The sequence below is a fragment of the Marinobacter caseinilyticus genome (genome assembly GCF_011074955.1).
Lineage (GTDB): Bacteria > Pseudomonadota > Gammaproteobacteria > Pseudomonadales > Oleiphilaceae > Marinobacter > Marinobacter caseinilyticus.
Genome location: NZ_WUQJ01000022.1, coordinates 57,472 through 114,178, shown reverse-complemented (window position 1 = coordinate 114,178; position 56,707 = coordinate 57,472). Strand labels below are relative to the sequence as shown.

At 57.0% G+C, this 56,707-nt stretch carries 58 protein-coding genes and 2 riboswitches (1 of these 60 cut by a window edge); of the genes, 41 read left to right on the top strand and 17 right to left on the bottom strand.

Annotated features, from left to right (window positions below):
- The 3 genes in view from GRX64_RS11505 to GRX64_RS11495 are tightly spaced (at most 17 nt apart) and all read left to right on the top strand, a layout consistent with a single transcriptional unit that may run on beyond the window.
- Positions 1-1,560: the 3' portion of an AMP-binding protein gene (locus GRX64_RS11505; protein WP_166267312.1), read on the top strand. Its footprint begins 39 nt before the window's first position; only the last 1,560 of its 1,599 coding nucleotides appear in the window; its start codon lies off the left edge, out of view; the stop codon is at positions 1,558-1,560.
- Positions 1,561-1,569: 9 nt separating this feature from the next.
- Positions 1,570-2,772 (top strand): acetyl-CoA C-acetyltransferase, encoded by a 1,203-nt coding sequence (locus tag GRX64_RS11500; protein ID WP_166267310.1) that lies wholly within the window; start codon positions 1,570-1,572, stop codon positions 2,770-2,772.
- 17 nt (positions 2,773-2,789) lie between these two features.
- The gene (locus GRX64_RS11495) at positions 2,790-3,254 is read left to right on the top strand and encodes a MaoC/PaaZ C-terminal domain-containing protein (protein ID WP_166267308.1); all 465 of its coding nucleotides are present in this window, start codon (positions 2,790-2,792) and stop codon (positions 3,252-3,254) included.
- A 33-nt stretch (positions 3,255-3,287) separates the two neighbouring features.
- Here GRX64_RS11495 and GRX64_RS11490 read toward each other — a convergent pair whose 3' ends face one another.
- A complete protein-coding gene (locus GRX64_RS11490; RefSeq protein WP_166267306.1) occupies positions 3,288-4,205 on the bottom strand; it encodes a LysR family transcriptional regulator in 918 nt (305 codons plus the stop codon).
- Between the two features lie 167 nt (positions 4,206-4,372).
- On the opposite strand from GRX64_RS11490, the gene GRX64_RS11485 reads away from it, so the two are divergent.
- The 6 genes from GRX64_RS11485 to GRX64_RS11460 are packed head-to-tail and all read left to right on the top strand — an operon-like array spanning position 4,373 to position 11,245.
- On the top strand, positions 4,373-5,206 hold the full coding sequence (locus GRX64_RS11485; RefSeq protein WP_166267304.1) for an HTD2 family dehydratase: 834 nt from the start codon (positions 4,373-4,375) through the stop codon (positions 5,204-5,206).
- Positions 5,207-6,370 (top strand): acyl-CoA dehydrogenase family protein, encoded by a 1,164-nt coding sequence (locus GRX64_RS11480; RefSeq protein WP_166267302.1) that lies wholly within the window; start codon positions 5,207-5,209, stop codon positions 6,368-6,370.
- A 35-nt stretch (positions 6,371-6,405) separates the two neighbouring features.
- Complete coding sequence (locus GRX64_RS11475; RefSeq protein WP_166267300.1) at positions 6,406-7,605, top strand: CaiB/BaiF CoA transferase family protein; 1,200 nt, start codon at positions 6,406-6,408, stop codon at positions 7,603-7,605.
- Positions 7,606-7,639: 34 nt separating this feature from the next.
- Entirely contained in the window at positions 7,640-8,464 is an 825-nt protein-coding gene (locus GRX64_RS11470; protein ID WP_166267298.1) for an HpcH/HpaI aldolase/citrate lyase family protein, read from the top strand.
- 29 nt (positions 8,465-8,493) lie between these two features.
- Positions 8,494-10,161 carry a long-chain fatty acid--CoA ligase gene (locus GRX64_RS11465; protein ID WP_166267296.1) on the top strand — a complete coding sequence of 556 codons (1,668 nt, stop codon included), beginning with the start codon at positions 8,494-8,496 and terminating at the stop codon, positions 10,159-10,161.
- Between the two features lies 1 nt (position 10,162).
- Positions 10,163-11,245, top strand: a complete 1,083-nt coding sequence (locus tag GRX64_RS11460; RefSeq protein ID WP_166267294.1) for an MBL fold metallo-hydrolase — start codon at positions 10,163-10,165, stop codon at positions 11,243-11,245.
- Between the two features lie 274 nt (positions 11,246-11,519).
- Here GRX64_RS11460 and GRX64_RS11455 read toward each other — a convergent pair whose 3' ends face one another.
- On the bottom strand, positions 11,520-12,995 hold the full coding sequence (locus tag GRX64_RS11455; RefSeq protein ID WP_166267292.1) for a cryptochrome/deoxyribodipyrimidine photo-lyase family protein: 1,476 nt from the start codon (positions 12,993-12,995) through the stop codon (positions 11,520-11,522).
- Positions 12,996-13,380: 385 nt separating this feature from the next.
- A riboswitch (glycine riboswitch) is annotated at positions 13,381-13,480 on the top strand.
- Positions 13,481-13,644: 164 nt separating this feature from the next.
- Between GRX64_RS11455 and GRX64_RS11450 the strand changes: the two genes are divergently transcribed.
- On the top strand, positions 13,645-14,901 hold the full coding sequence (locus tag GRX64_RS11450) for a D-amino acid dehydrogenase (RefSeq protein ID WP_166267290.1): 1,257 nt from the start codon (positions 13,645-13,647) through the stop codon (positions 14,899-14,901).
- A gap of 170 nt (positions 14,902-15,071) precedes the next feature.
- On the opposite strand, the gene fahA is transcribed toward GRX64_RS11450, so the two are convergent.
- The 3 genes from fahA to hppD form a co-directional block, all read right to left on the bottom strand.
- Positions 15,072-16,373: a fumarylacetoacetase gene (gene fahA / locus GRX64_RS11445; protein ID WP_166267288.1), complete on the bottom strand. Its 1,302-nt coding sequence runs from the start codon at positions 16,371-16,373 to the stop codon at positions 15,072-15,074.
- Positions 16,370-17,683: a homogentisate 1,2-dioxygenase gene (gene hmgA, locus GRX64_RS11440; protein ID WP_166267286.1), complete on the bottom strand. Its 1,314-nt coding sequence runs from the start codon at positions 17,681-17,683 to the stop codon at positions 16,370-16,372. The genes fahA and hmgA overlap by 4 nt, the downstream gene beginning before the upstream one ends.
- 68 nt (positions 17,684-17,751) lie before the next feature.
- Positions 17,752-18,831: a 4-hydroxyphenylpyruvate dioxygenase gene (gene hppD, locus GRX64_RS11435; protein WP_166267284.1), complete on the bottom strand. Its 1,080-nt coding sequence runs from the start codon at positions 18,829-18,831 to the stop codon at positions 17,752-17,754.
- Between the two features lie 494 nt (positions 18,832-19,325).
- Here hppD and nhaB point away from each other — a divergent pair, with 494 nt between their 5' ends.
- The 3 genes from nhaB to GRX64_RS11420 all read left to right on the top strand — a co-directional run bounded on the left by nhaB (position 19,326) and on the right by GRX64_RS11420 (position 23,300).
- A complete protein-coding gene (nhaB, locus tag GRX64_RS11430; protein WP_166267282.1) occupies positions 19,326-20,831 on the top strand; it encodes a sodium/proton antiporter NhaB in 1,506 nt (501 codons plus the stop codon).
- Between the two features lie 87 nt (positions 20,832-20,918).
- Complete coding sequence (locus tag GRX64_RS11425) at positions 20,919-22,406, top strand: SulP family inorganic anion transporter (RefSeq protein ID WP_166267280.1); 1,488 nt, start codon at positions 20,919-20,921, stop codon at positions 22,404-22,406.
- Between the two features lie 42 nt (positions 22,407-22,448).
- Positions 22,449-23,300 carry a universal stress protein gene (locus tag GRX64_RS11420; protein ID WP_166267278.1) on the top strand — a complete coding sequence of 284 codons (852 nt, stop codon included), beginning with the start codon at positions 22,449-22,451 and terminating at the stop codon, positions 23,298-23,300.
- On the opposite strand, the gene GRX64_RS11415 is transcribed toward GRX64_RS11420, so the two are convergent.
- Both GRX64_RS11415 and GRX64_RS11410 read right to left on the bottom strand, forming a co-directional pair.
- The gene (locus GRX64_RS11415; RefSeq protein WP_207308783.1) at positions 23,292-23,624 is read right to left on the bottom strand and encodes a hypothetical protein; all 333 of its coding nucleotides are present in this window, start codon (positions 23,622-23,624) and stop codon (positions 23,292-23,294) included. The genes GRX64_RS11420 and GRX64_RS11415 overlap by 9 nt on opposite strands.
- Complete coding sequence (locus GRX64_RS11410; protein ID WP_166267276.1) at positions 23,621-24,532, bottom strand: esterase/lipase family protein; 912 nt, start codon at positions 24,530-24,532, stop codon at positions 23,621-23,623. Before GRX64_RS11410 ends, GRX64_RS11415 begins: the two co-directional genes overlap by 4 nt.
- Before the next feature lie 242 nt (positions 24,533-24,774).
- Here GRX64_RS11410 and GRX64_RS11405 point away from each other — a divergent pair, with 242 nt between their 5' ends.
- Together GRX64_RS11405 and GRX64_RS11400 are read left to right on the top strand one after the other, a co-directional pair.
- Positions 24,775-25,620, top strand: a complete 846-nt coding sequence (locus GRX64_RS11405) for a substrate-binding periplasmic protein (RefSeq protein WP_166267274.1) — start codon at positions 24,775-24,777, stop codon at positions 25,618-25,620.
- A gap of 306 nt (positions 25,621-25,926) precedes the next feature.
- On the top strand, positions 25,927-26,766 hold the full coding sequence (locus GRX64_RS11400) for a substrate-binding periplasmic protein (protein ID WP_166267272.1): 840 nt from the start codon (positions 25,927-25,929) through the stop codon (positions 26,764-26,766).
- Here the strand turns inward: GRX64_RS11400 and GRX64_RS11395 are convergent.
- Positions 26,740-27,492 carry a DUF3047 domain-containing protein gene (locus GRX64_RS11395; protein WP_166267270.1) on the bottom strand — a complete coding sequence of 251 codons (753 nt, stop codon included), beginning with the start codon at positions 27,490-27,492 and terminating at the stop codon, positions 26,740-26,742. The two genes, GRX64_RS11400 and GRX64_RS11395, sit on opposite strands and share 27 nt — an antisense overlap.
- Positions 27,493-27,608: 116 nt before the next feature.
- A riboswitch (cobalamin riboswitch) is annotated at positions 27,609-27,820 on the top strand.
- 160 nt (positions 27,821-27,980) lie between these two features.
- Here GRX64_RS11395 and GRX64_RS11390 point away from each other — a divergent pair.
- Together GRX64_RS11390 and GRX64_RS11385 are read left to right on the top strand one after the other, a co-directional pair.
- Positions 27,981-30,746 (top strand): ribonucleoside-diphosphate reductase subunit alpha, encoded by a 2,766-nt coding sequence (locus GRX64_RS11390; protein WP_166267268.1) that lies wholly within the window; start codon positions 27,981-27,983, stop codon positions 30,744-30,746.
- A 48-nt stretch (positions 30,747-30,794) separates the two neighbouring features.
- Positions 30,795-31,862: a ribonucleotide-diphosphate reductase subunit beta gene (locus GRX64_RS11385; protein WP_166267266.1), complete on the top strand. Its 1,068-nt coding sequence runs from the start codon at positions 30,795-30,797 to the stop codon at positions 31,860-31,862.
- A gap of 181 nt (positions 31,863-32,043) precedes the next feature.
- Here GRX64_RS11385 and GRX64_RS11380 read toward each other — a convergent pair whose 3' ends face one another.
- From GRX64_RS11380 to GRX64_RS11350, 7 genes are all read right to left on the bottom strand, one after another.
- Positions 32,044-32,496 carry a hypothetical protein gene (locus GRX64_RS11380; RefSeq protein ID WP_166267264.1) on the bottom strand — a complete coding sequence of 151 codons (453 nt, stop codon included), beginning with the start codon at positions 32,494-32,496 and terminating at the stop codon, positions 32,044-32,046.
- Entirely contained in the window at positions 32,478-32,903 is a 426-nt protein-coding gene (locus tag GRX64_RS11375; protein ID WP_166267262.1) for a hypothetical protein, read from the bottom strand. Before GRX64_RS11375 ends, GRX64_RS11380 begins: the two co-directional genes overlap by 19 nt.
- A gap of 1 nt (position 32,904) precedes the next feature.
- Entirely contained in the window at positions 32,905-33,669 is a 765-nt protein-coding gene (locus GRX64_RS11370) for a hypothetical protein (protein WP_166267260.1), read from the bottom strand.
- A gap of 553 nt (positions 33,670-34,222) precedes the next feature.
- Positions 34,223-34,501, bottom strand: a complete 279-nt coding sequence (locus GRX64_RS11365; RefSeq protein WP_166267258.1) for a hypothetical protein — start codon at positions 34,499-34,501, stop codon at positions 34,223-34,225.
- Between the two features lie 291 nt (positions 34,502-34,792).
- The gene (locus tag GRX64_RS11360) at positions 34,793-35,155 is read right to left on the bottom strand and encodes a hypothetical protein (RefSeq protein WP_166267256.1); all 363 of its coding nucleotides are present in this window, start codon (positions 35,153-35,155) and stop codon (positions 34,793-34,795) included.
- A gap of 219 nt (positions 35,156-35,374) precedes the next feature.
- A protein-coding gene (locus tag GRX64_RS11355) for an IS3 family transposase (RefSeq protein ID WP_166267254.1) occupies positions 35,375-36,555 on the bottom strand; the annotation gives its coding sequence in 2 pieces (ribosomal slippage) (positions 35,375-36,256 and positions 36,259-36,555; 1,179 coding nt in all).
- Positions 36,515-37,378, bottom strand: coding sequence for a hypothetical protein (locus GRX64_RS11350; protein ID WP_166267252.1), 864 nt, complete (start codon positions 37,376-37,378; stop codon positions 36,515-36,517). Before GRX64_RS11350 ends, GRX64_RS11355 begins: the two co-directional genes overlap by 41 nt.
- Positions 37,379-37,935: 557 nt before the next feature.
- Between GRX64_RS11350 and GRX64_RS11345 the strand changes: the two genes are divergently transcribed.
- The 24 genes from GRX64_RS11345 to GRX64_RS11235 all read left to right on the top strand — a co-directional run bounded on the left by GRX64_RS11345 (position 37,936) and on the right by GRX64_RS11235 (position 53,952).
- Entirely contained in the window at positions 37,936-38,217 is a 282-nt protein-coding gene (locus tag GRX64_RS11345; RefSeq protein WP_166267250.1) for a type II toxin-antitoxin system RelE/ParE family toxin, read from the top strand.
- 14 nt (positions 38,218-38,231) lie between these two features.
- Positions 38,232-38,546, top strand: coding sequence for a HigA family addiction module antitoxin (locus GRX64_RS11340; RefSeq protein WP_166267248.1), 315 nt, complete (start codon positions 38,232-38,234; stop codon positions 38,544-38,546).
- Positions 38,547-38,658: 112 nt separating this feature from the next.
- Positions 38,659-38,976, top strand: a complete 318-nt coding sequence (locus GRX64_RS11335) for a DUF4160 domain-containing protein (protein WP_166267246.1) — start codon at positions 38,659-38,661, stop codon at positions 38,974-38,976.
- On the top strand, positions 38,957-39,202 hold the full coding sequence (locus tag GRX64_RS19790; RefSeq protein WP_166267244.1) for a DUF2442 domain-containing protein: 246 nt from the start codon (positions 38,957-38,959) through the stop codon (positions 39,200-39,202). Before GRX64_RS11335 ends, GRX64_RS19790 begins: the two co-directional genes overlap by 20 nt.
- Before the next feature lie 92 nt (positions 39,203-39,294).
- Positions 39,295-39,654, top strand: coding sequence for a hypothetical protein (locus GRX64_RS11325; RefSeq protein ID WP_166267242.1), 360 nt, complete (start codon positions 39,295-39,297; stop codon positions 39,652-39,654).
- A gap of 308 nt (positions 39,655-39,962) precedes the next feature.
- Entirely contained in the window at positions 39,963-40,223 is a 261-nt protein-coding gene (locus GRX64_RS11320; RefSeq protein WP_166267240.1) for a hypothetical protein, read from the top strand.
- Positions 40,224-40,700: 477 nt separating this feature from the next.
- Positions 40,701-41,114, top strand: a complete 414-nt coding sequence (locus tag GRX64_RS11315) for an SRPBCC family protein (protein ID WP_166267238.1) — start codon at positions 40,701-40,703, stop codon at positions 41,112-41,114.
- 71 nt (positions 41,115-41,185) lie between these two features.
- Complete coding sequence (locus GRX64_RS11310; RefSeq protein WP_166267236.1) at positions 41,186-42,097, top strand: homocysteine S-methyltransferase family protein; 912 nt, start codon at positions 41,186-41,188, stop codon at positions 42,095-42,097.
- A gap of 650 nt (positions 42,098-42,747) precedes the next feature.
- Positions 42,748-43,818: a medium chain dehydrogenase/reductase family protein gene (locus tag GRX64_RS11305; protein WP_166267234.1), complete on the top strand. Its 1,071-nt coding sequence runs from the start codon at positions 42,748-42,750 to the stop codon at positions 43,816-43,818.
- A 508-nt stretch (positions 43,819-44,326) separates the two neighbouring features.
- Positions 44,327-44,758 carry a PaaI family thioesterase gene (locus GRX64_RS11300; RefSeq protein WP_166267232.1) on the top strand — a complete coding sequence of 144 codons (432 nt, stop codon included), beginning with the start codon at positions 44,327-44,329 and terminating at the stop codon, positions 44,756-44,758.
- A 170-nt stretch (positions 44,759-44,928) separates the two neighbouring features.
- Positions 44,929-45,402, top strand: coding sequence for a DUF3291 domain-containing protein (locus GRX64_RS11295; RefSeq protein WP_166267230.1), 474 nt, complete (start codon positions 44,929-44,931; stop codon positions 45,400-45,402).
- A 314-nt stretch (positions 45,403-45,716) separates the two neighbouring features.
- Positions 45,717-45,914: a cation transport regulator gene (locus GRX64_RS11290; protein ID WP_166267228.1), complete on the top strand. Its 198-nt coding sequence runs from the start codon at positions 45,717-45,719 to the stop codon at positions 45,912-45,914.
- Positions 45,915-46,058: 144 nt separating this feature from the next.
- Positions 46,059-47,330 carry an MFS transporter gene (locus GRX64_RS11285; RefSeq protein WP_166267226.1) on the top strand — a complete coding sequence of 424 codons (1,272 nt, stop codon included), beginning with the start codon at positions 46,059-46,061 and terminating at the stop codon, positions 47,328-47,330.
- Between the two features lie 239 nt (positions 47,331-47,569).
- Positions 47,570-48,352 carry a class I SAM-dependent methyltransferase gene (locus GRX64_RS11280; RefSeq protein WP_166267224.1) on the top strand — a complete coding sequence of 261 codons (783 nt, stop codon included), beginning with the start codon at positions 47,570-47,572 and terminating at the stop codon, positions 48,350-48,352.
- 175 nt (positions 48,353-48,527) lie between these two features.
- Positions 48,528-48,914 carry a cupin domain-containing protein gene (locus GRX64_RS11275; RefSeq protein WP_166267223.1) on the top strand — a complete coding sequence of 129 codons (387 nt, stop codon included), beginning with the start codon at positions 48,528-48,530 and terminating at the stop codon, positions 48,912-48,914.
- A gap of 80 nt (positions 48,915-48,994) precedes the next feature.
- Positions 48,995-49,120, top strand: coding sequence for a hypothetical protein (locus tag GRX64_RS19740; RefSeq protein ID WP_282433947.1), 126 nt, complete (start codon positions 48,995-48,997; stop codon positions 49,118-49,120).
- 160 nt (positions 49,121-49,280) lie between these two features.
- On the top strand, positions 49,281-49,661 hold the full coding sequence (locus tag GRX64_RS11270) for a phosphopantetheine adenylyltransferase (RefSeq protein WP_166267221.1): 381 nt from the start codon (positions 49,281-49,283) through the stop codon (positions 49,659-49,661).
- Between the two features lie 82 nt (positions 49,662-49,743).
- Positions 49,744-50,127, top strand: a complete 384-nt coding sequence (locus GRX64_RS11265) for a DUF2750 domain-containing protein (protein ID WP_166267219.1) — start codon at positions 49,744-49,746, stop codon at positions 50,125-50,127.
- A gap of 354 nt (positions 50,128-50,481) precedes the next feature.
- Positions 50,482-51,228 carry an SDR family oxidoreductase gene (locus tag GRX64_RS11260; RefSeq protein ID WP_166267217.1) on the top strand — a complete coding sequence of 249 codons (747 nt, stop codon included), beginning with the start codon at positions 50,482-50,484 and terminating at the stop codon, positions 51,226-51,228.
- 250 nt (positions 51,229-51,478) lie between these two features.
- Entirely contained in the window at positions 51,479-52,039 is a 561-nt protein-coding gene (locus GRX64_RS11255; RefSeq protein WP_166267215.1) for an LOG family protein, read from the top strand.
- Positions 52,040-52,117: 78 nt separating this feature from the next.
- On the top strand, positions 52,118-52,561 hold the full coding sequence (locus GRX64_RS11250) for a YtoQ family protein (protein WP_166267213.1): 444 nt from the start codon (positions 52,118-52,120) through the stop codon (positions 52,559-52,561).
- A 103-nt stretch (positions 52,562-52,664) separates the two neighbouring features.
- Entirely contained in the window at positions 52,665-53,030 is a 366-nt protein-coding gene (locus GRX64_RS11245) for a TfoX/Sxy family protein (RefSeq protein WP_166267211.1), read from the top strand.
- A 132-nt stretch (positions 53,031-53,162) separates the two neighbouring features.
- Complete coding sequence (locus GRX64_RS11240; RefSeq protein WP_235937643.1) at positions 53,163-53,621, top strand: MgtC/SapB family protein; 459 nt, start codon at positions 53,163-53,165, stop codon at positions 53,619-53,621.
- Positions 53,622-53,736: 115 nt separating this feature from the next.
- Complete coding sequence (locus tag GRX64_RS11235) at positions 53,737-53,952, top strand: hypothetical protein (protein WP_166267209.1); 216 nt, start codon at positions 53,737-53,739, stop codon at positions 53,950-53,952.
- An 85-nt stretch (positions 53,953-54,037) separates the two neighbouring features.
- Here GRX64_RS11235 and GRX64_RS11230 read toward each other — a convergent pair whose 3' ends face one another.
- Positions 54,038-55,441, bottom strand: coding sequence for a sodium-dependent transporter (locus tag GRX64_RS11230; RefSeq protein ID WP_166267207.1), 1,404 nt, complete (start codon positions 55,439-55,441; stop codon positions 54,038-54,040).
- A gap of 97 nt (positions 55,442-55,538) precedes the next feature.
- On the bottom strand, positions 55,539-56,600 hold the full coding sequence (locus GRX64_RS11225; protein ID WP_166267205.1) for a Glu/Leu/Phe/Val family dehydrogenase: 1,062 nt from the start codon (positions 56,598-56,600) through the stop codon (positions 55,539-55,541).
- Between the last annotated feature and the right edge of the window lie 107 nt (positions 56,601-56,707).

Sequence of the window (56,707 nt, the reverse complement as noted above, 5' to 3'; positions counted from 1 at the left end):
CATCTGGAGCGGGCGCCGGAATCCTGCGCACTTCTGGTGGGAGAACGCCGCATCAGCTATGCCGAGCTGGACCAGATGGGGCGCTCAGCCGCAGACTGGCTGCAGGAGCAGGGGATTGGCCACGGCGACAGAGTCGCGGTTTGGCTTGTGAACCGACCCGAATGGCTTGCCTTAATGCTTGGTTTATCCCGCATTGGGGCGGTGTTAGTGGCAGTGAATACCCGTTACCGCACGGCGGAACTGCAGCATATCCTGTCTGCTTCCGGTGCCTGTTTGCTAATCATGCAGCCCCGCTTTCGCAAGATCGATTTTCAGGCCATGCTGGAAAAACTTGAACCTGAAACAGTGCCGGATCTCAAAACGATTGCCGTCCTTGACCAGGCAACAACCGCACCACAGTTGGGCGGCTGTTCAACTTTGCCGTTCCCGGCTCTCGAAACCTCTAATGCACCCGATGTGACTGACCATTCCAGCGAGAACAACCTGGCGATTCTGTTCACCACCTCAGGCACTACAAAACTGCCGAAACTGGTGGTCCACACCCAGAGTTCGCTTGCCAGCCACGCGGACCTCGTGGCTCGGGCGTTCCGGTTCGATCAGCCCGAGGCAGGTCTACTCGCTCCGTTGCCATTTTGCGGAACCTTCGGGTTAGTGCCGGTGATGACTGCATTGGCAGCGGGCATTCCTATCGCGGTCATGGAGACGTTTGATGAGGGCCCCGCGGTAGAGCTGATCCTGAAGCACAAGCTCACACACCTGTTCGGTAGTGATGAAATGTACTGGCGCCTTCTTGCTGCCATGCCCGAAGAAACCAGATTCGAGAGCCTCAGGATGTGTGGTTTCGCGGCGTTCCAGACCGGCGCCGAGGAGCTCGCCAGGCAAACAGACGCCCGTGGCATACCACTTGCGGGGGTTTACGGCTCCAGTGAAGTGCAGGCACTTTTTTCGATCCAGGCCGGGCAGTCAGATGTACAGGAACGGTGCAAGGGCGGCGGTTTTCCCGCTGACCCGGAAGCACAGGTGAGAGTGCGTCATACCGAGACCGGAGATTTGCTGGAGCCGGAACAAAGCGGTGTTCTGGAAATTCGGGCAAAGGGTAATTTTGCCGGTTATTTTAATAACCCGGAGGCGACCTCTGAGGCGGTCGATACCGACGGGTTTTTCTCCACCGGAGACATCGGGTATCTGCGCCAGGATGGCTCTTTCGTCTACCAGACCCGCGCTGGTGATGCGATACGCCTCGGTGGCTTTCTGGTAAACCCTGCGGAAATTGAAGATGTGCTCAGGGACTGCCCGGGAATTGCAGAAGCTCAGGTAATTGGCGCCGATGTAGATGGTAAACCTGCGTGTGTGGCGTTTGTTATTGCTGACCCGGATACCGATGTTGATGCCGAGGGTGTCCGTGCCTGGCTCAAGAACACCATCGCTGCGTTCAAGGTGCCAGCCAAAGTCTGGTTCCTCGACGCTTTTCCAGTGACAGAGAGCGCAAACGGCACCAAGATTCAGCGGGCAAAGCTGAGAGCAATGGCGGCCGAGCGCGATTCAAAAACAACCTTCTGAGGAGGCCTCATGCAGCAACGACGAGCAGCGATAGTTACTCCGGTAAGAACCGGAGTTGGCGCGTTTGGTAAAGCATTAAGACCGGTTTCGGTTGAAGATCTGATCGCAACCGTAGTTAAGGAAACCATCCGGCGCTCCGCAATTGATCCGGCCCTGATCGAAGATGTAGTGGTCGCACAATCCTATGCTAACAGCGAAGTACCCTGTGTTGGTCGTTGGGCCGCCTTGCAGGCCGGGTTGCCGGAACATGTGCCGGGTATGCAGTTGGATCGGCGCTGTGGCGGTGGTCTGCAGGCCGTCATTAATGCGGTGATGATGGTGGAATCCGGTGCCTGTGATGTGGTTATCGCGGGGGGCGTCGAGAGCATGAGCAATATCGAGTACTACTCCACCGATATGCGCTGGGGCAAGAAGGCCGGCTCTTTTACCATGTATGATCGTCTGGACCGCGGCCGCGAGCGCTCCCAGCCTGAGGACCGTTTCGGCTTTATCTCCGGCATGATAGAAACGGCCGAAAATCTGGCCGAGAAGTACAGTATTTCCCGCGAGGAGGCCGATGCCTATGCAGCACGCAGCCACCAAAGGGCAGCGGCCGCCTGGAATGAGGGCCGTTTTGATGAAGAGGTCGTCCAGCTCAACATTCCCCAGCGCAAAGCGGACCCACTCCCGTTCTTACGGGACGAAGGCATCCGTCCCGAAACTACAATGGAATCACTCGCAAAACTGAACCCTCTTATCAAGGGTGGAACGGTGACTGCGGGCAATGCCAGTCAGCAAAGCGATGCGGCAGCGGCCTGTCTTGTTGTGTCAGAAGACAAACTGGCGGAACTGAACCTTGATCCAATGGCTTTCATGGTGGGCTGGACCTCGGTTGGTTGTCATCCCGGGATCATGGGTATTGGTCCAGTGCCGGCTGTCGAAAAGCTCTTCCAAAAGACCGGTCTCGGTTTCAATGATATGGGACTCGTGGAGTTAAACGAAGCGTTTGCCTGCCAGGTGCTGTCGGTCCTCAAGGAGTGGGGCTGGGATGACCACGACCGCCTCAACGTGAACGGTTCCGGGATTTCTCTTGGTCACCCCATTGGAGCAACTGGTGTCCGAATCATGACCAGTCTGTTGCACGAGATGAAAAGAAGAGATTGTCGGTATGGACTGGAAACCATGTGCGTTGGTGGCGGGCAGGGTGTCGCTGCAATCTTCGAGCGAGCCTGATACGCAGAGGAAAGATTATGGATAACTCATTATATTTTGAAGACCTGAAAACAGGTGAAGTTTTCGAGAGTGCAGGCAGAACCATAACAGAAACAGATATGACCATGTTTTCCATGCTCTCTGGCGACTGGAATCCGGTTCACTGTGATCAGGAATTTGCCAGTAAAACTCGCTACGGAGAACGTCTTGTACACGGTGCCTTCGGCATTGCCATCGCTACCGGCATGATGCATACCCTTGGGGTTTTTGAGAAATCCGCGGTGGCAATGATGTCGATCAGCGAATGGAAATTCGTCAAGCCCATTACGATCGGCATGACCCTTCGGCTGAAATTGTCGATCCTTGATTTCGAGGAGGGCACCAGCAAGCGTGTGGGACGGGTTAATCGGCGTCTGCAGTTGGTTAACCAGCACGATGAGATAGTTCAGGACGGTGTTTCCGACATGCTTATCCTGAAGCGTAGTGGAATCTCAGAGCATTAAACTGACTGCAAACAGATCCTCTGGGGTGCGCCGCTAACCGGCGCTCTCCGGGGGGGTTGTCAGACTGGCCTGGGCGCGAATTTCTTCAACTAGCTCTTTACCACATTTTGGCAATGCATCCAGCTCTCTAACGATAAGGCTGCGCTCCCGTTCAGCCCAGCTTTCTTCGAGCGCAACAATCGAAATATCCATAAATTCGGCGTAGCGGCGGGCAATAGACCCGGGCAGTATCCCGATACCTACACCACGGCTGACCATCCGACAGGCCGACTCAAACCCGAAAACCTGTATCCGCATCTGCAATTGTGAGTTGATTTCGTTAGCCTGCCCCTTCAAAAAATTGAACAGGGTGCTGCCTTCCCGCAGGCCGATATGGGGGTAATTCAGGGTTTCTTGAAAGGTGATACCTTTGCGATTCGCAAGAAAATGATCGCTTGGGGTAACCACCACCAGCCGGTCAACGTTGAAAGGAATGATTTCCAGCTTTTTCGCTGTTACCGGTCCGGCTACAACCCCAAGGTCGGTGGAGCCGTCGATCACGCCCCGCACAATGTCATTGGTGAGGCGCTCCTGAAGATCAACCGTAACGCCTGGCCGGGACACAAGAAATCGCGCCAATACATCCGGCATGAAATCGCTCACAGCGGTGGTGTTGGCAAAAATGCGGATATGGCCGGACTGCCCCTCAGCGTATTGAGAGAACTCATCCTTGATGTAGTCCACCTGACGCATAATGGCGCGGGCATGAACCAGCAGGTCGTGGCCGGCGGGTGTCAGCTCAACCCCCTGGCTGTCACGGTAGAATAGACGACTGCCGAGTTGGCCTTCGAGCGCCTTGATGCGCATGCTGGCGGCAGCTGTTGACAGACTGGCTCTTCTGGCACCGCCGGTCAGGCTGTTAGCTTCAGCAACATGGATAAACAGACGTAAATCAGGGATGTCAAAATGCATAATTGAATTTCGGCAGCAAGCTAACTAAGGGATTGTCAGTCTAAACCACGGGGGTGTTCATGAAAACCAAACGCTCCCTTGAGGAAAATCGAATTCCCAGCTTTGTGATATACCGGCATTCTTACCAAAATTAAAAACCTAGAATAGCTATTGATAGAGGCAGCGTAATGGAAAATGCACCTGAGGACTGGATTGGCAGGCAGGAATACTGCGTAGATGCGCTTGATACCTCTCTCGCCGGCCGTATAGCCGCCATGCTGGCACGGACTTTCCCGCGCGAGGGTGACCCCCTGGCCCCACTTTGGCACTGGGCATTTTTCCAGATACCGGTACCCCCTTCCGGTACCGGGCCGGATGGCCACGTAGCGCCGGGTGAGTTTTTGCCAAAATCTGAAGGCAACACTCGTATGTGGGCCGGTGGCAGCGTGGAGTTTCATCAACCACTTCTTGTAGGCCAGCGCGCCGAGCGTCAGTCCAGCATCAAATCAGTCACGGAAAAAACCGGCCGTTCGGGCAAATTACTGTTTGTGACCGTCGAGCACCATTATCGCCAGGATGGGAAGCTGTGCCTGAGTGAAGAGCAGGACATCGTTTACAAAGCGCCCGCAGCCCCGAAGCTATCGCTTGACAAACCGGTGGACGAAGCTCAGTGGAGCACCGGCATTACGCCATCGCCATTGCTCCTGTTTCGCTACTCCGCCGTAACGTTTAACGGCCACCGCATTCATTACGACCAGCCTTACGCCACCGGGGTGGAAGGTTACCCGGGCCTGGTGGTGCATGGCCCCCTTATTGCCACGCTGATGGTGCAGGCTTTTCTTGATGCAAATCCGGGTCGCACACCGGTGCGCCTTTCGTATAGAGGATTGAGACCGTTGACGGTGAATAAGCCATTCTGTGTGGAAGGCCGCATCAGTGGTGACGGCAATGCCATTCTCTGGGCTGCCAATGAAGATGGTCCGGCCCATGAAGCAGAACTTGAATTCAAGGAGACCAGATAAATGACCAGCCCCGCTATGAAGAAGTATGACGATATCCGCGAAGGCGTCCGTGGCTTGTGTGTGGAATTCGATGCCGCTTATTGGCGCGATGTAGAGGAGCGTAAGGCATTCCCGGAGGAGTTCGTTGAGGCCATGACCCGTGCCGGCTGGCTGGCCGCGATGATCCCGGAAGAATATGGCGGTTCGGGTCTCGGTGTATCGGAAGCCTCGGTAATACTAGAAGAGGTCAATCTCGCCGGTGGTAACTCCGGAACCGTGCATGGACAGATGTACAATATGTTTACGCTGCTGCGCCACGGCAGCGAGGACCAGAAGCAGAAATACTTGCCAAAACTCGCTGCCGGGGAGCTTCGCCTGCAGTCCATGGCCGTCACGGAGCCGACGACGGGTACCGATACTACCAAGATCAAAACCACGGCGGTGCGCAAGGGCGACAAGTACACCGTCAATGGCCAGAAGGTTTGGATCTCCCGGGTCCAGCACTCTGACCTCATGATCCTGCTTGCCCGCACAACCCCGCTGGATCAGGTGCAGCGCAAAACCGAAGGTATGTCGATTTTCATCGTGGATCTGCATCAGGCCATCGGCAATGGGCTCACGGTGCAGCCGATCGCCAACATGGTGAACCACGAAACCAACGAGCTGTTCTTCGATAACCTGGAAATTCCCTCCGAGAATCTTATCGGCGAGGAAGGCAAAGGCTTTCGATATATCCTTGATGGCTTGAATGCCGAACGTGCGTTGATCGCAGCCGAATGTATTGGCGATGGCCGCTGGTTTATCGAAAAAGCCCGTAAATACGCCAGTGAACGGGAAGTTTTTGGCCGACCGATCGGTAAGAACCAGGGCGTCCAGTTCCCCATTGCCAAAGCGCACATCAACGTCGAAGCGGCTGATCTGATGCGCTGGCGAGCCTGTGAGGAATACGACAGTGGTCGCCACGCCGGTGCCAGCGCCAATATGGCCAAGTATCTGGCGGCGGAAGCTTCCTGGGAGGCTGCCAACGTCTGCCTGCAGACTCACGGCGGCTTTGGGTTCGCCACCGAATACGACGTTGAGCGTAAGTTCCGTGAAACCCGGCTATATCAGGTAGCGCCGATTTCCACCAACCTGATTCTGTCCTATGTGGCCGAACACTTGCTGGAATTGCCTCGCTCATTTTGAGCCTTTTTCAACACAAGGGAAGGTGAGGAACTTTTGTGAACAACAGCAACAACAGGCCATTGCCGTTGGAGGGTATAACGGTTATCGCCCTGGAACAGGCCGTGGCGGCTCCTTTGTGTACCCGGTATCTGGCGGAGCAGGGCGCCCGGGTGATCAAAATCGAACGGCCCGGCAAGGGTGATTTCGCCCGCCAGTATGATGGGCGAGTAAAGGGTCTGTCGTCCCACTTTGTTTGGGTCAACCGCTCCAAGGAAAGTCTGGCGCTTGATCTGAAAACGACCGAGGGGATGCAAATATTGCATCAGCTGCTGGCAGAAGCGGATGTTCTGGTCCAGAACCTGGCGCCGGGAGCGACGACCCGGATGGGACTGTCATTTGCCGACCTGCATCCTCGCTATCCCGGGCTCACCGTCTGCGACATCTCGGGCTATGGCCAGGGAGGCCCGTATGAGAGCAGGAAAGCCTATGACCTGATGATCCAGAGTGAGAGCGGCTTTCTATCTGTTACGGGTACCTCTGAACCTGAGGGCATGGCGAGAGCCGGTTGTTCGGTGGCAGACATCGCCGCAGGTACCTCTGCCCAAACCAGTATTCTGTCTGCGTTGCTGCTGCGTGGTAGAACCGGGGAGGGCAGCCATATTGATATATCCATGCTGGAAGCCCTGGTTGAGTGGATGGGTTACCCTATGTACTACAGCTATAACGGTGCGCCAGCCCCGGACCGGGCTGGGTCTTCCCATTCCACAATTTACCCATACGGGCCGTTTCCCGTCGGTGACGGTAACACCGTGATGCTGGGACTACAGAATGACCGGGAGTGGCGCGGGTTCTGCGAGCTGGTGATGAGGGCTCCCGAATTGACGGAGGACTTGCGGTTTGCCACAAATCCTCAACGCTCTGATAACCGTGTCGAGCTCAACGGCCTGATCCGGGAGGTGTTTTCACAGCTGGCCCTGGCGGATGTTACCGGTCGCCTTGAAGCCGCCGGCATTGCCAGCGCTGCCGTTAATAACATGCACCAGGTCTGGAAGCATCCGCAGTTGAGCGCCCGGGACCGCTGGTTTGACGTGATGACGCCAGCTGGCGAGGTGCCGGCATTGAAGACCCCCGGGCTCTGGTTTGCGGAAGCGGCATCGGCAGTGCCTGCGGTGGGAGAGCACACGCGGCCGATATTGCAGAACCTGGGTTACGGCGATGATCAGATTGAACAGTTTGAGCGTGCTGGTGTGGTGTGATCAGCAACAGAATCTCGACAGCAGGTAACTGACAATGACCAACGATAATCTCAAAACCATGTTATTTGTGCCGGCTTCGAGGCCGGAACGGATTGCAAAGGCCCTGGCTAGCGGTGCTGGCGCAGTCATTGTGGATCTTGAAGACGCGGTGCCGGTGAGTGCCAAAGAAACCGCACGACAAGCGTTGGAAGATTTTCTCAGTCAGCATGATGGTCCCGGTATTTATGTGCGGATTAACGCCCGTGATACAGCATTTTTTGATGCCGATCTCGCGCTTTGCAGCCGTCTGGACAAGGTCATCGGCATCATGCTGCCAAAAGCGGAATCGGCGGAAGACATCACCCTCGTTGCGGGTTCCGGTAAGCCGGTTCTTCCTCTGATAGAGACGGCCAAGGGTCTGGTGGCCATCCACGCCATTTCCGCCTCGCCCTCGGTTAACCGGTTGAGTTACGGGGGGCTTGATCTCAGTGATGACCTGGGCATTGAGGGCAACACCGTTGGCGCCGAAACCATCCTGGATCAATGCCGGTATCAGATTCTGGTGAGCTCTCGGGCGGCCGGGCTACTGCCTCCCGTTGATACGGTTTTTCCGGTTTTTGATGATTATGAGGCCGTTCTCGCTCGTGCGCGGCGGGCACGGAATATGGGCTTCTCCGGCATGTTGTGCATCCACCCCAAACAGCTTGGCCCCGTCCAGGCCGGTTTTGCGCCCGATGAGGAGCAGGTGAAGTGGGCAGAGAAAGTACTGACGGCGGCCGAGTCCGGCGAGGGTGCTTTTAAAGTCGATGGGCAGATGGTTGATGCCCCGGTGATCGCGATGGCAAAAACCATCCTCGAACGTGCTCGGGGTCACTATTAAATAACCAGATTAGTAACAGGAGTACAGGCATGAATTCCGGAAGCAGCAAATACTGGCCCAAAGGGCTGCCGCGGTCGCTCGATCTACCCAAAACCAGCCTTTATTACAACCTGGAAGTGGCGGCAACACGTTATCCGGACAAGCCTGCGATTGTGTTTTACGGGTACACGCTCAGCTACGGTGCGTTTCTGCGGCAGGTGGAGGCTATGGCGGGCTATCTGCAACAGGTATGTGGGATCAAACCGGGTGACCGGGTTGCCCTGTACTCTCAGAATTGCCCCCAGTACATGGTGGGGTACTACGCCATTCTGCGTGCCCAGGCCGTGGTGGTTCCGATCAATCCAATGAACCTGGAGGATGAGCTCCGATACTGTGTAGCGGACAGCGGAGCAAAGACATTACTCGCCGCGCAGGAACTCTTCGAGTACGCCAACCCACTGGTGCAATCCGGGGATATTGAACACCTCATTGTGCATGCCTATTCGGATTATTTGACCACGACCCTGGATATGCAAGTACCCGCTGCGGTGAGTGCACCGAGGCAGGACCTGGGCACTACGAACATTACCCTTTGGCAGGACGTGTTGACCCGGGAGTTGACTCCGGCACGCTTTGAAGGCGAATACGATGATCTGTGCGTAATTGCTTACACCTCCGGCACCACGGGCCACCCGAAAGGCTGCGTACATTCCCATGGTACCGTTATGGCCTCGGTAGCCGCCTCGGCCGTGTGGCGCGGTGGGTCACCCGTATATTCGTCCCTTGCTATCGCACCCTTGTTCCACTTTCTCGGTATGCAAGGCGGTATGAATGGACCGATTTTTAACGGCTCGACGGTGGTTATCATGCAGCGCTGGGACCGTGAGGCAGCGTTGCTGCTGGTTGAGCGCTACGGGGTAAATATGTGGAGCGCGCCGCCGTCGATGATTGTCGATTTCTTCTCCAACCCGAGCCTGGGGGATCACGATATTTCCAGCCTGTTCCGGTTGATGGGCGGTGGCGCCGCCATGCCCGAAGCTATCTCACGCAAGCTCAAGGACGAGTTCGGGATTGCCTACAATGAGGCTTACGGGCTGACCGAGACCGCCGCCTTTATCCTGGGCAACCCCGTTGAACGGGGCAAACGTCAGTGCCTGGGTATCGCCAGTTTTGGCGCTGATGCACGGATTGTCGATCCGGCTACACTGGAAGACTTGCCCGAAGGCGAGACCGGCGAAATTATCCTCCACGGTCCGCAGGTGATGCTGGAGTACTGGAACAATCCCGAGGCAAACACCAAGACCTTCGTGGAACGGGAAGGCAAACGTTTTCTCAGAACCGGTGATCTCGGCTATGTGGATGAGGAAGGCTATTTTTTCATGGTTGACCGCCTCAAGCGGATGATCAATGCCTCGGGGTTCAAAGTCTGGCCGGCCGAGGTGGAAAGCATAATGTATGACCATCCCGATATCCATGAAGCTTGCGTGATTGGCGTGCCGGACCTGAAAAGGGGGGAGACGGCGAAGGCTATGGTGGTCTTGAAACCGAGTGCCAGCAATGCCCTTACCGGAGATGACATTATTGCCTGGTGCAAGCAAAACATGGCTGCTTACAAGGTGCCAACAACTGTTGAGATCATCGACGAGCTGCCCAAGTCCGGCACCGGAAAAATCAACTGGCGGCAGCTTCAGGAAGCTGCCCGGAAAGAGGCTTCCTGAGATGGAGCAGTTTGAGGAAGCCAAGCTAATATTTTCAGATGACCACGGCGGGATTACCCATCCCCTGGAATGTGTTCCTGGGGATGGTGAGTTGGTGGAGGTTGCCCCGGATGTGTTCTGGAGCCGAATACCCATGCCCGGCAAGTTGGATCACATCAACGTCTGGTTACTAAAGGATAAAGATGGCATGTCGGTGGTTGATACCGGCATGTATACCCCAGAAGCTGAATCCGCTTGGACGTCACTGATCGGGCAAGTGTCAGGCCACTCGGATATCCATCGGGTGTTTGTCACGCACATGCATCCTGACCATGTTGGCATGGCGGGTTGGCTTGTTGTCACCCAGCCCACACAATTCTGGATGACCCGAATGGAGTACATGACCTGTCGAATTCTTGAGGCACAAGCCCAGGATGACAGGGTGCCGAACGACTTCACAAGCTTTCATCGCGGTGCCGGGTGGTCGGAGTCGGCTGTTCTGAATTACAGCAGCCATTATGGCAGCTTTGGACGACGCGTTTTTCGGTTGCCCAGGGCGTATAATCGCCTGGAACATGGCCAGCACCATGTTATTGGCGGACATAGCTGGCGGGTAGTTATTGGCAGTGGGCACTCTCCGGAGCATGCCTGCTTTTATTGTGAGAAGCTGAAGCTGCTGATCTCCGGTGACCAGGTATTACCCAGAATCTCGTCCAATGTTTCCGTAACCCCGATGGAACCATTCGCTGACCCCATGAGCGATTGGTTGGAGTCTCTTCGCCGGCTGAGAGCGGAGATTCCCAATGATGTACTGGTGCTACCTGCACACCAGGAATGCTTCATGGGATTGCATAACCGTATCGAAGCTCTGATCGCTGAGCAGGAGCGTTCCTTTGAATTGCTGCGACAGTCACTTAGGGAGTCTCCAAAGCGGGTGGTGGACCTATTCGAGCTGTTGTTTACCAGGCCGATCTCGGAAGACGATCCCATGATTTTCAGTCTGGCTACGGGAGAAGCCCAGGCATGCCTGAACTACCTGTGGAAATCCAGAGAAGTGGTCCGTTTTGTCGATTCGAAGGGCGTGTGTTGGTATCGGGTAGAATAAAGCACCGGTTCGTTTGTGCTGAATCGCTCTTTCCTGAGTTTTACGCCATGGAAGCCGTCATTGGACTTGATCAAGAAGTCCTAAATCAGTTTGGGGATACTGTGCGGCGATACGTTCGTGATCGCCTGATTCCACTAAGGATGATGGTGGCGATATTACCACCTACCAACTTTATTATGATTCCACAGCCACTGTGGGCCGCCTGGTCGGGCTCGGAATACGGCCGGCATCGGATCGGTGTCATTCCGGGCCCACAGTCATTCCAGGTCCACAGTCAGAGTAGGCCCATTTGCCGGTGCCCCGAGTCCTGCCGTCCTTTTTGTAAATCATTGACCCGGCGCTTAGCCACATTGGCCGTCACCCGATGGTCCACAATAGCGGCCGGGTAGGGTGCCAAGCCCATGGCCCGTGCTTTGTCGCTCAGGCAACGGGCGGTTTGGGACAGGTCGTGAACGGCCGAGCCGGGAAGGTCATCCAGTTCAGGCAGCCATCGACGCACGAATGCCCCTTCGGCGTCATGGTCCTGGCCCTGCTTGATGGGGTCATACACCATGAGGCCATCAAATGTGGAGGTTCCCGAGACAACCTGGTGAATCACATGATGAATCGCCGGGTCGTAGTCCAGAAACTGGGTCGCAAGGAATTGTGCGACTCTCGTGGTCGGCAGCCACAGGTTCATGGTCGCGAACGACACCAAAGTAGCCCGGAGCCGCATGTTGATCCACCCGGTGTCATGCAAGCACCGCATGCCGGCATCGATATAGGGGAAACCGGTTGTCCCGGACGTCCAGGCGTCATAAAACACCGCATTGAATTCGGCCTCGCGAACGCCGTTAAACTGCGCCAGCATGCACTCTGTTTCAAGCCGCGGATTGGTTTCAAACGCCTGAATGTATTGGCGGCGCCAGAGGAGCCGATCGAGAAAGAACCGGGCCCGCTTCTGAAGCGTCTGAAACTCGCTCTGATCAAGGCGTTGATGGCCGTCTGTGACAACCCGATCGACCGCTTGGAATACCTCCCGGTCGGAAACAATTCCATAAGCCAGATAGGCAGAGATTCGAGCGCAGCCCTCAAAGGCCGTGTTGGGACTCGATAACTGAAACGGGTACTGATGGATGTTCCGGACGGTAAAAAAGCGCTGCAGCATCTTTTCCGCTTGCCGTCTGCCACCTCTCAGGCGCAGCGGTTTATCGTCGCCCCGGGCAAGGGGAACCGACGCGGCAGCGCTGGCCGCCACAGGAGGTTCGGCAAAACGTTCGGTAAGGTCGGTACCACGCGGATCTTTCAGCTTTACCCGCACAGACGCCGCAAAATAATCCGGGAATGACAGGGCCTCTTGGGCACCACGCACGACCCCGTTGTGTCCGAATTCAACCAGCTCGATCCCGTTCTCGAGGCACCATTGGCGAACCTTCCGGTCTCTTGCATACTGGCTATTCTGCGTGGTTTCCCGGTGGGTGCAGATGCGCCGGATGGGTCGTGCCTGATGTATCCTGTCCAGCGTCTCGACCGCCTCACCGGTAACCTGCAGCAGTTGTCCGCCAACCCCCCGGAGCTCGGTATCAAGCGCCTGGAGCGTTTCCTGGACGAACCTCTGATGTTGCAGAGCGACGTCTGGCTGGTTGATAAGGCTCGGCTCGTGAATGTAGAGCGGAAGGACCGGACCAAACTGACGAAACTCTTTCATGCTTTGATAAAACGGCTCAGAGTCCTGAAGTCGCAAATTCCGCTTGAGCCAAAATATCTGCATTTAATGCACTTCCTGTTGACGATCATACGGCCAGAATCACAACCACTGAGGCGCGGTCGCCTTCTGGTCATGGCGTGAGCGGCTTCAAGCAACGTACCCGTGTTGCACGCCATCCAATTTAACAAGTGCTTAGGCGCGTTGATACACTGCGTCGGCCTCGATGGTCGCGAACCCAACTCAGCACCGGGTTGTCCCGCGTGAAGGCCGACACACCGCAGCGGTGAGAAAACCTGGTTGGAGCTTGTCCCACGGCTGACCGACGCCCATTATTTTCTGCCGCCCGGGATCTGAGACTTCAAACCTGTCGGCGTCAATGCAGGTACAGGTTTTGCGGAACTGAGTTATTTGCTATCGTGTGACACTGATCGCCAGTCATGGCAGATCAGACGTGTTAGCGGGAGAGACTGTGTCGCACAACTGTGTGACCGGCGCCGAAGGAGCAACTGCCCCGGAAACTCTCAGGCAAAAAGGACCGCTAACACGAAGACTTTCCGAAGAGTTGTCGACGACCGCGTCAGTCGGCACACCGAAGGAGCAAGCGGCTGGTTTCGTTGAAACGGCGCGTGAATCTCTCAGGTCCAGTGACGGAAGGGGTGCTTTCTACTATTGGTGTAGGAAGGGAACCCTGGACGCCCTCCTGGAGATTGTTATGAAGCGCATTGCAGTTATTGGCGGTGGCATCACCGGTATCACGACCGCATACACTCTGGCCAAGCGCGGCCTGAATGTCACCGTATACGAAAAGCACCGCTACGCGGCGATGGAAACCTCCTTCGCCAACGGTGGCCAGCTATCGGCCTCCAACGCCGAAGTCTGGAACAACTGGCAGACCGTGATCAAGGGCATGAAGTGGATGTTCCACCCGGATGCGCCGCTACTGGTCAACCCCAAGCCGTCCTGGCATAAGATGAGCTGGTTTGCCGAATTTATGGCCGCGATCCCCCAGTACGAGAGAAACACCACCGAAACCGCCCGTCTTGCCATTGCCGCCCGTGAACACCTGTTTGCCTGGGCGCAAGAAGAAGGCATCGATTTCGACCTCAAGAAGCAGGGCATCCTGCACATTTACCGTGACAAGGCCGGCTTCGACCACGCGGCCAATGTCTCGAAACTGCTGGCCGCCGGCGGCCTTGAGCGTCGAGCCGTCACCCCCGATGAAATGCGTGCGATCGAGCCCACGCTGGCCGGCAACTACTACGGTGGCTTCTTCACCGAGAGTGATTCGACCGGCGACATCCACAAATTCACCAACGGTCTGGCCGACGCCATCCAGCGCCTCGGGGTGAAAACCTGTTACGGCCACACGGTCACCGAACTCAGTGCGGATCAGAACAATGCCTGGGTCACGGCCTATGACGGCGAGCAGCAAAACCGTGACACCTTTGACGGCGTGGTGATCTGTGCCGGCGTGGGCAGCCGGGCACTGGCGGCGAAGCTGGGTGACCGGGTCAACATCTATCCGGTCAAAGGCTACTCTATTACGGTTGAGCTGGACGACGAGGCCTCGCAGCAAGCCGCGCCAACCGTCAGTCTGCTGGACGATGCCACCAAGCTCGTCACCAGCCGGCTGGGTGATGACCGGTTCCGGGTTGCGGGGACGGCTGAATTCAATGGCTACAACCGCAATATCCGCGATGACCGGATCAAGCCGCTTACCCGCTGGGTGGAAGAATGTTTCCCCGGAGTCAGCACCCGGCGCGTCGTCCCCTGGGCAGGGCTGCGTCCCATGCTGCCGAATATGATGCCGCGCGTGGGGCCGGGGCGTTTGCCCACGGTGTTCTACAACACCGGCCATGGCCATCTGGGCTGGACCCTGTCGGCGATAACCGCCGAGATGCTTGCCAATTCCGTCGCGACGGCCGTTGAGACGGGGGCGTCAGGCCAACCGGTGAGCGCTGCCCGATAGACGGTGATGGTGTCAGTCGCCCGGCCTCCCGGGTGACTGACACGCGACCCGCCGAATCCCATCTTTGGTGCCTTCTGGTGCCGGCACAACACGGTCCCCTGGCGACCAGGCTATACAGGCTAGATTGAGCGGACCGACCTGTCGGTCTGCCCTGCACCGACGGCGAACAGTTACCGCGCCGGTAGCACTAGCCCCCGACACTCACCCAAGCCAATGCTCGGGTAGCCCTCGCAGTAACAGCGGGCCCGCAGTATCACTTCATCACCGTCCAGTAAAAACGTTCGTTGTTCGCCGTTGGCAAGCGTCAGCGCCCGCTGCCCCCCCAGAGTGCTTTCCAGCAGGCTGCCGACGGCGTCGGGTTGGGCGCCCGACAAGGTGCCGGAACCGAACAGGTCCCCTGGTTGCAATCGACACCCACCCGCACTGTGATGGGCGATCAACTGCGCGATGGTCCAGTACATATTGAGGGTACTGCTGACAGCAAGGCGTTCGGGGGCCAGCCCGTGTGCGCGCATGGCCTGGGTTAACAGCAATACTTCGAGCCGGATATCCAGCGCCCCGGTGGCCTGGTCGGTTGCATCCAACAGGTAGGGCAAGGGCTGAGGATCGCCGTCCGGACGCGGTGGCTGGGCCCGGCGAAACGGCGCCAGCGCTTCCGCCGTGACTACCCAGGGGGATACGCTGGTGGCAAAGTTCTTGGCCAGAAACGGGCCCAATGGCTGGTATTCCCAGGCTTGCACGTCACGGGCCGACCAGTCATTCAACAAACACACACCGGCCATGTGCTGGCCCGCCTCGGCAATGGCAATCGGCTCGCCCATGACATTGCCGGGGCCAATCCAGACCCCGAGTTCGAGCTCATAGTCCAGGCGCTGGCAGGGGCCAAAAATGGGCCGGTCGTGGCCCGGCGGCAGGGTCTGGCCATGGGGCCGGCGCACCGGCGTGCCGGACACACACACCGTCGACGCCCGGCCGTGGTAGCCGACCGGCACGTACTTGTAATTGGGCAACAGGGGCTGGTCGGGGCGGAACAGGGCACCGACGTTGCGGGCATGGTGAATGCCCACATAAAAATCGGTGTAATCGCCGACGCGAGCGGGTAAGTGCAGGTCACAGTCCGCCCGGGGCACCAACAGCGTGTCGCCAAGGGCGGTCATCGCCGGCTGTTGCTCACTGCCCTGACGCAACAGGGTCTGCAGCGCCTGCCGTAAAGCCAGGCGTAACGGCGGCGGCAGCGCAAAGAAAGGATTCAGACACTCGCCACTGGCGGCCTCAGCGGCGATGGCTGCGTCGCCACGGAACAGACCCGCGCCCAGCGCAGTCGTTAAGTCCAGAATCCTGTCACCAATGGCAACGCCCCCACAGGGCTGCCCGCCGGGCCGGCTAAAGATCCCGAGCGGTAAATTCTGCAACGGAAAATCCGGGTGGCCGTTGGCCGAACCGACCCAACTGGTCAGCGACGGGTGAGTCATGATGCGGCTCCAGCGGGAGGGAACCGTTTGGCCAACCCGGCCCAGCAGTCGTCGTAATCGGTTTGCCGTTGGGGGCAATCGAGGGCATGGCGGCTGGCACGCAGCACCTGACCGGTCTCAAACATGAACGCCAGGGTGTGATCGATTTTTTGGGGCGCCAGGTCAGCGTGGGTGGCCAGTTCGGTCGTGGCCTGGTCGGGGCCATGGGCGCTCATGCAATTGTGCAGCGAGGCACCGCCCGGTAAAAAGCCGGCCGCTTTGGCATCGTATACCCCTTCGATCAGCCCCATGAATTCGTTCATCCGGTTGCGGTGGAACCACGGCGGGCGAAAGGTATTTTCCGCCACCAGCCAGCGTGGTGGGAAAATGACAAAGTCGAGGTTGGCCTGGCCCTCGACGTCACCGCCCGGCGACGTCAAGACGGTGAAAATCGATGGGTCGGGGTGGTCAAAGCTGACCGTGCCCAGGGTGTTAAACCGTCTCAGGTCGTACTTGTAAGGCACGTGGTTGCCATGCCAGGCCACCACGTCGAACGGCGAATGGTCCAGATCCGTAGCCCAGAGCTCGCCGAGAAATTTCTGCACCAGCAGGGTGGGCTGATCGCGGTCTTCAAACTCGGCAACCGGGGTGAGGAAGTCCCGCGGGTTGGCCAACCCATTGCTGCCGATGGGCCCCAGTTCCGGTAGTCGCAAAGATGCGCCATGATTTTCGCAGATATAGCCGCCGGCCACGGTATCGATCAGCGCCACCCGGAATTTAAGCCCCCGGGGCAGCACGGCGATCTCGCCGGGGGCGAGTTCCAGCACCCCAAGTTCGGTAACCATGCGCAGCCGGCCATGCTGCGGCACCACCAGCCATTCGCCGTCGGCGTTGAAAAACGCCCGGGTCATCCCGGTGTTGGCGCCGTAGAGGTAGACACTGACGCCGGCGGCCTGATCCGCGGCCGAGGTGGCAGCCAGGGTGACCAGGCCGTCGATAAAATCGGTCGGCTCGGGGGGGATGTCAAACGGGTGCCAGCGCAACCGGTTCGGGTCAATCGGGCCCAGTTCTCGGCCGGTGATCTGGCCGGGCAGCCGGCGGTAGGCCGGGTGGGCCGCGGACGGCCGGATCCGGTACAGCCAACTGCGCCGGCACTCGGCCCGTGGCACGGTAAACGCCGTGCCGGACAGTAATTCGGTGTACAGGCCGTAGGCATTTTGCTGCGGTGAATTTTGCCCCTCCGGCAAAGCGCCGGGCAGGGCTTCGGTGCTGAACTGGTTGCCGAACCCGGACTGGTAGTGCCGGAGTGTCGGTGATGGCTGTGAAGACATAATGGCCTCGTTGCGTAGGGACAGGACAAAGACTGCAAACCGATTCCGTGGGCTGCGGTGGCAGGACACTACTCCGCCTTCAGCACCCCGCGCCGGACCTGGTCGCGCTCGATGGATTCAAACAGGGCCTTGAAATTGCCCTCACCGAAGCCCTCGTCGCCCTTGCGTTGAATGAACTCAAAAAACACCGGGCCCAACAGCGCCTCCGAAAAAATCTGCAGCAGCAACCGACACTCGCCATCGTCGGACGCGCTGCCGTCGAGCAGGATGCCACGGGTCTGCAGCTCCGGAATGGACTGGCCGTGTCCGGGCAGGCGCTCGTCCAGAATTTCGTAATAGGTCGCTGGCGGGGGCGTCATGAAGCGCATGCCCAGTGCCTTCAGGGCATCCCAGGTGGCGACCAGATTGTCGGACAGGAAAGCCACGTGCTGCACGCCCTCGCCGTTGAACTGCATCAGGAATTCCTCAATCTGGCCGGCGCCCTTGGAGGACTCTTCGTTCAGCGGGATGCGAATCATGCCGTCCGGCGCGCTCATGGCTTTGGAGGTCAGGCCGGTGTATTCGCCCTTGATATCGAAATAGCGGAACTCCCGGAAGTTGAACAGCTTCTCGTAGAAGCCTGCCCAGTACGCCATCCGGCCGCGATACACATTGTGGGTCAGGTGATCAATGCGTTTCAGGCCCGTGCCTTTAGGGTGGCGGTCGACGCCGTCCAGAAAGGTGAAGTCGATGTCGTAGATTGAAGAGCCTTCGCCGTAGCGGTCGATCAGGTACAGCGGTGCGCCGCCGATGCCCTTGATCGCCGGCAGCCGCAACTCCATTGGCCCGGCCGGAATGTCCACCGGCTGGGCACCCAGCTCCAGGGCGCGGGCATAGGCGCGATGAGCGTTTTCCACCCGAAAGGCGATGCCACACACCGAAGGCCCGTGTTCGGCGGCAAAATACGACACCACGCTCCTGGGCTCGTTATTGAGAATCAGGTTGATGTCGCCTTGGCGGTACAGCGTCACGTTCTTGGAGCGATGCACGGCGACCTTGGTGAACCCCATCATGGCGAAGACGGGTTCCAGGGTGTTGGGGGTTGGTGAGGCAAACTCGATAAACTCAAAGCCCCTCAGGCCCATGGGGTTTTCAAACAGATCGGCCATTGTCAGTCTCCTTGGTTGGGCAAGCCGCCACACCGTCAGCGGCAGACACGACACCCTCAGTGCAGTCACCCTCAGTGCACGACACCACCCGCCTCAGTGGCAGCAACAGGACTCATCCCCGGGCATGAGGTGGAGCTCAGGAAACGCCACGGACACTGGGGGCCAGAAAGAAACCGATGATCAGTGGAACGCCCTGGGTGTTCATGACGATATCCTGATTGTGCGGGTTATGCCCCGGGGTTCAGCGCACGGCACACGCCGGGCAAGGCGCTCCCCGGCGCCACCGGCTCGTCCCTGATACTTTCAGGATAGCAGTAAATAGCGAGCGCTGAACGGCGTCGCGAGTGGCACTGAAGTCACCCTAAATTGGTACAATATTCATACAACTTAGGGGTGTCCCCGGTCACATCTAAAACCTGAACCTGTTATAATCCGCCGCGTTTTTCATCGCCCACAGTCGGTTACTCGCCTCTTTGTAGAATTAAGACATCACTATGCCTGCCACGATTATCGGCGGTTTTACCGCGAATTTTCTGGGGAACTCTCCCACCTGGTACAAGCAAGTCATTCTGCTGTTCCTGTTTGCCAATCCGCTGATGTTGTGGCTGTTTGGTCCGGTTTTTACCGGCTGGCTGCTGGTGGCCGAGTTTATTTTCACTCTGGCCATGGCGCTCAAGTGTTACCCGTTGCTGCCCGGTGGCCTGCTGGCGGTGGAAGCGATGTTGATCGGCATGACCACGCCGGACGCGGTGTACCTGGAAGTGCTGACTAACCTGCCGGTGATCATGCTGCTGATGTTCATGGTGGCGGGCATCTATTTCATGAAAGACCTGCTGCTGGTGACCTTCACCCAGATCCTGGTCGGTGTGCGGTCAAAATCGGCCTTGTCCCTGCTGTTCTGCCTGGCGGCCGCGATTCTGTCGGCTTTCCTTGATGCGTTGACGGTGACGGCGGTGATCATCAGCGTGGCGGTGGGGTTTTACTCGGTGTACCACAAAGTGGCGTCAGGTAAGGGCTATCACCACGATGATCACAACCCGGGCAGTGACGATGGCGTCATCGAGTTGCACCGCGAAGACCTGGTGAACTTCCAGGGCTTTTTGCGCAGCCTGTTGATGCACGGTGCTATCGGTACCGCCCTGGGTGGCGTGGCCACCATGGTGGGCGAACCGCAGAACCTGCTGATTGCCAAGGTGGTTGGCTGGGATTTTGCCACCTTCTTCACCACCATGGCGCCGGTCAGTTTGCCGGTGCTGGTGGCGGGGCTGTGCACCTGTTGGCTGTTGGAAAAACTACGCTGGTTCGGTTACGGCACCCGTCTGCCCAAACCCGTGCGCCAGGTGCTGGAACAGTTTGCGGAAAACGAACGCACCCGGCGGTCGAAGTCCGACAAGGCGGCTTTGTGGGTCCAGGCCATTGCCGCCTGCATTCTGGTGGCCGGTCTGGCGTTTCACATTGCCGAAGTGGGCCTGATTGGCCTGTTGGTGATCATCCTGATTACCTCGTTCACGGGTATCACGGACGAGCACCAGATCGGTAAGGCGTTCCAGGAAGCGTTGCCGTTTACGTCCTTGCTGGTGGTGTTTTTTGCCATAGTGGCCGTGATCCACGACCAGCACCTGTTCACCCCGATCATCGACTACGTGCTCAGCCTGCCGACGGAGCAGCAGCCCGGCATGTTCTTCATTGCCAATGGCCTGCTCTCGATGATCAGTGACAATGTGTTTGTGGCAACGGTGTACATCAGCGAAATCAAACAATCCCTGGATGCCGGCAACATTACCCCGGCGCACTTTGAGCGTCTGGCGGTGGCGATCAACACCGGCACCAACCTGCCCAGCGTCGCCACGCCGAACGGCCAGGCGGCGTTTCTGTTCCTGCTGACCTCCGCCATCGCGCCATTGGTGCGCCTGTCGTATGGCCGCATGGTGATCATGGCACTGCCCTACACCCTGGTGATGGGGTCTGTCGGCCTGCTCAGCGTCATCAATTTCATCTGATACTCCCGGCGCCGGTCCGAGGCTCACCGATCGGTGAGGCCTTGGGCCTGCCGGTTCAATTGGTTCACAGTTAACCCGGAAGTCTGAATGCTTAATACGTTAAAAAATACCTGGCTATCCAATGTTCGCGGCGACGTGCTCGCGGGCATTGTGGTGGCGCTGGCGCTGATCCCCGAAGCCATTGCCTTTTCCATCATCGCCGGAGTCGACCCCAAAGTGGGGCTGTACGCCTCGTTCTGCATCGCGGTGGTGATTGCGTTCGTGGGCGGCCGCCCCGGCATGATCTCCGCGGCCACCGGCGCCATGGCCTTGCTGATGGTGACCCTGGTCAAAGAGCACGGCCTAGAGTACCTGTTGGCCGCCACCTTGCTGACCGGTCTGTTGCAGATCGGCGCCGGTTACCTGAAGCTTGGCAGCCTGATGCGATTTGTCTCGCGCTCCGTGGTCACCGGCTTCGTCAACGCGCTGGCGATCCTGATTTTCATGGCCCAGTTGCCGGAGCTGACTGGCGTCACCTGGCACGTATACGCCATGACGGCGGCCGGCCTCGGCATTATCTACCTGTTTCCGTTGGTGCCGGTGGTGGGGCGGTTGTTGCCATCGCCGCTGATCTGCATCGTCTTGCTGACGGTCGTAGCCATGGTGCTCAACCTGGACATTCGCACCGTGGGCGACATGGGCGAATTGCCGGATACCTTGCCAATCTTTCTGTGGCCGGATGTGCCGCTGACGCTTGAAACCCTGATGATTATTTTGCCCTATTCGGTGGCGCTGGCCGTTGTTGGCCTGTTGGAATCGATGATGACGGCGACCATCGTTGACGACCTGACCGACACCACCAGTGATCGTAACCGGGAATGCCGGGGCCAGGGCATCGCCAACATCGGCGCGGGCATGCTCGGGGGTATGGCCGGCTGCGCCATGATTGGCCAGTCGATCATCAACATCAAATCCGGCGGCCGTACCCGGTTATCGACGCTGACGGCGGGTTCCTTCCTGTTGGTCATGGTGCTGGTGCTGGACCAGTGGCTGGTGCAGATTCCGATGGCGGCGCTGGTGGCGGTGATGATCATGGTATCGATCGGTACCTTCAGCTGGGACTCGATCCGAAATCTGAAAGACCACCCGCTGTCCAGCAACATCGTGATGGTGGTGACCGTCGTGGTTGTGGTCGCAACCCACAACCTCGCGTTTGGTGTGTTGGCGGGGGTATTGTTGGCGGCCCTGTTCTTTGCCAACAAAATCGGGCACTTTATGCTGGTGACCTCGGCCCTGGACGAGCAAACCGGTACCCGGACCTATACGGTGGTCGGGCAGGTATTTTTCAGCTCGTCGGAGAAGTTCACCGCGTCCTTCGACTTCCGCGAAGCCGTCGACCGCGTGGTGATCGATCTAAGCCGGGCGCATTTCTGGGACATTACCGCCGTCGCCGCCCTGGACAAGGTTGTGATGAAGTTCCGGCGTGACGGTGCCGACGTGGAGGTTATTGGCCTTAACGAAGCCAGTGCCACCATCGTCGATCGCTTCGCCGTGCACGACAAACCGGATGCGGTCGACCAGTTGATGGGCCACTAACATGACGCGAACAAGCACAATAACCGCGCAAAAGGGGACTTCATGACACACATCGTGGGCTGTATCGATGGTTCCAGGGCAACCGCCGCCGTTTGTGACTATGCGGCCTGGGCCGGGCTGCGGATGGACGCGCCGCTGATGTTGTTTCATGTGCTCGACCACAGCCGCTATCCGGTTGAACCGGATCTGGTGGGCAGCATTGGTCTGGGCAGCCGCGAGCATTTGATGGAAGAGCTGGCGGAACTGGATGAAAAGCGCAGCAAGCTGGCGCTGGAGCAGGGTCACCATTTGCTGCAGGCAGCCGAAGACCGGGTGCGGGAACGGGGCATCGAGAACGTTCGCCAGCGTCAACGCCATGGCGACCTGACCGAGTCCCTGCTGGCAATCGAGCAGGACACCCAGTTACTGGTGATGGGCCTGCACGGCGAAAGCAGCTCCGACCGGGATGTCCATATGGGCTCCCAGCTCGAAACCGTAATTCGCAGCCTGCACCGGGCCATCATGCTGGTGCCGGACGACTACCAGGCGCCGCGCAGTGCTATGCTGGCCTTTGACGGCAGCCCAACCGCGTTCAAGGGCGTCGAATTACTGGCCAACAGCCCGGTGTTCAAGGATTTCCCGCTTCACCTGGTGATGATCGGTGCGGACACCGCCGATCGCTGGGAGCCGCTCAAGCAGGCTGAAAAAATGCTGGCGGCCAGTGGCTGCGACACCCACCTCGCGATACGCGCCGGTGACGTGGAGAAAGCCCTGCATGGCTACCAGGAAGAGAACGACATCGATCTGCTGGTCATGGGGGCCTATGGCCACTCCAGAATCCGGCAGTTTCTGGTGGGCAGTACCACCACCAACATGCTGAAAACCGCGACCAAGCCGCTGGTGATTTTACGCTGAGTCGCGCTGTCGGCTAACGGCATCCGGGTCGTGCGGAGACCGGGCGAGCGATTGCGCGGCCGCGGCTGCCATGGCCACGGCACCGTAACTCAGTCTCGACAGTCCGTGGTGAATGGCGCGCACCGGTTCGCTGACCGGCCGGGTGACCGGAATCCGGGCCAGGAGGTTGAAGCTCTCGTCCGCGATGGACAGGTGCACCCGCTGAATCATGCCTGCCCCGGCGATCACGCCGGCGGCGGACAGATCGGCAATCCCCAGCCACCATTGCTTTGATGTCGCTTTCTTTTTCTCTGTCTCTGTCTTCGCTCTTGCCACGGGCGTCATGCCAGCCACTCCTTTAATTGCTGCAAAACCTGGGGGTGATGGGTCAGGCGAATGTGGTCGACGCCCGGGAAATTGGCGGTACCCGTCAACTGCCAGCCCGGTTGCTGGTCGCCTTGGGCGCTGGACTCATGCACCAGGGCGTCGCCAAACAAGGTGTTGATTGGGTGGCTTTTACGGCGGGACAGCAACCCTGAAATGGCAAAGTGCCGGGCAGTGGCCAGCAACGGAGGGCAATCGGACGCCGCTTCCACCACCTCGCCCCGGCTCAGATTCCGAATACCGGCACTGCGCCCATCGATGACATCGCCCACCACCCGCAGATAGTCCCGCGGCATACGGTGCATCAGATCGGCAGCGCCCTGGGCGGCTTTTGCCAACCAGGAACCGTCATGGGGCGAACCCAGATAGACGCAACTGTCCACCAGGGTCGGCCAGCGCAGGCCATTGAGCGCACCGGCCTGGCAGGCGCTGCGAATCAGCAGCCCGCCCATGCTGTGGCCCAGCAGGATCAAACGCTCCACCGGCGCCGGCCAGTGTTCAATCAGCGATTCCAGCACCTGCGCCAGCTCCGCGCCGTTGTGGAACACCGCCCGACCGGAGTTGTAACGCAGGCACAGCGCCGACGCCTCAAGGGAGTCTGCAAGCAGGGAACCGTAATGAACGCCTGGCCGGTCAGGGAAGTCCCAGATGGTCTCCAGTTCGGTCAGGCCATGAACCATCACAATCAGCGTGCGCTTGGGGTATTCGACCACCGGCCGAGCGGTATCCAATGCCTGACCGTTGTGGAACAGGGTCTGTTCAATGGCCAGCGGGTTGGCGTGGCTTTCAAGCCAGTCGCCGAAAAAACCATTCACGATGGCCGAAGTACGGTTCTGCCAACGGGCGGGGTGTTTGGAAGCAGAATTCATTGAGCTGACCTCACGGGTTGAGTCTCCAGTCTAGGCCGAATCCGCCCTCAGGCATTGGCTGGGCGGTATTTTTTAGCGGTCGATCAAACCAATCCTGTTACCGCTGTCCCTGATTACTTTGATTAACAGGCTTCTGTGTCGGTACGGCCCTTAAACAGTGCATTGAGACGGCATTCTGGTAACCTTATAAACGGCCCTGGTTTTGTAGATGCATTGGCCAATACCAACAAAGGTTTGACGATATGGCGATACGGTTGTGTGCCTGGCAACGCGGGTTTGGTGTGATTGTCCTCGTATTGGTCACCCTGCTATCGGCATCGGCATCGGCATCGGCATCGGCATCGGCAGACGACAGCAGACCAGTGTTAAAAATTGGGTATGCCGAATTTCCGCCCCTGGAGTATCTCGACGACAATGGCCAGCCAGCCGGGACGTTTATCGAACTGACCCGGCAGGTCGCGCAAGCGGCCGGTTTTGAGGTCGAGTTTATGTACCTGCCCATCAGCCGTGCGTACCTCTACATCAAAAACGGCAACATCGATGTGTTTCCGGCCCTGACCAATATACCGGCGCTCAAAGGCGCCGTTCTTGAAAGCGTGTCCCACCCCCTGGAAATACAGTTAAGCGCCTGGTATCTCGAAGGTACCCCGCCGATTGAGCAGTTTGACGATTTCCAGAACCATACCCTGATTTTGATTACCGGATACACCTACGCAGGGCTGGCGGCATTTCTGCACAGCTATGAGGGCGTGACCATCGCGGAAGCGCCAAGCCACAAAGCGGCCTTGGACATGCTAGTGCGACAGCGCGGGCAGTATTTGCTGGATTACCGACATCCGGTGCAGGATCTGATTGACCAATACCCAAACCACAGCCTCCAGGCGTCACCGGTTCGTATCCGCGAAGGCGCCTGGCTGTTTTCCGGCGCTCGCCCCGACGCGGCCGCGATTCGAGACGCCTTTGATACCGCGTATCGTCGACTGTCCGACCAAAATCAGATATCCACCGTGCAAGAACCCTCTGTTTTCCGCATGATCCCAGGCTACCCGACCCGGGAGCAATTGGACCCCTCGCCGAGCTCTCCCTAGAAGACCGCCGTTTTATTGACTCATCGCGGATTCACGTGAAAGCACGGATATTGCACGCGATCACCGACAAGGCGGTTCGCCAATGTCGCCGACGCTTCGGCTTCGGAGGGCCCTGACGCTCAACCGGGCAGTCCCAGGTCCTGTTCCGAAGTGAAAGCGTCGGCGGCCACGTCCCGATTGACCGCAGGGGTTGGCCTTCCGCTGGGCATCGCCGTGTTAACCGGGACAGCGCCACGAACTTTTTTTGGCTAAACTGGCAACACCAAGCCAAACTTATACGATATCCCTCAAGAGGTGCACCCCCCCTTGGAGCGCTGGAATCTGCCTCGCCTGTTGGTTGTCACGTTGCTGCTGATTATAACGGCAGGACCAGCCTTTGGTGACAAGGCCACTGAGGTCGACAAGGTCAATAACGAGGCCGATAAACCCGTTTTGCGAACCGGCTTTGTGGAATTTCCGCCGTTCAAGTATGCGGACGACAATGGCAATGCCTCCGGGCCATGGGTTGAAATGACCGAGCGGGTGGCGGCGGAGGCAGGCTATCGGATTGAATGGGTGCACCTGCCCATTGCCCGGGTGTATTTATACCTCGCCCGTGGTGATATTGACCTGTGGCCGGGGGTATCCGGTATTCCGGAGTTGGCAGGCCAGGTGGTGGAGAGCGAATCCACCCCGATGCGCATTCGCCTGTACGCCTACCATAAACCGGGCATGGCACCGATCGCCAGCCCTGCCGGGCTGGCGGGCAAACGCCTGATCCTGATCAATGGTTTCAGCTACCTGGGTGCGTTAAACGGCCTGGACCTTGAGGCTGAGACCATTGCACTGGCACCCACGCACGAAGCCGCCCTGTCCATGCTGCAACTCGACCGGGGCGATTATCTGATTGACTACGATGAGCCCGTGGAAGCGGTGAAACCACACTTCCCCGACGTCATGCTCAAGCGCTGCCAGATTCACGAGGTGCGAGGGGCGTTTGTGGCGCCCAGGCAGGTACCGGAATCGGTCGCACGCATCAAGGCGTTCGATCGCGCCTATGCCCGCCTGTTGCAGCAAGGCCAATTGCAGGCGTTGCAAGACCGCTCATCCGGCCCGGCCGAACCCGCGTCACCCACACCCTCACTGTTCGGCGCTTGCTCGCGGTAGCAGCTGAACATCGCCATACCATGCCATGGCCGATTCACCGGTGTTGTCCGAATCCGACATAATGCCGACGCCGACGATGGCCGGTGGCGCCTCACCAAACGCCCGGGTGTAGTCCGCCACGATGTCCCGGCGCACCGTCACCCATTGACCGACCTGAGCCGGGCCGGAGTTGACCGCGATCATCTGGGTCTTGTCCGTGAACGGGTTGGGCACCAGGGACTCAACCGGCAACTTACTGGCCCAGATATAGTTCAACGCGTTGCCCGGCAGCGCTTCGCCCATCAGGGCCTTGATCGCTTGGCGCTTGGCGCGCTCAAAAAAACTGGCCTTGTCCGGTTCAAACGCGAACGCCACATAAATGCGGGCCGGGTAATCGTCCCCAGCCTTCTTGCGGGCATCGCCGGCGTTGTAAATCTTACTGACCTTCCAGCGCCACTGCAGGATGGGGTGCTCCCGCGGATCCACCGTGACCCGGGCGATCAGCCCCGAGGCACTTTGGGCGGTGGTGGCTTTCACCACCTGAACACCGTCGTCCCGGACCAGCTCATACTGGCTGTGCCGCCCGATATTCGGAAATTCCAAAGGCTCCCAGCCGGCGTGCAAGGTATCGATTCGGGAGAACTGGGGCACCGGACCGTCGGTATCCGCCCAGCCGTGGCTGAACGGAGCAAGCACAAGCAGCAGGACCAGCGCTGACCGCGTCGGCCATGAGATGGGTGTGAGCATGATGGTCCCCGATTAGTGGCTTTATTATCCGATGCGAATGCTTGGCCAAAGTTCCTTGTGGTCGGCCCTGGCAGCCTATATAGTGTCAAAATCCTTGGTTTGATACCACATGTAGTTATTTGGTGTGCCCCCGTGGCACTCGTTTTACGACATGACGGTATCGGGAATCCGGTGAAAATCCGGAACTGACGCGCAGCGGTATTGGAGAACGAGCGTAGCACGAAGACACTGGCCACCGCCGGGAAGTCGTTACGCAAGGCCCGGGTTTTGCCTGCCAGCACAACCCACGCTCCTGAGTCCGAAGACCTGCCAGGGAGGTGGTGTTCCGAGCATCGGAACAACCGCAACTGCACCTTCGCGACACAGGCGTCCACGGACCCTGAAAGGTGAGCAGACAACGGTACTGTGGTGCGGCCGAGCGGTCGGGCCCAACCCCGTCCTGTGTACGCGAAGGCTTGGAATTTCAACGCGTATTCAGGAGTATCATCATGCCCGCAACCTCAGTGGCAACCCCCGATCCGGCCAGCCAGGCCGCGCCGTCATCCTTACAGGTCATCAAGCGCAATGGCGCTCTGGTGGCGTTCGACCCGGTAAAAATCAACGTCGCCGTTACCAAAGCGTTTCTCGCGGTCGAAGGCGATCAGGCCGCCGGCTCTGTCCGTATTCATGACAGTGCCCAAAGCGTTACCCGTCAGGTCACCCAGGCGGTGAGCCGGCGTCTGAATGCCGGTGGCAAGATTCACATTGAAGACATTCAGGACCAGGTCGAATTGGCCCTCATGCGCGGCGAAGCACCGCAAATCGCCCGGGCGTACGTACTGTACCGGGAGGCCCACGCCACGGAACGGGCCCGGCAAGCACCGGTGGAGGCGCACCCCACCTTGACCGTGACCCAGGCGGACGGTCGGGTACGCCCACTCGACCTGGGCCTGATGAAGCATCAGGCCGAACACGCCTGCACCGGCTTGGACAGCGTAGACTCAGACCGTCTGGTGCAAGACACCCTGCGCAACCTGTACGACGGCATGGCTGACCACGACGTGTTGCCGGCGCTGGTCATGACCGCACGGGGCCGGATTGAACAGGAACCCGACTACAGTGCGGTCACTGCACGCCTGCTGTTGGAGCAGTTGCGCCAGGAAACCACCCGCGCGCTGGCGTTACCGGCGCACGAACCGCTGGCGGAAGTCTATCCCCGGGCGCTGGCGGCCTACATCGAAACCGGCATCCGCCGGGAACTGCTCGACCCCGCGCTGGCGGAATTCGATCTGGCCCGTCTGGGCCAGGCGCTGAAACCCGAGCGTGATGGGCAGTTTGGCTTCCTGGGCCTGCAAACCCTGTACGACCGATATTTTATCCACTGGAACGGCCAACGCCTGGAGCTGCCCCAGGTGTTCTTCATGCGCGTCGCCATGGGGCTGTCGCTGCGCGAAGACGACCCCAACGCCCGCGCCATCGACTTCTACAACCTGTTGTCGTCGTTCGACTACATGGCCTCGACCCCCACGCTGTTTAACAGCGGCACCCGGCACTCCCAGTTGTCGTCCTGTTACCTGACCACGGTCAGTGACGACCTGGGCAGCATCTATGGCTCGGTGCGGGACAACGCCCTGTTGTCGAAATGGGCCGGCGGTCTGGGCAACGACTGGACCCCGGTGCGGGCCATGGGCGCCCACATCAAAGGCACCAATGGTAAAAGCCAGGGCGTGGTGCCGTTCCTGAAAGTGGTGAACGATACCGCCGTGGCCGTCAATCAGGGTGGCAAGCGCAAGGGCGCGGTCTGCGCCTACCTGGAAACCTGGCATCTGGACATTGAAGAGTTTCTGGAACTGCGCAAGAACACGGGCGACGAGCGTCGCCGCACCCATGACATGAACACCGCCAACTGGGTGCCCGACTTGCTGATGGAACGGATGCGGGACGACGCCGACTGGACCCTGTTCTCCCCCAACGACACCCCGGACCTGCACGACCTGTTCGGTACGGCCTTTCGCACGCGTTATCAGGAATACGAGGCGATGGCCGCGCGGGGCGAGCTCAGCCTGTTTAAAACCCTCCCGGCGAAACAGCTGTGGCGCAAGATGCTGACCGTGCTGTTCGAAACCGGTCATCCGTGGATCACTTTCAAAGACCCCTGCAACCTGCGGTCGCCCCAGCAGCATCAGGGCGTGGTGCACTCATCGAACCTGTGTACCGAAATCACCCTGAACACCAGCGAAGACGAAATCGCCGTCTGTAACCTCGGTTCCATCAACCTGGCCGCCCACATTCGCAACGGCGAACTGGACGTGCCGCGGTTGGAGCAGACCGTCAACACCGCCGTGCGCATGCTCGATAACGTCATCGACATCAATTACTACGCGGTGCCGCAAGCGCGCGAATCCAACCTGCGCCATCGGCCTGTGGGTCTGGGGCTGATGGGATTCCAGGACGCCCTGTACGCCCTCAAACTGCCCTACGCCAGTCCGGACGCCGTTGAGTTTGCCGACCTCACCATGGAGCAGATCAGCCATTTCGCCATTCGCGCCTCTGCCGAGCTGGCAGCTGAGCGGGGCGCCTACCCGACGTATGAGGGCTCGTTGTGGTCGCAGGGCATTCTGCCCATCGACTCCATCGACATACTCCGCCATGGCCGACGCGAGGGTGAGCTGACCGTGAACACCGACCGCCGGCTCGACTGGACCGCCGTGCGCGCGGCCGTTCGCCAGCACGGCCTGCGCAACTCCAACCTCATGGCGATCGCCCCGACCGCGACCATCGCCAATATTGTCGGGGTGTCCCAGTCCATTGAGCCGGCGTATCAGAACCTGTTCGTCAAATCGAACCTGTCGGGCGAGTTCACCGTGGTCAACCCTGCGCTGGTGCGAGACCTGAAAGCGGAGGGTCTGTGGGACAACGTGATGGTCAACGACCTCAAATACTTCGACGGGTCGGTGCAACGGATCGACCGGGTGCCCGCCGACATCAAGGCCCGCTACGCCACCGCGTTTGAGATTGACGCCCGCTGGCTGGTTGAAGCCGCCGCCCGGCGCCAGAAGTGGCTGGACCAGGCCCAGAGCCTGAACCTGTACATGGCCGAAGCCTCGGGTAAAAAGCTGGATGCACTCTACCAACTGGCGTGGGAGCGCGGCTTGAAAACCACCTATTACCTGCGCTCACTCGGCGCCACCGGCGCTGAGAAAACCGCTCCGGTCGCCGCGCCCCAGCCGCAGGTCTGTGCCATTGACGAGCCCGATTGCGAAGCCTGTCAGTAGCCCAACCGACAGTCCGACTGCAAACCCGATTTTAAAAGGATCTACACCATGCTCAACTGGGACAACGAACCCAAGACCGCAGACACTCGCACCTCCACAGCCGCCAACGGTGCGCCGCAACCTGTCAACGTCGACGACAAGCGTGTCATCAACGGCACCACCGACATCAACCAGTTGGCGCCGTTCAAGTACCCCTGGGCCTGGGAGTACTTCATGAACGCCAACAAAAATCACTGGACGCCGCTGGACGTCAACATGGCCCAGGACATTCACGATTATCACCACCGCCTGACCGGGCCGGAAAAACACGTCTATGAAAACGTCCTGGCCTACCTGACCACCTCCGACATCCTCGCCATGCGCAACATTGGCCTGGCGGTGATGGAAAAGATGAGCGCGCCGGAGCTGCAGATCTACCAGGCCCGGCAGGTCTATGAGGAAGCCATGCACACCTGGGCCTACCAGCACTGCATCGAAACCCTGAACCTGGACCAGAGCGAGATCTACAATCGCTACCGGGTAGTGCCGGAAATCAACGGCAAAATCCAGCTCGCCAACCGACGCCTGGACGCCGCCATGCGACCCGGCATGAACCTGCGCAACCACGACGACCTGGAGGAATTCATCATGTCCTACCTGTTCTTCGCCGCGGTGTTCGAGGGTACCTGGTTCTACAATGGCTTCAGCCCTATTTTTGCTTTGCAACGCCGGGGCCTGATGCGAGGTACCGGCGAGCAGCTGCAATACATACTGCGGGACGAAGCCATGCATTTCTCATTCGGCTTGAAAGTGGTCAGCCAGATCCTGGAAGAAGAAAACATCACCCTCGACCCGAAAGCGGTCGGCCAGATGTGGGACGAGTCTGAGGCCGCCGAAAAAACCTACGCCAACTACATTCTGCGTGATCCCATCCTCGGCTATTCCGCCGATTACCACACCGAGCAGTTCCGTTTCGTGGCCAACCGGCGGGCCCGTACGGTCGGCCTGGAAGCACCGTTTCCCGGGGCTAAAAACGTCTCCCCCTGGCTGGATGAGCAGGCCACCCTGCGCAAAGAGAAAAATTTCTTCGAGACCCGGGTGATCGAATACCAGACCGGGGCGCAACTGGAATGGTAAAGACTCACTGACCCTCAACCCAGCGGACTGCGCACCCCGGCAAAGCCCTACCCCAAGACATGGGTATGGATTTGCCTCGTTCGCAGGTTAACAGGTGCGCAAGTCCGCATGACCGAGCAGGTCCTGAACCGTGCGGATGTCGTTGCCGCGCTCAAAGGTAAAATTCACAGCATTTCGCCTGTCAAAGTGCAGTTGCCTCGGCGCACTCAAAAATTGCAATACCCTCATACCAGTCTGTGTTTGTGGGATAATTCACCAACTCCAGGCGGGCCTGGTGCGGCCCCCCAGCAAAGGATGCGCTGGCAGCACGTATGCTGTGGCCGCTTTCAATATTCTGTGCCTCCACATAAAAATCCATCAACTTTGTTGTCCCAGAATGGATCTGCGTGCGACCAGTAATAACACGGAATCGAAAAGTATCTGTTTCGTAGACGGTGGCTTGGCCACCGGCTTCGCCCTGCATACCGGTCAGCCTCACGGTGGTGCTCTCCATCAGTCCGTTTTCAAATCCAGGATACTGGTCGGCAGTTATGGTGCAGAGCAGACCCGTTTGACTTGATGCATTCACTGGGCAGGCAAGCAGCAGTGTTGTTATGAACCAATTAGAGTGGCTTTTTAGTTTTGATTTGGGCATTGGGACATGTCTCTCGTATAGACGATAAAAGTAGAACGAAGTCCAGAACTGTGTGCTTCGCACGCTTGATAGCCTTGTTCCTCAAGTACGGAAAAATATTGGCTTTCAATCAGCCAACCAAGTGCGAACAATGCGACAATGGCAAGCAGGAAAAAGTTGCCCTGATGCTTGCGCCAATGATTATTTCGAGAGCGACTGAATTTGCGATCGATCACGGTAGCCAAGTGCAGAATTGGCAGTATTAATGGCAGCAGTAAATATCGCATGCCTGTTTGTGCTTCGATTAGCAACTCGTCTCTGGCTATAGCTTGGAGGGTCAACCACCAAAGCCAAAAACAGAAAATGGCAAACGCACATGCCAATAACTGCATCAGAAAAGTAATTAAAAAGGTAACGTTTTTTTGCATGTTAGTAGTGCATGCCGCTTCCAACCATATTTCGGATTGCCTCATCGATGAGACCACGTTCAAATCGTAGAATCTGCCGGGCGAGCTCTCCAAAAGTGCTATCGTGAGCCGCATCCAAACCCTTGATCAAGGCTTCTGTCACACCGAACCTTCGGTCTAGGTGGTCTAGCGTGTATCCGGTCGCAACGCCGACGGCAATTGCAGCGACCAGAGGTCCTGCGGCAATAGTTGTAACGGTGCCGGCAACAAAAGCTGCAGCAGAGCCAATCAATGTTGCTAAGCCTAATTTTACTAAGTCAGTAGTCGTTTGCCCGATCAGTTGAGTCAATGTGGTTTTTTCGTTCAAAAGGTGTTGTAAAACACTAATGGGTACGGTGAGGTAGATAGTGAGGCGCGCGCCGCTAATCAAATTCCGGTTTACGTTTTTGCGACCGATAGCAAGGTCAACAACCTTTGGGTGGGTGTCTAAATAGCGAGTGCTTGTAAGGTGTTGGCGCAGGCCTGGGTAGCCTTTAATTACTATATAAACGTCACCACCAACGTTTTTTGCAACAGCGCGACCAGTCAGCCCAATTTCATTAATTAGACGTCGTGCAAGCAAGACGTCTTGAACGGGTGAAATAAGCGAAGCAATGGATTTTGCATCGGCGTTGCCGGAAATCTCTTGAAGCCTCTTTACTAGCTCATGAAATTGTTTCTGTGACATGAGGTGAAGCTGTTCCGGATGAGCATTGATAGTGGCGCTTAGTGTTTTCTGGTTCGACATCCTTGATCCCTCTTAATTGCCTGAATACGTGGGTGTACTGTTCACTTCTCAGATTCATTGGCTCCATGCTGGCGACGAAAACGACGAGCGCAAGCCATACGTTTTGCTAAGGAATGTTGTAGACATAGTGATAGGCGGGATATATATGTTGTGGCTTATGTTCTTCAGGCCGATTCATTTGCAAATCCCTATGCAATGACTGCCGAACATTAACAGCACACCTTTTGGGAGGCAATTGCAAAAAGCGGAGCTACTAAAACTGGCAGTAACCCTCCCATATACCGCTACCGAAGTCGGGCAGCAACCTACTTCGGTATTTGGGTGATGATAGTAATTCGGCGGATACATCGAAACCGGTATTCAACTCGAGCGTTCGACCTCTAAATGGCCTGATTTTGAACTGGCATCCTTGTGCCTGGAAGTACTTCATGAACGCCAAAAAATCCAATGGACGCCATTGGCCGTCAATACGACCCAGGGCATTCACGATTTTCATCACCGCCTGACCAAGCCCGGAAAAAACGTCTCAGCCTACCTGATCACCTCCGATATTCTAGCGATGTAAACCTTTTACCAGATCTGCACCCAAACCTTGAACCTGAACTGGAGAAAGATCGACGATTGATATCGGGGGGATTACCCAGGCAAATAGCGAGGTATTGATAAAGCCAAAATCAATGGTGCCGCTATCCCAGTAGTCGCCGGTTGCCTTCAGCTTTTTCTTCAGGCGACGGGTTAATGTGAGCCTTAGGACCAGTAGTCCAAGGATCATGCTCGAAACGCCTCCAAGTGTTATATAACCAAAAAAGATGTACAACGGCATATCAGTCATGATCACCACCGGTCATAGATCTGCCCCGCGATATTCTTGACGGCATAATCCGCTCCAACTGCCGCTGCACCTCCAGCAACGATTCCAATAGCAAGCCCAACAGGCGTGATAGCGATAACAGCGCCAATCATCATGCCCGCAAAGATGCCAACTCCAAACGAAACACCCTCAAAAACCGCTTTTCGCTCCCAGTTGGGATCGTTGTTTTCCTGCTGAGGTAAACATCGTTGGCACGCAGATAGCCATCAAGCGGCGCACTGTCCGCCCGTCCACCTGGCCATTTCTTTAAGACTATGGCTTAAAGAGGTAAAAAAAAGGAGCGCTCAGGAACATCACCATCAAACCGTAGATTGCTCCATAGGCGACAGCCCTTTCAAACCAGTTCGCGAAAGACCTGACGTCCAGGCCAGGGTAGAGCAGTTGATATTTTTTAAGCCTCTGGAACCAAGGCATTGTGCAGGCCCAGGCAAATATCGCGGTATTGAAAAGGCCAAAATCAATGGTGCCGCTATCCCAGTAGTCGCCGGTTGCATTCAGCTTTTTCTTCAGGCGACGGGTTAACGTGAGCCTGAGGACCAGAAGTCCAAAGAACATGCTTGCCCCGCCTCCAAGTCCGATGAAAGCAAAAAAGATGTCCAACGGAATATCAGTCATGATCACCACCAGTCATACACCCGCCCCACGAGATCCTTGACCAAATAATCTGCTCCAACTGCCGCTGCACCTCCGGCAACGATTCCAATAGCAAGCCCAACAGGCGTGAAAGCGATAACAGCGCCAATCGCCATGCCCACAACGATGCCGGCTCCAAACGACACACCCTGAACAACCGCTTTTCGCTTGGAATTCCCCCAATAAATTGGACACGCCCCATCAGTTGATTCCCTCGAACTCTATCGGAGTCCGGTAACCAAGACTACTGTGCAGCCGTTGGCTGTTATAGAAGCGCTCAATATAGTTATTTATATGTTTCCGTAACTGCCGCATGGTCACGAAGCTGGTCGCGTGTAGTAATTCTCCCTTCAACGTCTTGAAGAAGGACTCCACCTCCGCATTGTCCGTGCATTGGCCAGGTCGGTTCATGCTGTGTCGTACCCGGTACTGATTCAGCAGAGCTTGCGTCTTGTGAGCACGATATTCGATACCACGATCGGTATGGAACAATAAGTCCGAGGCCGGTTTCCGGCTTGTGAAGGCCTCCCTGAGCGTGGCCTTTGCAAAGTCTGCGCTCAGATTCTCACCGAGTCGCCAACTGATGATGCGCCGTGAGTACAGATCTAGCACGACCGCCAGGAACACGTATTTCTTACCCAGCTTGATGTAGGTGACGTCGCTACTCCATTGCTGGTTAGCTGCGGCTGGTTTGTCGGCCTCCAGTCGATGATTGGGCAGAGCTTTCAAGTCTTCCCTGAGCTTCCTCATTCGGCGATACACACGAGCAACGCGGGCTTTCATCCCCCATTCCCGCATGATCTTCGCAACTCGATTCTCACCCACAACGAGACCCTCTCGACGAAGGGCCTGATAGACCCGTGGACTGCCATAACGGCTTTTGCTGTCGTTGTAGACCCTTCGGACCTTCAACAGCAAATCCGCATTCTCAGCAGCTCTCTGGCTGGGCTTCCGCTTTGCCCAGGCGTAGTACCCAGACCGCGAGATCCTCAGGTGACGACAAAGCGCCTTTACTCCGTGCTGTCCCCGGTGTTTCCAGACGAACCTGAACGCTTCCGTCGTTCCTCGGCCTGAAAACGTTGAAACTTTTTTAGGATGTCATTTTCCTCCTGAAGCTCCGTTATCCGGCGTTTCAGACGGTTGATCTCATCCCTCTCCTTCATCAGTTTTTTGGCTTCATCAGGCGCTTTCTTTACCCGCTTCATGGCGAACCTTCCTTCCCGGTATTCCTTTCGCCAGCGTGACAGCATGAAGGGATGAATATCCAGCGCCTCGGCCACCCCTTTTACACTACGGTGAGGCTGGTAGCTCCACTCCACTGCTTTGACCTTAAATTCAACGCTATACCTTTGCGTCTTCTTCCCCGTGTTCATTGCAGGCATCGCTCTTCTCCCTCTTCGGAGTTATCGATGCGTGTCCACTACACTGGGGGAAGTCCAGCTCCCAGTTGGGATCGTTGTTATTCCGGCTATGGTAAACACTGTTGGCACGCAAATAGCCATCGAGCACGATAAACCCGGGGCCGACCACACGGCCAGCCTTGGCAAGCCTGGAGAGCTTTTGCACATCCGCTATATCGCGTACAGGAATGGACTCCCACACGGTCCGACCGGCCGCATTGGTGGTCTGGCGCATTCTGAAGGTGTTGTTGTTCAGGTAGTTCAAGGACTTGGCATGGAGAATCTGGTTCATTTCCTTGAAGGTGGCTTGCGCTCGCAATTTTGCGGCGTTCACCATTCTGGGAGCCGCCCGGTGATTCTTCATATCCTCATAGTTCTTGTTTGCAAGGTCGTATTTGTTGATGGCGCCCAACACCTTGCTGGATTGTGCGACGGCGGCGCCCATGCCGTTGCCACCAAACGTGTTCAGGTCACCAATGACATTAGGGATTTTGGTATCCCATAGCAGGTCGGCCAGTCCCATCACGGCGGCGCCACCGGCATAGCGACTCAGGTGCGCTAGCGTCTGTTGTTCTTCAAACGTACAGGCTCTTATCGGACCCAGACCTACAGATTCACCCTGATCAGCTGACGGCACGGCGACTGGCCTGTTGGGTGGGCAGATGGAATTGTTACCAGCGGATAACCCGTTGGCAGACAGAAACTTTTGCTCAAATTCCTCGGAGGTCATGTCCGCAGGACAGATGTTTTTGGCGAGCTCCTGAGAGGAGAATACAGTTCTGGGGTAGTAGATTGATGAGGCCATAGTTCTTCCTTGAATATGTGTTGTTCATGTGCGGTGCTTCCTGCAATGCGAAAACTAACAAACTTTCCCTGAGTGCGCCACCGGCCTTGCGCGAATTGAGGATCGCTATCTGCCTTCAATCTGTCGAGTACCCAGGCTTTCTGCATCAAGAGGCCCGGCGGCTTGGCCGTCAGCAATGGTATTGTGGTTTTCGGGTTCGGATAGCTCACCGAGCTATCCCCTGGCTTTCGCCCCCAAAAAATCATCGGTGCCCGGAAACCGGGACAGATTTATTTTTAGGCCTGTCGAACTTGCTTAAATAATTCTGTCCCGGTTTTGCAATGAAAAAAAAGAAAGAAATATGGGGATAGTAGTCGGAATAATCACTTTTGTAGGTGCCGAACTCACCAATATCGCCGGAACTCATTGACCTAAAGCTATTTTCTGCCTAGTTTTAAACGTTACTTTTTGGAAATATGAGTCGCGGGCAAAATGGTCGTGGAGACTTATATACAAATGTTATGCAGTTGCTAACCGCCGTATTGACACGTGTCACGTGACAGAATACACTTTGTCGCATGATCAAATCCTTCGCTGACAAACGAACTCAAGAGCTGTACGCCAAAGGCAAGACAAAAAAGTTTCCTGCGGATGTCGCACCGAGAGCTGCCAGAAAACTTGAATACGTGAATCTGGCCGGACAGTTGGAGGACTTGAAGGTGCCGCCCGGCAATCGCCTTCACCCACTTTCCGGAAACAGGCAGGGGCAGCACTCGATTTCAATAAATGATCAGTGGCGTATCTGTTTTCGTTTTGAAGACGGCGATGCGTATGAGGTCGAAGTGTGTGACTACCACTGAGTGAGGTGATGATTATGGCTATTCCTAACACTGCCGGCATGCAACGCAAGCCGACTCATCCGGGTGAAATGCTGAGAGAGGACTTCCTGCCGGATTATGGCCTGACGGTTGCGGGGCTGGCTGAATCTCTGGGTGTCTCTCGCCAGTCAGTTAATGAATTACTGCGCGAGCGCCGCGCTGTCAGTCCGGAAATGGCGCTTCGGCTTGCCCGTTTGTTTAGTAACTCTCCGGAATTTTGGTTGAATGCGCAGCGATCTGTTGATCTTTGGACGGCGGCTCAGTCGGTCAAGAAAGAAGTTGATCGGATCAAGCCGCTACATGCTGCATAACTAAGCCATGCACCGGATGCCAAAACCTCTGCTTCGCGCCGGTTTTGCCACCGGTGATGGGGGGCGTTATGCAAGGAAACAATAATTCACCTAGGCGATAAGGAGATCGAGAATGCCTAAACTATACGAGTACTTGGGAATAGTTCTGTTTTTCTACAGCAACGAACATGAGCCGATACATGTGCACGGAAAGCACTGCGGTAGAGAGACCAAGGCGGAGATCCACTTCTTGAATGGGCGCATCCAGAAAATTACTCTTAAAGATAAAGGTCCAGGTCTGGAGACTAAAAAGCGGAAGGAGTTCGAGGAATTCGTTCGCGCCTATGCGGAGGACATCGTCAACCAGTGGGTAGACTATTTTGTGAAAAAGAAGCCTATTGTCCCAAAGATCATCACTCAAAAGGTGCGGAATGTCCGAGCTATCTATTAAAAAGGTAAAGCACGTAAAGTCTCATATCCTGGAACTGACGTTCAGCGACGGCCACATACAGCTTGTTGATTTCGCTCCGTTCATTTTCTCCAATGGACACCCGGACTACGACCGGTATAAGACAGAGGAAGGATTTTTGACCTTCGACGTAGTTGACGGAAATCTGAATTGGGATGATTACACGATGATATTCCCTGTAGAAGACCTTTACCGGGGCAAAATATAGTTGTGCATAAAAAGCCAAAGCAGCCGACCGCAATAAGCGCCGGTACTTATAGCGGCGGTTGTTTGGAGCGTTATGGCTATCGGATGTAAGCTTTGAGTAAAGCTCGTATCTACGAACATGAAGGCAATCTTCGCCTGTCTATGGGCGAGGACTATCAGTATTCACCAACTTCCGTACTGGCCTTTTTGCGCAGCCAGGCTTCTGTCGAAGTTCTTTCGAAGAAGTCTAGGCTTCTTACCGATGACTATCAGGCAGAATTTAAATTTAAAAATCACGACTTCGTTCTCTGCACTCCAGGCGATAGCATTGATATCTTTCCTATTAACGATGCGCCTGAAGAAGTAACTAGGCAGCTATACCAGACATTGGACAGATTTCGGCGGGTAAGTGTTTTGAGGTGGATGAGCACATGGTTTTATCTATTGTTGCGTCCATTCAACTACCAGCCATAACAAGTCGCTTAAGTTTGTTTCGGCCCAAACGGGCCTCGACCGGACGGCCTTGTCAGGCCGCCGCTTAGCTTGGCTACATGGAAAAGTTCGGAGAACTAAGTGAAAAAAATCCAGTTTTATCGGATCGTAAGTCAAGGAAGGAAAGCATCATCAAAGACTCTCCTGCGTTTTTCAATATTGAGGAAAATCCATCAGCTGTTGGTGCAGAGCCGCTGTATGAACTGGAGATTGCGAGCCAAGTCTCAAGGTGGTTTGATTCAGACTCTTGCTATCAAGCATGAGCTTAACCAAACCTCGCGAGAGCCATCATGTACATGGAAACCACTCATGGCTGGTATGACAAGTTCTATCCATACCGGAAGACAATTCTCCCGATGAATTTGCATTACAAGTATTGGCGGGAGCTGGGTGTCACCAAAGAGAACTTGGAATGCCCTTTTTATAATATTGAGTTTGGCATCATCCTCCTGGCTCGCATAACGGCTCGAGTCAAAGATCCCACATCAAGAAAAGTAGCAACAATATACCATTTCCTCGGCACAGAAAAAGTTAATGAATATGGCGCCTGAGTAGCAAAGCTCATGCAAGAAAAACCATGGGTACAGCAAGGGTGCGCGGCATGAAAAAAGCAATCATTGTGTGTGTAATTGTGTCGGCGCTAATTGCCAGCTACATGCTACATATTGTATGTAGGTCTTCAGCACAATGCGATGGGAGAGTTTTGCGTTAACGCTGATGCGCCTAAGTGCGAATTAGATTATGGGTATGCTTTTGGCATATGGACAACCTGGTTCCTGGCATTGGCCCTAACCAGTTCAGGACTGGTGACTTTAGCCAAGATCATAATGGGCGGCCCCAACCGGTCATAACAAGTGGGGGAATTCCACCGGTACTACGCTGCGGCAGCTTACCCAAGGCCTTAGTTGCCACGCGTGCCGACTTCAGGGCTTGTAACGGTGTCGATTTTCATTTGCCCTATTCGACAAGTTCGTGAGGCTATGATCAAAGGCCTTATTGCTTCCGCTATGACCCCGATAGGAGTGAGTATGAAAATTTCAATCGAAACTGAAGTAAATGCGCGTCTGGATACGGTTTGGAACGCTTGGGTGACGCCTGAGGATATTACTCGTTGGAACTTTGCCATCGAAGAATGGTGTTGCCCGAGAGCAGAGTTGGAGCTTGAGGCAGGTGGCAGCTTCAACTACCGGATGGAAGCGAAAGATGGTTCAGCGGGTTTTGATTTTGAGGGGAAGTTCACTGAAATAAACCCTTGCAAATCGATTCACTCCAAGCTTGGAGATGATCGTAAAGTTGAGGTGCAATTTATAGAAACACAAAACGGCGTTAAGGTCATAGAAACTTTCGAAGCGGAAGCTGAGAACTCAGCGGAACAGCAAAGGCAGGGCTGGCTCAGTATCCTGAATAACTTCAAGAAGCACGTTGAGAGCAAGAACAACTAACAAAGTGCTCAGGGGACGCTTCGCGCCCCTGAGCTCTGGCGTTAACGAATTAAATTCCCCGAGAGTTTCAAATGAGAGAGCTCCTAGAAAATCATCGCTTTATTCTAGCCGAGGCAGCTGTTGTCGAAAGACTCCGTCGCAGCAAGAGGATAGAGCTGGACAAGAGTTTAGTTCACGCCCCTTTGATCTACAGTGACGAGGGTAGAGCAGAGTTGCGGAGCGTATACGATGAATACTTAGGCATCGCCGAGACTACCGATCGACCTATATTGCTTTGTACACCTGCTTGGCGGGCAAACAAAGAGAGAGTGCAGGCTTCAAATTACTCACAGAGCATTAATGTTGAGGCGGCACATTTCCTCAAGGAACTGGTTGCCGAAGAGCCCAGGAAAGTACCCGTTAAGATCGGTGGTTTGATTGGCTGTAAAAACGATTGCTATTTGCCTCAAGAAGGATTGTCACTGGATGAGGCAAGCAAGTTCCATACATGGCAGATCAAAGAGTTAGCTAGCGCAGGAGTTGATTTTTTAATTGCAGTCACGTTGCCTTCAGTCGAAGAGGCAGCTGGCATTTCTCAAGCAATGGAAGCCACGGGGTTGCCTTACATCATAAGTTTCGTGATGGGTTCTGATGGCAGGGTCTTGGATGGAACGAGCATTCAGAGGGCAATCGAATGTGTCGATGCCAGGACCACAACCACAACTAAACCACTTGGCTATTTTATAAACTGTTCCTATCCGTCATTTTTGAACCCATCGAGTTTGTCTGGAAAAGTCTTTGAAAGGTTAATCGGTATACAGGCCAACGCATCCTCTCTTAGCCATGATGAGCTAGAAGGTTCCAAAGAATTGAGGTCCGAATCCGTCGAGGAGTGGGGCAGATTGATGGCCGGTTTAAATAGAGATTTCGGCATAAAAGTGCTTGGTGGTTGTTGTGGCACGGATAGAAAACATCTCGAGTATTTAACGGAAAATATCCGCTAGCGCAGAACAGAAGTTGAGTGGTCTAAGGTTGGTGCCCTGCATTCTTTTTATTAACAAATCAGGCCAGCGGACGCGTGAGACGCGCCGTTGCCTTCAGCGTTAAGAATCACCCGTGAGTAACTCCGAAGTCTTCTTGCATGTCCAAAACCAGAGGGGGCAGACGGATTTTTTCGGACCAGTATGTTCAAATTTAAATTGATCTTAATCTTGCGGATTTGCTGAGCAAGCACCGCCGCTGAATATTGGCGTCATGGCCCCAAACCAAATGCAAAGTTGGTCGCGTGAAATCAAACCTCCTCACAAGTTTTATCGTTGGCGTGATCCTGCCCTGGGCCTATTTTCTGATGGTCGCTGTGGGTCCTGTCCGGGAAGTTGGTGAGTCAGGGGAGGTGATTGGAAAATCAGGGGTTGCGGGTTTCATCCAGTTCCATGGTTTTGCTGATGCCTTGTTGATCTACGTCCAGGCAGGCGCGGTGTGTGCTGTGTTAGCTTTCTGTATAGGTTGGCTGAGAGACGCTGTGGATCATGGTCTCATGCCCAAGCTGTAACAGTTCGCATCCGTACGTGGCGTTCGGCCGTGGGAGCCGGCAGAGTGCCTGTCGTTTGTGATGCTGCAAAAGTATGGTTGACCCAAAGGAAGGGGCTGGGCCATGAAACAGACACGGATCATTGTTAACCGTTATGGCGGACCTGATGTGCTTCGGGTGGTGCAAGACGAATGCCCGGAACCTGATCATGGCGAGGTGCGCGTTAAAGTATTGGCAGCCGGAGTTGGCATGCCCGATGTTATGGCACGCGAAGGTGTGCATCCAGAAACACCGCGCGTGCCCTACACGCCGGGTTGGGATCTGGTTGGGGTAGTGGACAGGCTTGGTGACGGTGTCGGTAGTGTTGAACCTGGACAAAAGGTAGTCGCGATGCCAATCCATGGCGCTTATGCCGAGTGTGTCTGCTTGCCTGAATCTGAGCTGGTGCCACTACCATCTGATCTCGACCCTGCCGAAGCCGTCAGCATGGTGTTGAACTATGTCACGGCGTACCAGATGCTGCATCGTACCGCTCATGTTACATCCGGTCAGCGCGCGCTGATTCATGGGGCATCAGGGGGGGTTGGCACAGCGCTCCTGCAGTTGGGTCGACTTGCCGGGCTGGAAATGTACGGAACCTGTTCCTCTTCGCAGGGAGCATCGGCTGTTTCCGGACTGGGTGCGACACCGATTGATTACAAGCAGCAGGACGTCATAGCGGAAATCCGCCGTCTCACTGCGGAGGGTGTGGATGTTGTCTTTGATCCAATCGCTGGCACCCATCTCTGGCAATCCCGCCAGGCTCTGCGTCGTGGTGGTAAAGTGGTGGGTTATGGTACAACCACCACACTACGTAACGTAGGGCTGGATTCCGGTCGCACTGGTCGGCGACATCGTCTGCATGGCATCCCCATATTCGGGCTATACATTATGTGTGGTTGGCTGCTGCCTGGACGAAAGCGGATTATTCCCTACAGTATTCAGACACTCAAACGGCTCAAGCCAGAATGGTTCAGGCAGGATTTGACCTCTCTGCTCAATCTGCTGCAACAGCGAAAGGTCAAACCACTTGTGGCGCGACGATTTCCCCTTACCGAGGCAAGACAAGCGCACGAGTTGCTCGAGAAGGGAGGCGTGGTAGGTAAAATCGTACTCATGCCCGGGTCAACCTCACTCGAGTCAGGAGCGACATAACAGCGGCATGCAGTAAGCTGTGCTTCACGTAGCCGTGGATGCCAACCGTTGAATCCCGATGATGCCTAAGTGTAAGAGTTGTACATTGACGTTGGCCAAAGCGGGTACCGTCAGGCTGAATGCAGCGCCTCAATTCGGTAACCCTGTCAGTGCATTTCTGTGGACTGGGGACACGAAAAGCCAAATCTCACTGTTGTGTTTCTTGGCGGCCAGCGCATCCGGCTTCATTTTCCAAAATACGTTGGCCGCGTTGGTCACGCTGGTTTTTTTGGGGTATCACCTGCTCTTGATCAACGACCCGAAGCAGCTCTACAAATGCCCAAACTGCTCTCAAATGTATGTTGGTGATTACCTTTTCGCGTATCGTCGAGACGACGATCTGTACGTGTAATATGGCAAGGCGTTGTCGTTCGCTCGGGGCTTTACGGCCTTCCACCGGGCGCCCATTTCGCTGTGCTACCTGGGCGCCTCCAGGCAAAAGCAGTCTACACATGACCGGTAGGAAACTATGAAAATTGAGGAAATGACAGGGTTGGAAATATTACAGGCCATGGTGCTTGGGGAATTGCCGCCTCCGTCAATTACGACCACCATTCCAATGTCACTGATTAAAGTCGACGAAGGAGAGGTGGTGTTTCATGCAATGGCTGATGATTCGCACCTTAACCCTTTGGGTGGCGTTCATGGCGGTTTTGCCGCAACGGTGCTCGACTCGGTAACCGGCTGCGCGGTTCATACGTTGCTGGGTTCGGGGGTTGGGTACGGCACCATTGATCTCAATATTAAGATGATACGACCCGTGCCTAAAAACGAAGAGTTAATAGCCGAGGGCCGGGTCATTAACCTCTCCAAGTCATTAGGGATATCCGAAGGTACGTTAAGAAGCCAGGGCGGCAAGCTACTTGCCACCGCGACGGCAACGTGCATGATCATTAAGTGATGCATCGTATAGTCAGAGACGCTTAATCGGGCTCCGTCAAACGGTCACTCAAAAAGCACGAGACACCCATAACTTGTTTGGCCCGCCCTGCCTGTGCAAAACCACGCATGGGCGGGACTCTCGATCGCTGGCCGCTGCGCTTGGCGTTAAATGTGTTCAGGGAGGCAACTGTGACCAACCACCATATCGCCCAACTCAACCTTGCCAGGCTCTTGGCTCCGATCGACTCTCCTCAACTCTCAGACTTTGTGGCCAACCTGGACAGAATCAACGCGCTGGCGGATGACGCTCCGGGATTTGTCTGGCGCCTGCAAACCGAGGAAGGAGACGCCACCGGGATCGACTTCTTTGGCCCTGATCAGATCGCAAACCTATCACTATGGGACTCGATAGAGGCCTTGCACCACTACGTCTACCGTACGGCGCACGTTGAGATCCTGCGGCGCAAGCAAGAGTGGTTTCATAAAGCCGGGGCCGCTTACATGGTGCTTTGGTGGGTTCCCGCCGGTCATATTCCTTCCCTTGAAGAAGCTTCCCAAAAGCTGGACAAGTTGCGAGAGCAGGGGCCAACGAGTGAGGCGTTCACCTTCAAAAAGGCCTTCCGTGCGCCTGAGCCGGGAGGCGGTACGTCAACCGACACATAGGGTGAGGACGATCCCGCCACTTAATCGATAGCGGCCGTTCGCCCCGACCCATGGCCTTGCAACCGAGGCCCGTTTTGCACTGCTTCACGGGTGCCGCTAAGTAAGCGCCTTCGATTGCCCCTGCGCAGCCCCTGTGATGATAGTAAATTCATGGTGAAGACGCTCTTCATGCTCTGTGTGAGGGTTACGCTTTTTGCGTCCGAGCCTGCTGTCCGCAGAGGATGTCCGATAAAAGCTTCAAGCCTGTCAGGGTCCCGGTGTGTTTTAGTCGGGACACCGGGGTGCCACACCCAGGGGCGAGGAGGAAACCGGCCATGCCGTACACATCGATCCACGATCTGCCAAAAGCGCAGGTCCAAAAATATACAACACACCAGAAGAAAGCTTTCCTTGAGGCATTCAATAATGCGTACAAGGAATACGGTGGCGACGAGAGCAAGGCGTTTGCGGTGGCGCACCACGCCGCCCAACAGTCGAGTAGGACGGCCAGCAAGGACGGAGGTGGCCGGTGAGCACTTTGGCGCTCGCGCATCGGAATAATCGGGAGCCCGCTTGAATCCGGCCAGCACAACTCCTAGGCTGACAGTGTCCGGTGTTTGGCGTGCGAGACGTTCGCCGGCGGCCGGTTTCCTCGACACGGGTCTGGCGGAGGCGGTATGAAGTCTCTCTCGAGCACAGGGTTTGCGCTCTTTGGTGCAGCGCTGGTCGCGATCAGTTACGGGCTCGCACGCTTCGCCTTTGGACTGTTTGTACCCCCTGTCCGCGCCGAGCTGGAACTAACGCCGGACGTGATCGGCATTATCGGCGCACTGCCGCTCATCAGTTTCTTGTTGGCCACACTGGTTGCGCCGCATGCCGCCGATCGCCTCGGTGCCCGTAATACGGCGGTACTGTCCGGTGCTTTCGGGGTTGGGGGGCTGGCGGTGATTAGCCAGGCCTCTGGCCCGCTATCGCTGGGTGTGGGTGTGTTCGCCTGTGGCATCTGCACCGGCCTGATGATGCCGGCCCTCACGGCCGCCATGCAGGTTCTGGTGAATCGCTCGGTGCATGGGCGCGTCAGCGCGGTCATGAACGCCGGCACCAGCGTTGGTGTCGCCGTTGCCGTCCCGGCGGTGCTGTTCCTGGCGGGCGCCTGGCGTTTTGCGTACCTGTCCTTTGCCGTCCTGGCGGCCATCGGGGTGGTTGCCGCCTGGTACTTTATACCCTCGGTGTCGCGGATCGTGCCGTCGAACGCCGCACCGCCGCCGCCGATCAGTGCCTTGCAGTGGGCGCGCCTGTTCAGGCTCTCGCTGTTCGCATTCGTGATGGGCTTCGTCTCCTCCGCGTACTGGATTTTCGCACCCGATCTGGTGGTCACTCTCGGCAACCTGTCGCCGGGCGCGACCGGGTGGCTGTGGCTGGCGGTTGGCACGGCTGGCCTTGGCGGTGCCGTGGTCGCCGATCTGGCCGATCGCAACAACCCGCCCATCACGCAGGCGCTGATGCTGATGATGCTGTCCACGAGCCTGGCATTGCTTGCGGCCAGCCCCGGCCAACTGGTGCTCGCGGTATTTTCCGCGCTGGTCTTTGGGCTGGCCTATATGAGTCTGACGGGACTGTATCTGATGACCGGCATCCGCCTGTTGCCGGGCCGGCTGTCGATGGGGCCGGTATTGCCCTTCATGGCTATCTCGCTCGGGCAGGCGGCCGGCTCGCCCGTCGTCGGCCTACTGGTAAATGAACTCGGCTACGCCAATACGTTTGCCGCGTTCTCCGCAATCGGCATACTGGTGGCAATGTTGTCGCCACTGTACCCGCGCTACATTGACCATGGGCCGGAGGAAGAGGTTGAAGACGAAACCGGCCTCCAGGCGGCGTACGATCACCAGCTTCAGGGCGCGGACGGTGAGCCATTGAGACCAGTCACGGCAGACGCTGAAAACCGGTAGCCAGACCGACAAACCGGAGCAACCGGGAACCCCATGAGGCAGATTGCTGAGGTCGTTCTGTTTGTGGGCGAAGCGTGCCACACCCTCGGGCTACAAATTTAGCCAATCCTTAATCACATCTTGGTCGGATCGCACTCAGGCCGATCAGCCTTGTGCTATGTTTTCTAATAGGGTCGCTCCCTTTGGGCCCTGATATTCGGGCAACGTCAGGGAACCTCTGATCAAGGGAAACATCGGTCATGAAAGACGCATGGGAATCTGGTGATCCGTACGAATATTTCATGGGCAGGTGGAGCCGCCTGGTTGCTCAGTCTTTCATTGACGGGCTACCCCCCTCAAGCGGGTTAACGTGGCTGGATGTCGGGTGTGGTACGGGGGCCTTGAGTCAGGCCATTTTCCAAAAGCGGGAACCGTCTGGAGTGATCGCCATTGATCAGTCCAAGGCGTTTGTTGCGTCGACGCAGGAGAGGCTGGGGGCGCAAGCTCAGTGTCGCGTCGGCAATGCGCTTGAGTTGCCTTTGACAGACCATTCCGTGGATTGCGCCGTCTCCGGCCTGGTACTGAACTTTATTCCAAACCCGGAAAAAGCGCTTCGGGAGATGCGTCGCGTTACCCGTCCCGGTGGAACGGTTGCCACCTATATTTGGGATTACCCCGGGAAGATGGAGTTTCTAAAGTATTTTTGGGATGCGGTGGTTTATCTGGATTCTGCGGCCTCGGATCTGCATGAGAGCACACGATTTTCCGATTCGACCGATGCCGGTTTGAAAACACTGTTTCGAAAAGCGGGACTCGCTCAGGCAACGGTCGAGGCGATTGAGATCGACACGATTTTCGAAAGTTTTGATGACTTTTGGCAGCCCTTTCTGGGCGGCCAGGGGCCGGCCCCTACCTATGTGCTGTCCCTGGACGCGCCTGAAAGGAATGAGCTGCGAGCGCGTCTCAAAGAACGATTGCCCATCCAGGCCAATGGCCAGATTCCTCTGGTTGCCAGGGCCTGGGCGGCCAGTTGCAGTGTGTGAGGGAAGAAACCGGAACCGGTCTATTGGCGGGCAGGCGTAATCGACAGGCAGGGTCGTGAATCCAAATGGGTGGTATGGGTGGTATGGGTGAATGGCGATACGGTTTTGCCGGCCAATCCGGTTATGGCACTAGACTCTAAGGCAAGCCATCCGGCTTTTACCCGAGGGTTGCACGATGCGTATTGCAAAAGAAGACATTCCTGTTCAGTTGGATGTACCCGGCGCTACTGCCAGGCAGCAACGCGATTTCGGTGATGTGACGGGTTACAAAACAATGGGTGCCGAGTATTTTTCCTTCGGTGCGGGCACGGACATCAGCGAATTGTTGCACGGGCTTAAAGGTGACAATTGCCAATGCCCGCACTGGGGCTATGTGGTCAACGGCGCAATCTCAGCACTGTATACCGATGGCGCGGAGGAAACATCGAAGGCGGGGGATCTTTTCTACTGGCCGCCCGGGTGCAGTGTCAGAGCCGAAGAAGTGACCGACATTGTGATGTTCAGCCCACAGCACGAGCACGGTGTTGTGATCGATCATATCAAGCAAAAATTAGGCAACTGATTCACAGAGGGCAAACTGGGGCAGTTCTGTTCTGCCGTTCCTTCACCAACTCGGACCTGATCGATGAAATTAACCGGCAAATGGAACAGGTCAGCGTTATTTCCGCGCAGGGCCAGGCGTGTATTTCTTCCGTGACGTCCGGCATTGCCGAGGTGGAGCAGGGCGTGACCAGTTTCGCCAGTCTGGTACACCGCCTGACCTTATAATACGGCGGGATAACCCGACTGACGCTGGCCAAAACAGGTAGGCAGTCGCAGAGCGCGGGTCATGTCCGGTAACGGTGACCCCTGCGAGCTTGAAGGCGTCGTTCAATTGCATTGAAATACACCGAAGTGCTTCCCGTTAACGTCATGGAGGTCCAGGACCATGGAAAGGTGCATCACCGGTCTCTTGGTGCTCGTTGCCGTCATTCATCTCTTGCCCGTGTCCGGAGTTCTCGGTTCCGAGCGTCTGGCCGCGCTTTATGGCATGTCGCTGGATGAGCCCAATCTCGAGATTTTAATGCGCCACCGGGCCGTGTTGTTTGGGCTGCTGGGTCTCTTCATGATGTACGCCGCCTTCAAGCCCGCACTCCAGCCAATGGCATTCATTGCCGGCTTCATCAGTCTCGTTTCCTTCATCGCCCTCGCCTGGTCTGTCGGCGGTTACAACGAAGCCGTCCGCCGGGTTGTCTTTGTGGATATTATTGCGATAGTGGCGCTTGGTCTGGCAGCAGGCGTCTATGCCATTGGCCGCCACCGACGCTGAATCGCCAACTCGTCGAGTGCGTTCGTGCAAACGGCTGCGCGCCGCGTTACGGTTATCAGTAAATCAACCAGCGAGTAACGATATGAGTGAAGATCCAATAACGAGTGTGCTCGGGTGGAGCGGTGAAGAACGGTTCGACTATTTTTTGAGCCAAGTGGTTGAGGGCAGGGAATTTTGGATACTGGTCAATGCTGAGAATCGTTTTCTCAAAATAGTGTCTGAAGACGGGGATATCGAGTATTTACCGGTTTGGCCTAATTCCGATTTTGCCGTTGATTACGCCAAAGGGTCAGACGGCCTGGTTCCGAAAAGTATCTCGCTGCCGGAATTTTTCAAAAAGTGGATTCCCGGCTTAAGCAAGGATGGACTGGATATTGGCGTGTTCCCGGGTTCCGATAAAACCATTTGGATAATGGCGCCGTCAGAACTGAAAAACGACTTACAGGACGAACTTTCACATATCTGAAGGAAGCAACAACAAACCATTACGGCGGCCATCACAGGGTTACCTGGTGACATTCGTCACCTAAGGCACGTTCAAGCGCGGGCTGTTTGCTCAAGGGGTAGCCCCCAGTTTGCCGCTGGCTGACACGGCGTTGAAGTCGAAAGCGGAGGTTGCCACCGTGTTCGCACGGCTGTCTGTGAGCCTTACGAACGGCATCCGGGTCGGCCGCTGCTGAGAGTATGCCCCTGACTTTCGGATGCCGGACCGGGCGCCGGCTCCCGAACTCCCTGAAAACTACCTTGCGCAGTGCCACGGAGACTCTACAGTTATGGCAGGCAGAGGCCTATCGAGCAGGTAACATGCGGAGCCAAAACGATGGATAAAGTAATGATTATTACCGGCGGTAGCCGGGGTATTGGCGCGGCAACCGCCAGGCTGGCGGCGACCGCCGGCTACAAGGTCTGTGTCAGTTACCGGCTTGACCGACAGAGTGCCGACGCCATTGTCGATGAGATCAACCGGTCCGGCGGCCTGGCCACAGCGATGCAGGCGGATGTGGCGGTGGAAACCGATATCGTCCGGCTTTTCGAGGAGGTGGATAACCGGCTGGGTCCGGTGACGGCACTGGTCAACAATGCCGGTATCCTGGAAACGCAGATGCGCGTCGACGACATGAACGCAGAGCGTCTGGCCCGGGTGTTTGCGGTCAATGTCACCGGCAGTTTTATCTGTGCACGGGAGGCGGTGCGTCGCATGTCGACCAAACACGGCGGTAAGGGCGGCGTCATTATCAACCTGTCCTCGATTGCCGCTCGCCTTGGCGCACCCAACGAATACGTGGATTACGCCGCCGCCAAGGGCGCCATCGACACCTTCACGATAGGGCTGGCCAAAGAAGTTGCCGGCGAAGGCATCCGGGTCAACGCCGTTCGCCCCGGCCTCATTGACACCGACATCCATGCCAGCGGCGGCGAACCCAATCGCATCGAGCGTCTGAAACACACCATCCCCATGCAACGGGGCGGCCTGGCCGAGGAAGTCGCACGCGCCATTCTATGGTTGGCGTCGGAGGACGCATCCTACTCGACGGGTACTTTCGTGGACGTGTCGGGGGGGCGGTAATCGCGACAGACCGGGTCGCGCCGATGGCTCGCTTCAGGGGTGAACGCAGGGTTCTTGCTCAGCGAGCGGTGGCTTCTATAATTTGCCCGCTACCGGTACAAAATGCGCCCTATCCCACAGCGGTGTCGTCGCCAGACGGCCTTGATCGGCTTTTGGTGCTGAGTTTTGTTACCCGATTCCAGAGCGACCATGCAGGGCTTGTTGTCGAGATGAGTGGGAATGTGACGGCAAGCCAAGGTGAGGAGAGGAAATGAAACTGGCGGTATTTTGTGGCTCAAGTCCGGGTAACAATGCACGTTATGCGCAATCGGCCGCCGACTTGGGGGCGTTCATGGCCGGCAAAGGCATTGATTTGGTGTTTGGCGGTGGCCATGTTGGTCTGATGGGTGCCATTGCCGATGCTGTATTGGCTGGTGGTGGCAAGGTTTACGGAGTGATCCCGGAATCCTTACTGGACCGCGAGCTGGGGCACACAGGCCTGACGCAACTGCAGGTGGTGGCGGACATGCACGAGCGCAAGGCGGCGATGGCGGCCATGGCGGACGGTTTTGTCGCGTTGCCGGGTGGCCCGGGCACCATGGAGGAGCTGTTTGAAGCCTGGACCTGGGCCCAATTGGGGTATCATGACAAACCGTGTGCGCTCTACAACGCCTTTGGTTTTTACGACCACCTGCTGGCGTTCATTGATAAAATGGCCGATGCCGGCTTCCTGAAAGCCGACCATGCCAACATGTTGATGGTGGAGTCGAGCCCGGAGGGTCTGATTCAGGCTATGGAAGGCTACAAGCCTCCCGCCAGCAAGTGGTCTTAGCCAAGGGGCCTGACAGGGACGCTCTGATCCGCCAGCGGCAACAGTGTGTGAAACAAACTCTTAAAACAGGACAGCAGTATGATTTGGACAGTGTATCTCTCCGGTGAAATCCATACCGACTGGCGTGAGCAGATTCAGGCGGGCGCCGAAGCCGCAGGCCTGCCGGTGGACTTCACCGCGCCGGTGACCGATCACCAGGCCAGTGACGCCGCCGGCGATGTGTTGGGGGCGGAGGACAACGGCTTCTGGCGTGATCACCAGTCGTCCAAGGTAAACGCCATCCGCACCAGGACGCTGATTGAAAGCTGTGATCTGGCGGTGATTCGATTCGGGGATAAATACAAGCAGTGGAACGCCGCCTTTGATGCCGGTTTCTGCGCCGCTTTGGGTACGCCCTACATTACCCTTCACGACGCTGACATCGTGCATCCGCTGAAAGAAGTTGATGGGTCTGCCATGGCTTGGGCCAAAACCCCCGAGCAAGTGGTTGAAGTGCTGAAGTACGTGACGACTGCGCGCTAAAGCGCCTCCCACTCAGTCTCGTGACGATTCTCCTGCGGGGCATGCTGCGCCTATAATTTAGAGGATTGCAGGGCACAGTGTGACCATCAGGAGGAGGCGCCTCATGACGACCGAATACATGGACTATCTCACCGAGGTGTTTCGGGAGTTTGGCTACGTGACCGCGCGCCGTATGTTTGGCGGATATGGTGTCTATCATGACGGCCTGATGTTCGGCCTGGTCGCCGCGGATACGCTGTACCTGAAAGCGGACGCTGCCAATGTGGCCGAATTTGAGCAAGAAGGACTGCCCCCGTTTGAGTTTGAGCGCAACGGCAAGTTGATCGCGATGTCCTATTATCAAGCGCCGGACGCCATCATGGACGACCCGGAGCTGGCCGCCGAATGGGCCCAGCGGTCTTTCGACGCGGCCCGGCGGGCCAGGCAGGCGCCCGCAAAACGCTCCGCTAATTCTCCCACCCTCCGCTAACGGCCAGCATTGGCCAGGACATTGCCTGAGCGTGAGGCGTCGACTAACGTTAATGAGAGTGCATCGATGAACGTGCGACAGTGAGCGCGTCATGGCTCGGCCAGGGCCAGGCGGCCACCGGGAGGGCATTTTGTGGAAACCGATATTCCATTACTGGATATGCTGCTGCGCCTGTCGGTCGCCTCAGGTTTGGCGTTGCTGCTGGGGCTGGAGCGCGAGTTGCGTGGCAAACCCGCAGGCTTGCGGTCACACATGTTGGTGTCGTTGGGCGCGGCGGCGTTTATCATTATGGGTATGAGCATCCTGTTTGCCACCGCCGAGGGCGACCCGTCGGCGCGCATTGACCCGACCCGGGTCGTGCAGGGAATCATTGGCGGTATCGGATTCCTGGGCGCCGGTTGCATCATTCGCAGCGGTACCGATGTTCAGGGTATTACCACCGGGGCCTCAATATGGCTGGCGGGCGCCATTGGGGTGGCAGCGGGTATTAACAACTTTGCCCTGGCCGCCATGGTGACGGCTCTGGCTCTGGTGATTACCACGGTGTTGGGCCGCTTCGAACGTGATGTGATCCAGGAGGCCAAGGATTGACCGGGTGATGACTCATGGTCATCCGTTGTCGTGGAGCGCCGCGGCACAGGGTGTAATAGTGCTAGAGGGCGTAAATAGGGACTAAAGGGAGTAAACAGGGAAAAGGAGCATTCAGATGAAGGACTATATCAAATGGGCAAGCTGCGGCTTGGTGATACTGGTCGCCGGTTGCACCCACCAGGGCATGTACCCGTCGGCGCAAAACGGTCGGGAAATGAATTGCAGTGCCATCACCGACAGTGACGACCGGGCGCGTTGTTACGAGGATGCCCGCATGTCCCATCGGCCCGCCAGGACGGAACCGATGGATTCGAACGGGGGTGGCTACTAGTCCCCGCAGTCGATTAGCGAAATAGACTAAACGGATACCAGGGCCACCCACGCCTGGGTGGCCCTGGTAGCGGCGAAACCGGGCGTTACACCAGGTTGTAAATAAACACCACCGCGACCGCAACCGGGGTGAAATACCGCAGCGTGCGGTACCACATCGAGAAGCTTGCCGGTGCCAGGGCCAGCTCGTCCTCCAGTGCCTCGCGTGACATGAACCAACCCGCAAACACGGCCACCAACAAGCCACCCAGTGGTAGCAGAATATTGGCGGTGAGGAAGTCCAGCAGATCGAAAACGGTCTTGCCCTCAAACATGCTGAACATGCCCAGTGGTGCAAAATCGGACCACAGGTTGAGTGACAGAATCGACGCAATGCCCAACAGCCAGCAGGCGATACCAGCGGCCAGTGTGCTGACCGTGCGGTTCATGCCTTTTTGCTCTTCCAGCCACTCCACCAAAGGCTCCAGTAGCGAGATACCCGAGGTCCAGGCCGCAAAAATCAGCAAGACAAAGAACAGCGTGCCGAACAGGTTGCCCATGGGCATCTGACCGAACGCCAGCGGCAGGGTCTGGAAGATCAACCCGGGACCCGCGCCGGGCTCAAGACCGTTGGCAAACACGATGGGGAAAATAGCCAGCCCGGCCAGCAGAGCCACCACGGTGTCCATGACCGACACCGCCATTGAGGTCTTGGCAATGGAAATACCTTTCGGCAGGTAGGAGCCGTAAGCCATCATGATGCCCATGCCGAGACTGAGAGTGAAGAAGGCATGGCCCATGGCCACCAGCACACCGGCGGTGGTCAGCTTGGAGAAATCCGGCTGGAACAAAAACGCCACCGCCTCGCCAAAGTAGCCGGTGGTCATGGCGTAGCCCACCATGATGAGCAACAGGACAAACAGCGCCGGCATCAGGATAGTGACGGCCCGTTCCAGCCCTCCGCGCAGACCGCGGGCCACCACCAACATCACCAGGGCCATAAACACGGTATGCCACAGTAACAACTTACCGGGGCTGCCCAGCAAACCGGAGAAAATCGCCCCGATCTGGTCCGCCGACTGGCCAGTCAGCTGGCCCGTAGCCGTAGTGCCGACATAGGAAAGCGCCCAGCCGCCGATGACCGAATAAAACGACAGAATCAAAAAGCCGGCGAGCACGCCAACCGCCGCCAGCCAGCGCCAGGACGGTGACAGCTTGCCGCGCTTGGTTATGGCCCGCATGCTGTTGACGGGGCTGTGGCCACCCCGGCGACCAATCATCACTTCGGCCATCATGATCGGCAAGCCGACCGCGGCAATGCACAGCAGGTAGACCAGCACAAACGCACCGCCGCCATTTTCGCCGGTGATGTAGGGGAATTTCCAAATATTGCCAAGGCCAACTGCGGAGCCGGTGGCGGCCAGAATGAACGCGAATCGGGATGACCAGAGCCCGCGCGAGGCGGGTGTTTGGCCCATGACACCGCTGGCGGCGGATGATGCATTGCTCATTGCTTTCTCCTGCTTACTGTTTTTGTTGTGGGGTTGAGGTCGCCGGGGTCGCCAGTGACTTCCGTGATGGCCCCGTCAAATGCCAGGATCTCCGGCTTCAACGGGGGGCGTGCTTGAATCGTTCCTCCGCTAACCGGTTGGCAATCAATCCGGTGGGCAGGCCATCGCTGGCGGAGCGAGTGAAGATTTCTTCCAGCGTGTGGCCAATGCTTTCGACATGAGTGCGGACCGCCTCCGGGTCAGGCCCGTTGCGCTCGTAATACACGTCAATGATGCCGCCGGCGTTGATGACAAAATCCGGGACGTAGAGGATGCCACGCTGCCAGAGCGCTTGGTCATGGCTGGCATGGGCCAGCTGGTTGTTGGCGGCCCCGGCTACAATGGTGGTTTGCAGGCGCTGGATGGAGCGGTCATTTAACACCGCGCCCATGGCGCAGGGGGCAACCACATCGACAGGCAGGTACAGGATGTCGTCCGCGCTGGCGGGCATGGCGCCGAGTTCGTCCACGGCGCGGTCCATTTGCTCCTGATGGATGTCATAGACCCAGAGCTTGGCACCGGCGTCTTTCAGGTGCTCGGCGAGGCGGTAGCCAACGTTGCCAATACCTTGTATCGCCACCGTCAGGCCGTCCAGATCGCTACGCCCGAGTTTGTGTTTTACGGCGGCCTGAATACCCACAAAGGTGCCATAGGCTGTCGCAGGGGACGGATCGCCGTTGGACGGTTTGCCGTCGAACCCGGGGCGCTCGCAGACGCCGGCGACATGCGCGGTGTGGCGGCCCATCACTTTAAGGTCCGCAACACTGGTGCCGGAGTCTTCGGCGGCAATGTACAGGCCGCCCAGTTGGTCCAGGAATCGGCCCATGGCTTCCAGCAGAGCTTCGGTTTTGTGCTGGCGGGGATCCCCGATGATCACCGATTTGCCGCCGCCGAGGTTCAGGTTAGCGAGCGCGGACTTGTATGTCATGCCGCGGGATAAGCGCAGGACATCGCACAGGGCCTCTTCGTCGCTGGCGTACGGGAACATCCGGCAGCCGCCCAGAGCGGGGCCGCGAGAGGTATTGTGAACGGCGATAATGGCGCGAAGCCCCGTGTCGGGATCGCAGAAGAAACTCACATGTTCGTGGTTATCGAATTCGGGATGTGTAAAAACAGTCATGGATCGTTACCTTGTCAGGGCGCTGCCACCTCGGATCGCAACGCCAAATCATCAATGGAACAGCAGCGTTGGCGATGGCCCGGGGAGAATGCACCGGCAGACCTCGC

Coding starts and splice junctions, on each gene's coding strand:
- GRX64_RS11470 (WP_166267298.1), top strand. CDS start 7,640: ATGACCAACGATAATCTCAAAACCATGTTATTTGTGCCGGCTTCGAGG.
- GRX64_RS11275 (WP_166267223.1), top strand. CDS start 48,528: ATGCGTATTGCAAAAGAAGACATTCCTGTTCAGTTGGATGTACCCGGC.
- GRX64_RS11420 (WP_166267278.1), top strand. CDS start 22,449: ATGACACACATCGTGGGCTGTATCGATGGTTCCAGGGCAACCGCCGCC.
- GRX64_RS11375 (WP_166267262.1), bottom strand. CDS start 32,903: ATGCAAAAAAACGTTACCTTTTTAATTACTTTTCTGATGCAGTTATTG.
- GRX64_RS11280 (WP_166267224.1), top strand. CDS start 47,570: ATGAAAGACGCATGGGAATCTGGTGATCCGTACGAATATTTCATGGGC.
- GRX64_RS11365 (WP_166267258.1), bottom strand. CDS start 34,501: ATGACTGATATGCCGTTGTACATCTTTTTTGGTTATATAACACTTGGA.
- GRX64_RS11385 (WP_166267266.1), top strand. CDS start 30,795: ATGCTCAACTGGGACAACGAACCCAAGACCGCAGACACTCGCACCTCC.
- GRX64_RS11270 (WP_166267221.1), top strand. CDS start 49,281: ATGGAAAGGTGCATCACCGGTCTCTTGGTGCTCGTTGCCGTCATTCAT.
- GRX64_RS11305 (WP_166267234.1), top strand. CDS start 42,748: ATGAAACAGACACGGATCATTGTTAACCGTTATGGCGGACCTGATGTG.
- GRX64_RS11310 (WP_166267236.1), top strand. CDS start 41,186: ATGAGAGAGCTCCTAGAAAATCATCGCTTTATTCTAGCCGAGGCAGCT.
- GRX64_RS11335 (WP_166267246.1), top strand. CDS start 38,659: ATGCCTAAACTATACGAGTACTTGGGAATAGTTCTGTTTTTCTACAGC.
- GRX64_RS11485 (WP_166267304.1), top strand. CDS start 4,373: ATGGAAAATGCACCTGAGGACTGGATTGGCAGGCAGGAATACTGCGTA.
- GRX64_RS11260 (WP_166267217.1), top strand. CDS start 50,482: ATGGATAAAGTAATGATTATTACCGGCGGTAGCCGGGGTATTGGCGCG.
- GRX64_RS11370 (WP_166267260.1), bottom strand. CDS start 33,669: ATGTCGAACCAGAAAACACTAAGCGCCACTATCAATGCTCATCCGGAA.
- GRX64_RS11245 (WP_166267211.1), top strand. CDS start 52,665: ATGACGACCGAATACATGGACTATCTCACCGAGGTGTTTCGGGAGTTT.
- GRX64_RS11255 (WP_166267215.1), top strand. CDS start 51,479: ATGAAACTGGCGGTATTTTGTGGCTCAAGTCCGGGTAACAATGCACGT.
- GRX64_RS11230 (WP_166267207.1), bottom strand. CDS start 55,441: ATGAGCAATGCATCATCCGCCGCCAGCGGTGTCATGGGCCAAACACCC.
- GRX64_RS11345 (WP_166267250.1), top strand. CDS start 37,936: ATGATCAAATCCTTCGCTGACAAACGAACTCAAGAGCTGTACGCCAAA.
- GRX64_RS19790 (WP_166267244.1), top strand. CDS start 38,957: ATGTCCGAGCTATCTATTAAAAAGGTAAAGCACGTAAAGTCTCATATC.
- GRX64_RS11320 (WP_166267240.1), top strand. CDS start 39,963: ATGTACATGGAAACCACTCATGGCTGGTATGACAAGTTCTATCCATAC.
- GRX64_RS11405 (WP_166267274.1), top strand. CDS start 24,775: ATGGCGATACGGTTGTGTGCCTGGCAACGCGGGTTTGGTGTGATTGTC.
- GRX64_RS11490 (WP_166267306.1), bottom strand. CDS start 4,205: ATGCATTTTGACATCCCTGATTTACGTCTGTTTATCCATGTTGCTGAA.
- GRX64_RS11460 (WP_166267294.1), top strand. CDS start 10,163: ATGGAGCAGTTTGAGGAAGCCAAGCTAATATTTTCAGATGACCACGGC.
- GRX64_RS11500 (WP_166267310.1), top strand. CDS start 1,570: ATGCAGCAACGACGAGCAGCGATAGTTACTCCGGTAAGAACCGGAGTT.
- GRX64_RS11480 (WP_166267302.1), top strand. CDS start 5,207: ATGACCAGCCCCGCTATGAAGAAGTATGACGATATCCGCGAAGGCGTC.
- nhaB (WP_166267282.1), top strand. CDS start 19,326: ATGCCTGCCACGATTATCGGCGGTTTTACCGCGAATTTTCTGGGGAAC.
- GRX64_RS11225 (WP_166267205.1), bottom strand. CDS start 56,600: ATGACTGTTTTTACACATCCCGAATTCGATAACCACGAACATGTGAGT.
- GRX64_RS11265 (WP_166267219.1), top strand. CDS start 49,744: ATGAGTGAAGATCCAATAACGAGTGTGCTCGGGTGGAGCGGTGAAGAA.
- GRX64_RS11350 (WP_166267252.1), bottom strand. CDS start 37,378: ATGGCCTCATCAATCTACTACCCCAGAACTGTATTCTCCTCTCAGGAG.
- hmgA (WP_166267286.1), bottom strand. CDS start 17,683: ATGTCTTCACAGCCATCACCGACACTCCGGCACTACCAGTCCGGGTTC.
- GRX64_RS11285 (WP_166267226.1), top strand. CDS start 46,059: ATGAAGTCTCTCTCGAGCACAGGGTTTGCGCTCTTTGGTGCAGCGCTG.
- GRX64_RS11495 (WP_166267308.1), top strand. CDS start 2,790: ATGGATAACTCATTATATTTTGAAGACCTGAAAACAGGTGAAGTTTTC.
- hppD (WP_166267284.1), bottom strand. CDS start 18,831: ATGGCCGATCTGTTTGAAAACCCCATGGGCCTGAGGGGCTTTGAGTTT.
- GRX64_RS11340 (WP_166267248.1), top strand. CDS start 38,232: ATGGCTATTCCTAACACTGCCGGCATGCAACGCAAGCCGACTCATCCG.
- GRX64_RS11415 (WP_207308783.1), bottom strand. CDS start 23,624: ATGACGCCCGTGGCAAGAGCGAAGACAGAGACAGAGAAAAAGAAAGCG.
- GRX64_RS11455 (WP_166267292.1), bottom strand. CDS start 12,995: ATGCAGATATTTTGGCTCAAGCGGAATTTGCGACTTCAGGACTCTGAG.
- GRX64_RS11290 (WP_166267228.1), top strand. CDS start 45,717: ATGCCGTACACATCGATCCACGATCTGCCAAAAGCGCAGGTCCAAAAA.
- GRX64_RS11425 (WP_166267280.1), top strand. CDS start 20,919: ATGCTTAATACGTTAAAAAATACCTGGCTATCCAATGTTCGCGGCGAC.
- GRX64_RS11300 (WP_166267232.1), top strand. CDS start 44,327: ATGAAAATTGAGGAAATGACAGGGTTGGAAATATTACAGGCCATGGTG.
- GRX64_RS11410 (WP_166267276.1), bottom strand. CDS start 24,532: ATGAATTCTGCTTCCAAACACCCCGCCCGTTGGCAGAACCGTACTTCG.
- GRX64_RS11395 (WP_166267270.1), bottom strand. CDS start 27,492: ATGCTCACACCCATCTCATGGCCGACGCGGTCAGCGCTGGTCCTGCTG.
- GRX64_RS11235 (WP_166267209.1), top strand. CDS start 53,737: ATGAAGGACTATATCAAATGGGCAAGCTGCGGCTTGGTGATACTGGTC.
- GRX64_RS11465 (WP_166267296.1), top strand. CDS start 8,494: ATGAATTCCGGAAGCAGCAAATACTGGCCCAAAGGGCTGCCGCGGTCG.
- GRX64_RS19740 (WP_282433947.1), top strand. CDS start 48,995: ATGGAACAGGTCAGCGTTATTTCCGCGCAGGGCCAGGCGTGTATTTCT.
- fahA (WP_166267288.1), bottom strand. CDS start 16,373: ATGACTCACCCGTCGCTGACCAGTTGGGTCGGTTCGGCCAACGGCCAC.
- GRX64_RS11390 (WP_166267268.1), top strand. CDS start 27,981: ATGCCCGCAACCTCAGTGGCAACCCCCGATCCGGCCAGCCAGGCCGCG.
- GRX64_RS11315 (WP_166267238.1), top strand. CDS start 40,701: ATGAAAATTTCAATCGAAACTGAAGTAAATGCGCGTCTGGATACGGTT.
- GRX64_RS11250 (WP_166267213.1), top strand. CDS start 52,118: ATGATTTGGACAGTGTATCTCTCCGGTGAAATCCATACCGACTGGCGT.
- GRX64_RS11360 (WP_166267256.1), bottom strand. CDS start 35,155: ATGACTGATATTCCGTTGGACATCTTTTTTGCTTTCATCGGACTTGGA.
- GRX64_RS11450 (WP_166267290.1), top strand. CDS start 13,645: ATGAAGCGCATTGCAGTTATTGGCGGTGGCATCACCGGTATCACGACC.
- GRX64_RS11380 (WP_166267264.1), bottom strand. CDS start 32,496: ATGCCCAAATCAAAACTAAAAAGCCACTCTAATTGGTTCATAACAACA.